Origin of the sequence: Methylobacterium sp. P1-11, assembly GCF_008329595.1 — a bacterium.
Lineage (GTDB): Bacteria > Pseudomonadota > Alphaproteobacteria > Rhizobiales > Beijerinckiaceae > Methylobacterium.
Genome location: NZ_NPKS01000009.1, coordinates 1 through 53,115, shown reverse-complemented (window position 1 = coordinate 53,115; position 53,115 = coordinate 1). Strand labels below are relative to the sequence as shown.

The following is a 53,115-nucleotide window of genomic DNA, read 5'->3' as shown; positions in this document are numbered from 1 at the left end:
ACCACCCGCACACGCACGTTCGGGGCGATCTCGACTTCGATCTCGGGCTGGTCGTCCGACGCCTTGGTCACGCGCCCGATGAGGCCACCATTGGTGACGACCGTGTCGTCCCGGCGCACGGACTTGAGCAGGGTCTGGTGATCCTTGACCCGCTTCTGCTGCGGCCGCAGGATCAGGAAGTACATGATCACGAAGATGAGGACGAACGGGATCACCTGAAAGGCGATCTCCGCTCCGCCAGCGGCCGTACCGGCCCCTTGCGCGAAGGCGGGGGTGATCAACGAGCGTCTCCTGCAAATGGCGATCGGGCCTGCCGCCGGTTTTCGGCGTGGGCAGACCTGTCGAAAAGCGCGCGGACTATAGCCAGGGCCTTCCCGAAAGCAACGTCGAAGCGACGGGCATCGGCGGCGGCGTCACAGCAGGGCGCGCACCGCCGCCGCGAAGGCGTCAGGTGCCTCCTGGGGAAAGTTGTGCCCCACCCCCGCGACGATCTCACGCCGGTACGGGCCGGTGAAGTGCCTGGCCTCCGTGTCGGCCGCAGACGGCGGCGCGACGCCGTCGTCGGCGCCGAGCAGCACGATCGACGGCACGGCAATCGTCGGCTGTGCCGCCAGCCGCGCCTCGATCTCCACCAGCGCCGGATCGCCCGGCACGAGCCCGAAGCGGTGGCGGTAGGAATGCACCACCACGTCGACGAAGTCGGGATTGTCGAAGGCGCGGGCGGTCCGCGCGAAGGTCTCCGCGTCGAACGCCCAGGTTGGCGACCAGAGCTGCCAGAGCAGGCGGCAGAAGGCGTCCCGGTTCTCGGCGAGGCCAGCGCGGCCGCGCGCACCGTGGAGGTAGTACTGGTACCAGAGACGGTGCTCGTTCTCCGGCGCGGCGGGCCGTCCCGCGGCCGGAATGTTCTGGATGTTGTAGCCGACGCCGCAGCTCACGAGCCCGCGGGCTCGTTCCGGCCAGAGCGCCGACGCCACGCAGGCGGCCCGGCCACCCCAATCGAAGCCGGCGAGCACGGCCCGCTCGACGCCAAGGGCATCAAGGAAGGCAAGAAGGTCGGCGCCGAGCGCCGCCTGCTCTCCGGAGCGCGGCGTGGCGGGGTCCAAGAATCGCGTTGTGCCGTAGCCACGCAGGGACGGTACGAGGCAGCGGACCCCGTCGGCGGCGAGCTGCGCGGCCGCGTTTCCGCAGGCGTGGACATCGTAGGGGAAGCCGTGGAGCAGCACCGCGGGCGGCCCGTCGGGCGGCCCGATCTCCAGATAGGCGACCTCCAGGACGCCGGCCCGCACGCGCTTCATGAATGGCTCTCGGATTCGTGACGCTGCGAGCTTACCGGGTTTGCCGCGCAAATGCCGCATGCGCTTGCCGCCGCGGGTCCGCGCCCGACTTCATCGTGCGACGAAGAGGCGCGACGGTGGAGAAACATGGGTCTGCTCGACGGTGCGAAGAACCTGATCGGTGATGTGGTCGCGGCGGCCGATCGGGTCCTCGAAGAAACCGGCAGCGGCAAGCTCGCCCTATCCATGGCGAAGTTTCATCCCGGCGGCCTTGCTGCCTTTCTCGACAGCCTGCGCCAGGCCGGCCATGGCGCCGCGGTGGAGTCCTGGCTCTCGGGTGGCGAGCGGCAGGCGGTGCCGGCCTCCGCGCTCGCCGCCTGCCTGCCGGAAGGCGTGGCCGAGCGCCTCGCCTACGATCTGAGCGTTCCGGAGGGTCGGGTTCCCACGGTGCTCGCGGAATTTCTGCCGGCCGCGATCGCGGGCCAGAGCGAGAACGGGCGCCTGATGCCGCAGCCGAATTTCAGCACGCAGGTCCGCTGATCGGCCGAGCCTGACGGGACGACGCGTCACATCAGGGGTGGTACTGTTGCGCAGCTTAGGCAGCAGACCCGCTTCGTAGAGCGGCATCAGGCGGGTTGACCGTTTTTGGGGCAAACACCCCTACAATGCCGGCACGGACCGCAGAGCGGCCGCAGGAACACGGCGGGCGCGAGGGGGCGCTCCGGCGAATGCGCCGTCCTGAAAGCCGGCAACGCCAGGGCCGCGCCGGCCGTGATCACGTGCACGAATGACTGCGCCAGGGACCTCACGACCGCCGGCCTTCGACCGATGTCCGGTGTCGCTTAGCGCGCCAGAGGTCGCGGCTGTCGACCGAATTGCGGCTCACACCGTCGCGCAGCAGACCGCCGGCCCTCCTCCTTCCCGGACATCGCCCTAGAATCCCACCGGTCGACGATCCGACGGGGGATTCCATGAGCCTGCTCAACTCTCTCGGCGGCTCGCTGGGGCAGATCGCTCTCAAGGCGCTGCCGGGCGTGATCCAGCAGGTCCTGCCCGGCGGGCTCAACGCGCTGCTCGATCAGCTCCGGCGATCGGGCTACGAGAGCCAGGTCAATTCCTGGCTCGGTCGCGGGCCGAACGAGCCGATCACCGCCGAGGACCTGCGCAAGGTCCTCGACAACGAGCAGGTGCGCCAGATGGCGCAGAAGCTCGGCATCCCGGTGGACCAGCTGTTCCCGACCCTGGCGCAGGCGCTGCCCGAGACCGTGGACCATCACAGCCCGGACGGGACGCTCCAGGAGCCGAAGGCCTAGGCGGCGACGTTGCGGCACTCGTGGTCTCGGACGCGGCGCGATCGGCAGGCTCCGACTTGCGGTCGGAACGCGAAAACGGCGGCCCCATCCGGGACCGCCGCTCGCATCAGACCGGAAGTGCCGCTCAGTTGCTGGCGAGCTGCGACATCGGATCGACAGGCGAGCCGCCCTTGCGGATCTCGAAGTGCAGCTGCGGCGAGGTCACGTTGCCGGAGGCTCCAGATTTCGCGATCGTCTGGCCGCGCTTGACCTTGTCGCCGGGCTTCACGTCGATCTCGCCGTTATGGGCATAGGCCGAGACGTAGCCATTGGCGTGCCGCACTAGGACAAGCTTGCCGTAACCCTTCACGTCGGAGCCGGCATAAGCGACCGTGCCCTCCTCGGCCGCCTTGACGGGCGTGCCTTCCGGCACAGCGATGTTGATGCCCTCGTTGCCGGAACTGCCGTAACCGGAGATCACCCGGCCCTTGGCGGGCCAGCGGAAGCTCTCCGAAGCCTCGGCGACCGAGCCGGTCGCGGCAGGCTCGGATTTGGCCGGAGTGGCGGCCGCGACAGAAGCCGGCTTCGGTGTCTCCTTGGCGGCAACCTTCTCCACCTTCTCGGCAGCGGCGGCTTTCTGCGCGGCCTCCTTGGAGGCCTCCTTCGCGGCCTTCGCCTCGGCGAGCTTCTGGGCAGCCTCCGCCTTCGCGGCGGCCTTCGACTCAGCCCTGGCGTCCTGAGCCTTCGCTTCGGCCTTCGCTTTCGCCTCAGCCTTCGGATCCGCCTTCTTGTCGTCCGCCTTGGCAACCTGCCCGGGGCGCACGTGCTTCGGCTTCTCACCCTCCTTCAGGGCGGCCTCCTTGCGGGTCTTGGTGTCGGCGACCTTGCGGGCGGCGGCGTCGCGGGCGAGGGCCTCCTTGCGCTCGGCCTCCTTCTCGGCAGCGGCGGCCTTCTGCGCAGATTCCTTGGCGGCCTTCGCCTCGGCGAGCTTCTGGGCGACCTCCTTGGCCTCCTCGCGCTTCGTCGCGATCTTGCTCTCGACCTGCTTGGCGTCCTCACGCTTCTCCTCGGCGGCCCGGGCGGGCCGGGCTGACATCGGGGCCGCAGCGGGATTCAGGCCGGAGGCGTTGTAGACCGGGATCACGATCTGACGGCCTGGCGTGATCTGGTTCGCGCTGGACAGGCCGTTGGCAGCCAGGATCGCCGAGGCGGGCACGCCGAAGCGGGTCGACATCTGGTTCAGGCTGTCATTGCGCGACACGGTGATCTGTGTCCCACCCTCGGCGCTCCAGCCGACCTTGCCGGTCGAGGCGACGCGGGTCGCGGGAGCGGCGGCGTTGGTCTGAACCGGCGTCGCGGCCGCGGCCGGGCGTGCGGCGCCGGGCGCGCCCAGCGCCTCCGACTGGATGCGGCCCGTCCGGACCGGCGGCACGGATTTCAGGCTTCCGTCCGGCAGGCTGCCGGTGGCGGAGGGCTCCGAATCGAACGGGTTCGAGAACGGGTTGGTCAGACGCGATGCGTCCGACGAACAGGCGGCGGCCGCCCCGCCGATGATGCCGATGAGCGCGACGCGCGACAGCGTCCGCAACATCTGACCCGTACCGCGCACCCGCATCGACGCACCCGTTTGCCTGACGCAACCTGATGCGCCAATGAAGACGGATTCAGGTTAAGCAACCGTTCCCGTTCAGCATGTCTGCGACCGTGAGGCGAAGGTATGCCGGCGGTTTTCGCGCCGCGTCGGGGATGAATCTCGCGGGCGGGTTCGTCCCTTTTCGTAATCGGCCGGCACACCACATCGAAGGCATGTTTACCATCCGCGGCGCGCGCGACACCCTTGCCGATCTTCCCCGGATCGAGACCGCGCGTCTCGCAATTGCCCCCCTCCAGGTCGCGGATGCACCGGCCCTGCGCCAACTCACCGACGATCCGGCGATCACCGCGGCGGTGGATTTCCTGCCGACGCCGTTCACGCTGCAGGATGCAGAAGACCTGATTCGCAGTTGTGCGCGAGGCCGGGATTGCTTCCTCGGCGCATGGACCCGCGACGGTGTCCCCGATGGGGCCTCGCACGCGCTCGCCGGGGTCGTCGGCACGCATCTGCGCGGCGCCGGGACGATCGAGATCGGATATTGGGTCGGCGGTGCCGCCCGCGGGCGTGGCTTCGCCTATGAGGCTGTTTCGGCGATCCTTGATCTTCTCGGCGAACGCTTCCCGGCGCGGCTTATCGTGGCGGAGTGTCGCCCCACCAACGTGGCGTCCTGGGGCTTGCTGGAGAAGCTAGGCTTTCGCGAAACGGGCGAGGAGGGTCATCGGCCGGGCCGCCGCCTGCTCAGACGCGACTGAGTCTCGATGGGACGCCGGACTCTGCGCTGCCTTCCTCATGCCCCGTAGCGGCGCGCCTTCGTGCGTCGTGAGCCGAATGCGAAGGACGTCTCGTCGTCGGGTAAGCGCTCCGCCAGCGCGAAACTGTGCAGCTCGTCGAGGCCGCCGCCGTCTCGGGGCTGCGCCGCGATCAGGGCGTAGAAGGCTGCCCGCACCACGTCCTTCCTGGACGCGTCGGGATGCTTCTCCCTAAGGGCGGCACGCAACGCCTTCGGCGTCATTCCAGGCGCGGCGAGACTTCTCAGCGTCGCCGACAGCGCCTCGATCAAAGCCATCCGAAAGATCCCCCTCGACGGGCAAGCCCGGCGTCGCTTTATACGGCCCGAATCCCCGGAGGCGCAAGCCTTTGACATGAAGATCCGAAGACTACCGAAGCCACCTCAAGCCATTATTCACTATAAATCGCATGTTTCTTGCCCTCAATACGCTAGATATCAATCAGAAACGACTCGAAAAGCCATAATTTTCCGATCGAACAATAAAAAACCCCCGGACCTGAGGCCGGGGGCTTGCGGAAGTCCGGTTCTTCGAACCGGACTGGTCGGTCTGATCAGAAGGTGATGCCGGTCTCGACCATGTAGCGGTCCTGCGAGGTGCGGTTGCCGGTACGGCCGAAGCCGGTGCCAAGCGTGCCCTCCGCGAGATTGCCGCGGGTGATGCCGCCGAGTTCGACATGGGCGTATTCCACCCGGAAGAAGTAGCGGTCGAAGGTGAAGGTCGGCGTCACGGTGACCGAGAAGGCGTTGCTGCCCGCGCCGAAGCCCAGCAGGTTGGTTCCGCCCGAACCGCGGACGCCGGTCTGCTCGGTGTACTCGACGCGGCCGGCCAGGGAGAAATTGTCGGTGAACGAGTAGGCCGCCAGCAGCGCACCGCCATAGGTCGAGGCCGAATTGGCGATGCCGACGCGCAGGTCACGCTCAACGTTGGTGAACTGGAAGTACGGCGAGATGATCCAGGGGCCGTTCGCGTAGGTGTAGTTGATATTGAAGATGCCGCTGTTCTGCTGGAGGTTCGGCGTCGCGAACTGGTAGCGCGGGCTGCGGTCGAGGGCGTTCGTCCGGCCAACGTTCAGGCCGCCGTTGACGCCGATCGTGTTGAAGTCGTCGAGCTTGTAGGCGACGTTGCCGGTAAACCACGTGATCTCGTTGGAGAAGAAGCCGTCTGTGCCGGCGAGCGACACCGAGAGCGGGCCGCTGCTGTAATTGACCTGCACGCCCTGGTTGATGAAGTTCTCCTGCACGAACAGGAGGCCGCGGTTGATGTTCAGGTTCTGGTACGTGAACAGCAGCTCGGTGCCGATCAGGGTGAACATCCGGCCGCCCTGGACCGACCATTCATCGTTGATCTGGATCTTGCCGAAGGCGACCGGGACCGGGCCGAACAGGAGATCGGTCTGGGTAAAGGTGCCGAGGGTGGGGAAGCCGAGCTGCGGGATCGAGTAGCCGCCGGCCTGGATGTAGAACTGGAACGCGCCCTCGGGCTTCTGGATAATGCCCTGTACGTTCGAGAAGTCGAACCGAGCCGAGCGGTCGCGATCGTTGGGCGCCGCCGGAGTCGAGAACGACGCGAACGGGTTGGACTGCGTGTAGCCATAGCCCGTGATGGCGCCGCCGACGTAGAGGTCGCCCAGCGGCCCCGCGGAGAAACAGCTCGGGTTCGGGTTGGCCTTGATCACGCCGCTGTAGGCCGGGCCGAGCAGCGTGGCCTTGCAGGGCTCGGCCGGGGGCGCGACCGGAACCGGCGCCGGGGCCGACAGATCGGCCGCGAGGATGCTGGTCGAGGACAGCAGCACGGTGGCCAGGCCGGCCAGGGTGGATCGCTTCAGCATGGTGTCGCAGCTCGTTCGGGTTCGGTCATGGTGAAGCTGACATCGCGACGCGATTGATACAAAATCAAACATAGAGCAATTGCATAATTTTTGAGCAGTTCGGTATCGCCGAACACGTTCGATGCGGAAATGTGACTTTGCCGCCACATTCTTCGTGGCGGGCCGGCCTTTTCCTTGAACCGGAGCCTGAACAGCTTACCGGGTACGGACCAATTCTGTCGTGTCAGGCAGTCGGACCGATCGGATCGCAGCGAAACCCTCCGAACTCCTTCCGGGCCAAGCGTTCGGCGAGGGCCGGCAGGAACAGCGTCGCCTCCTCCGCAAGGCGCCAGGGCGGGTTGACCACGATCAGGCCGCTCCCGGTCAGCCGCGTCGGGTCGTCCGGCCGGTCGATCAGCAGGTCGAGTCGCAGGGCCGGGCGGGGCAGGGCGGCGTCGAGGGCGCGGACCATCCGGTCGAGCGCCGCGGCGTCCTTGATCGGGTACCATGCCAGGAACAGGCCCGTCGGCCATTTCACCACCGCCCGGGCGAGATGGGTGCCGAGGCGCTCGATCTCGCCGGGTACCTCGTAGGGCGGGTCGATCAGCACGAGGCCGCGCCGCTCCGGCGGCGGGATCTGCGCGTTGATCGCGGTCCAGCCGTCGAGGTTCATCACCTTGGTGCGGGAATCGCGGGCGTACCGGCCCTGCAGCGTCGCGGCGTCCGCCGGGTGCAGCTCGACGAACACGCCCTTGTCGCCGGGGCGCAGCGCCTCGCGAATCACGGCCGGCGAGCCCGGATAGGCGGCGGCGCCGTAGCGCGCCCGCACCCCTGCCACCGCGGCCCGGTAGGGCGCCAGCAGCGCCTCCACCTCCGACGCGAAGGGCGCCTCCATCCGGCCCCAGCCGTCCCGCCACTCGCCGGTACGGGCCGCCTCGTCGGCCTCGAGATCGTAGACGCCGAGCCCCGCGAAGGCGTCCAGCGCCCGGAACGGCTTGTCCTTGAGGCGCAGGTGGTCGAGCACCCGCGCCAGAACGAGGTGCTTGAGGACGTCGGCGTGGTTGCCGGCGTGGAAGGCGTGCCGATAGTTCATGGCAGCGCGCTCAAGCCGATCCCGCGCTCCGGGTCCAGCACCTGACGCGGAAAAGACCGAAAAAACTCAGCGAGCGGCGCCGAGACTCACCTCGGGTGCCCGGCAATTGCCGCGGGCGACTTCGGGGCAGGGGGTGAAGCCGCGCAGGTCCTTGCCGAAGCAGATCCGGACCTCCTGCAGCTGCCCGCGGGTGCAGGTCACAGCCATCATGTCGGGGCGCAGGCCGCGGTTGGCCGCAACAAACTGCCGCGCGATCTCGATCGGCGCCTGGTTCTGCGGCGGCGAGTCGCCCCTGAGCCCGTCGGGGATCGTCACCGCGAGCCGCGCCGCGCGGGCGGCCGCGAAGTAAGCGGCGGGATCGAGGCCCGAGCAGGTGCCGTGCTTGCGCCACTCGTAGCGGGCGAGCCCCTCGCTCGGATAGACCTGGCCGGCGACCTCCATGGCCTGCCGCGTCGGCGCGCGGTTCACCGCCGAGCAGTTCTGCGGGTAGCCGCTCGCATATTGCGGCCACAGGCCGTGGACGACGAAGCCGAGGCCGCGACCGGGAGCGCACTGGACGTCGTCTCGGCGGGCGCCAGACCCCGCGCAGTAGGTCGGCGACCACGACAGGGCGAGGACGTAGAAGTCGAAGTCGCCGGGTGTGCCGAGGCGGGCGAAGCCGCCGTAATCCTGGGCGGTGACCGGGGCGGCGGCCAACCCGGCGAAGAGGAGGCCCGCGAGGCCGGCGGCGCACCCGCGCATGGTCAGGGACGCGCCATCCGGCAGGCGGTGGCGTATGCGTAGGCGAGGTCCCGGTCGAGCCCGTGGACACAGAACTCGACACCCCAGGTTGCCCCGATGATTCCAAGGCTCTCACGCACCGAGTAATCGACCTTGCGGCGGACCCCGTCGGACGTGGTCACGGTCGCGGAGCAGAACCGGCGCGGATAGGTGTCGAGGCCCCAGGGCCGCCAGGCGGTGCGCTCGATTCTGTCGAAGGACAGGATCGTCATCGACGAGTTCCAGAACTTCGCCTCCTTCTCGGCGAAGTTGGTCGAGACCCGCTCCAGCACCGACGGGTCCTGACAGCCGGGGATCTGCGCGTCGAACGGGAAGATCCGCTCCTCGGCGGGCTCGATGTCTTCCCGGGCCGAGCGGGCGAGCGCCGGCTGGGCCAGGGCGAGAAGGGCCAGCCCGAGGGCGAGGCCGTGAAAGAGCGGGCGCATGGCGCGTGCCTCGACGGATGTGCGATCCTGCATCCGCGAACGATGGCCTCGCCGCGCCGCCAGTCAAGCTCCGGGAGCCCAGCCCCGGCGCTTTGGCGGCCTGTGCGGCGCGCCCGCTACAGTTGCTTCTCGAGGCGAGACGCTGGATCGGTGTTCAGCAGGGTTTCGTTCGTCCTTCCGGGGCGCCGGAGGCGAACCCGGAATCCAGCACCTCCGACGGAGCCATGCCGAGCACGCGGCGCGGTCCTGGTGCCCGGGCCCTGCTCCGCAGTCCCGGATTGACGGAACTGTCGGACCGGCGCCCGGTGCGATGCCGGCGAGGCGCGGACGCCGCTCAGTAGATCGGCCCGTCGCCCGGCGGCGCGCCGAGCTGCAGCGGCTCATCGTAGTCTTGCGCGGGCTCCTCGGGGGCGGCGGCGACCCGCGGCGCCGGCCGCACCGGCGGCGCGGCGGTGTAGGCCGAGGCTGCGGCCGGGCGGTCGGGTGTGCGGGAAGGCGCCCGGGCGACGCGCGTCGCGCTGCCGGCCTTCGACATCGGCGACACACCGTAGGGATCGTCCTCCTCCACATCCACCGGCGCCTGCGGGGCGGCGGGCTGGCGCGGCGGCGGGACCGGACGGCTCAGCGGCCGCTCGACGCCGGTGCCGAGCTGCGGCGTGAACTTGATCATCGGCTGGCAGATCCGCCGCAGACCGCGCGGGTCGTGCCGGGCGAGATCGACGTGGATGTGGTCGTAGTGGAACACGTTCGAGCCCGGCGCCAGCACCGTCGTGAAGCGCTGGCAGGCACCGAGGAAGATCTCGCGCAGGAAACCCTGTTCGGCCTCGGTGCCGCGCCAGCCGCCCTTGACGGTGATCACGTGGCCATCAGCGAGCTTGATCGACATCACATCGATCGCGTTGCCGAAACCGTGCTCGGAGAGCTTGGCACCGGGCTGGTTGTTACGGCCGCGGCAGGAATAGGAGCCGGCGTTGATCTCGGCCACCGGCACGCCGAAATAGAGGTTCGCGGCTGGCTGGATCGTATCGGCCAGCCACGCCTCGGCCTCGGCGAGCGCCGGGCAGCCCAGCGTCATCCGCTGCTTCAGAACGACCGAGCCGCCGCCAAGCCGCGTCACCCGGAAGGGCTGCTGCATGCCGCAGGGTCCCGGACCATCCATCGCCGCGATGGGCGTGATGTATTCCGAGGGCTCGACGAGCTTCTTGGCCAGGCAGACCTGCTCCGCCTGATCGCGCCACGGTTCGCGTCGCTCGAAATGGTTGATCGAGCACGCGGTGAGGCCGGCACCGAACAGCGCCAGGGCCGAGAACAGGGATACGCCACGCCACATGACCCGGACGATGCGCACGATCGCGTAAAGCGTTCGTCAACGGCGTTTCTGGAATGCCGCGGGCTGTTGCGTCTCGGTTGACAGCGCCGCCGTGCGCGGACTGAATGCATTATGCTTTCGCTCCTCGACCTCCGCGCCCGCATCTCCGCCGGCACCCTGACGCCCGCGGGCGCGATCGATCTGTGCCGCGCCGCGATCGCCGCGCGGGAGCCGGACCTGCACGCGCTGGTCACGCTCGATGCGGCGCCGGTGATCCCGGAGACGGGGCCGCTCGCCGGCATCGCGGTGGGCGTGAAGGACATCATCGACAGCGCCGGCCTGCCGAGCCAGATGGGTTCGTCGATCTATGCGGGCTGGACGCCCCGGGGCGATGCCGCCGTGGTGAGCCGGCTGAAGCAGCTCGGCGCCGTCGCCCTCGCCAAGACCACGACCACGGCCTTCGCGAGCAGCGATCCGACCGAGACGGTCAACCCGCACGATCCCGGTCACACGCCGGGAGGCTCCTCGGCGGGCTCGGCCGCCGCCGTCGGCGCCGGGATGCTGCCGCTGGCGCTCGGCACGCAGACGGCGGGGTCGGTGATCCGGCCGGCGAGCTATTGCGGCTGCGCGGCGGTGAAGCCGTCGTTCCGGCTGATCCCCACGGTCGGCGTGAAGACCTATTCCTGGGCCCTCGATACGGTCGGGCTGTTCGCCGCCGGGGTGGCGGATGTCGCCCATGCCCTCGCGCTCGTCACAGGGCGTCCGGAGATCGAGACGGCAGCGGTGGGCTCGGCGCCGCGCATCGCATTGGTGCGGCAGGACTTCGCCGAGGCGCCCGAGCCGGAGGCCGAGGCGGCGCTGGCACAAGCCCGGCAGGCCGCCGAGCGGGCCGGCGCGCGCGTGAGCGACCTCGCCCTGCCGCCGGAGCTGGCGCAGGCCTGGGAGCGGCAGCGCGTCATCCAGAATTACGAGGGGCGGTTGGCGCTCGCCTGGGAATACGACACGCAAGCCGACGCGCTCCCGCCCCGCGTCCGGGAGCATCTCGAGGCCGGCGCGGCAATCAGCCCGGCCCAGTACGACGACGCCCGCCGCCACGGCCACCACGCCCGGCGAGTGCTGAAGGGCCTCTTCGCCGATTACGACGCGATCCTGACCTTCTCGGCGCCGGGTCCGGCGCCCGCGACCCTGGCCTCCACCGGGGATCCACGCTTCAACCAGCTCTGGACGCTGATGGGCGTGCCCTGCGTGAACGTGCCGGTGCCCGGACACCGCCTGCCGGTTGGCGTCCAGGTGATCGGCCGCTTCGGCGACGACGGCCGGGCCCTGGCGGTGGCCCGGATGATCGAGGCCGCCCTGGGCGGCTGACCGGCCGACCGCGCCGTCCCTTCGGGGCCGCGGCGCGGCGCCCGGACGGACGGCGCGGGAGCCCGGGACTCTCAGTTGCTCGGCTGCTCGTGGAGCGTATCCTCCACGTAGAGCTGCTCCAACAGGACCTTGATCACCGCCATCAGCGGCAGGGCGAGGGCGATGCCCCACAGCCCGAAGATCACGCCGAGGATCAACTGGCCGGCGAAAATCGTCGCCGGCGGGATGTCCAGCGCCCGCTTCTGGATGAACGGCGTCAGGCCGTAGCTCTCCAGGCACTGCACGGCGAGATACACGCCGATCGCGCCGATCACCGCCTTCGTGCCCGAGGCCAGGGCGGCCAGGATGATCACGAGGCCCGCCACCAGCGGCCCGACCGTGGGCACGAAGGCGAGGAGGCCCGCCTGAAGTCCCAGGATCAGCGCGCCGCCGATCCCCAGGAAGGCGAGGCCCGCCCAGGTGCACAGGAAGATCACCGCCATGATGATCAGCTGTCCGAACAGCCAGTGCCGCAGGGTCTCGCCGGCCCCGTCAAGGACCTGGGTCGCGCGCCAGCGCTTCGCCGGCGGCACGAAGCGGACTGCCCCGTCCCGGTAGGCCTTCGGGTCGGCCGCGAAGGCGAGGCCCAGAAAGGCGATGACCAGGACGTTGCCGAGGGCGTCGAACAGACCCAGGATCACGGCGGCGGCGGGCCCGAGGACGCTGCCGGCATCCGAGACGATCGAGCCGCTGCCCTTCAGCAGGCCGTTGGCGAGGCCGCCAAGGCCGCCCTCTCTCTGGCCCGCATCCGTGGAGCCGTCCTTGCCGCCGCCCTGTGGGGCGAGGCTAGGGACATCAATGCCCCGCTCGGAGAGCCAACCCGAGACCGTGCCGGCCTGGTCCTTGATCGTCGTGCCAAGGTCGCGGCCCTGCTGCACGATGGTGGCGCCGCCGTAGCTGCCGAAGCCGATAACCGCGACCGCGACCGCAAGGCTGGCGATGGACAGCCGCAGCCCCCGCGGCAGGGGGAGGATGCGGCCGAGCCCGCGGGTCAGGCCGTCGAGGAAGACGCCGAGGAGCACCCCGGCGAAGATCAGCAGGAGCGTACCGGCCGACATCCAGGCCAGCGCCAGCGCCGCCACGAAGCACACCACGGCGATCCCGGAGGCCGCGAGCGGCGCCGACTGGCGCCAGGACGCGGCCGGGCCCTCCAATTCCTGAAACCTGCTGTCTGACATCATCGCTCCTGCACCGCAGGCTCACGAACGCCGCGGGCCCTCACGGGTCAAGTCCGCCAGCGCCGCTTCGGTGCGCGACCCTGGGGACCGGACCGTCGTCCGCGTGTTGTCCGCTCACGGCGCAGATGCGAGCGCCGCCCGATCTAGAAGGCCCCATGAGCAGCTACGATGACAGGAAGGTTCGGTCCCCTGGCCCGGGCCGAACGGTCGACACGGGGGATCAGCTCAGCAGCGCGGTCCTGCTCGGGATCTCGATCGTGGGAGCTGCCGCCGCGGTGCTGCTCAACGCGCTGAACGTGTAGCGCGCCGATCAGAGGCTCAGCTCCAGCGCCCGGCCGCGGCATCGTCCTGGGCCGTCGCCGCGACCCAGCCGCCGGTCGTGCCATCGGCGAGGTGCTCGCGTTTCCAGAACGGGGCGCGGGTCTTGAGATAATCCATCAGGAAGTTCGCGGCCTCGAAGGCGGCGACCCGGTGGCTCGCGGCAGTGACCACGAGCACGATACCGTCGCCCGGCCGCACCAGACCGTGCCGGTGGATCACCCGCAGGGCCTGGAGCGGCCAGCGAGCGATCGCCTCTTCGGCGACCCTCTCGATCTCGGCCTCGGCCATGCCGGGATAATGCTCCAGCTCCAGGGCCGCCAGCCGCTCGCCGTCGTCGCGACAGAGGCCGGTGAAGGTGACGACGGCGCCCGCCCGGCCGCCCAGCTTGGCACTCAGGTCGGCGATCTCGGTCGCGGTGTCGAAGGGCTCGGCCTGGATGCCGATGCTCGGAACGGGGGCGCTCATGGTCCGATCCATAGGAGTCCGCGGCTTTGCCGGCCAGTCCCGTCCCTGTCACACCCGGCCCCGCCTCTATATGAGACGGTCCGTCGCGCCCTGCCGGCCCGGCGCGCGGCCCGCGATCATCCGGATCACCCCGCGTGCTCCGGACGGCGCTGGAGAAGGATATCCGCGTGACCCCCGACCTGATCCTGCCCTACGACGGCGTGCAGCCGGATTTCGCGAGTCGCCCCGTCTGGTGCGGGCGCGGCAGCACGGTGATCGGCGCAGCCCGGATCGGCGCGCAGGCCTGGATCGGCGACGAGGCTGTGATTCGCGCCGACGGCCAGACGGTGACCCTCGGCGACCGCTTCTGGCTCGGCCACCGCTCGACGGTGCATATCGCCACTCGGACGCACGGCACCCGGGTCGGCGACCGCGTCACGGTCGGGCGCAACAGCGTCGTGCATGCCTGCACGCTCGGCTCCGACGTAGTCGTCGAAGACGATGTCGTGATCCTTGATGGGGCAGAGGTCGGCGACGGCGCGGTGATCGAGGCAGGCTCGACGGTCTTCCCCCGGGCGAATCTCCCCGGCGGCTATGCCTATGCCGGTAGCCCGGCCCGTCCGAGTCGTGCCATCGGATCCGACGAGATCGCCGAGCGCGCCGAGCGGGTGCGCGAGCGCATGGGCGACGGGCCCACCTTCCCGCCGGGAGAGGTGCCGGAGGTCGAGGCCAGCGTCTTTGTGGCGCGCACGGCCCGCCTGCGCGGACGGGTGAGCCTCGGTGCGGGCGCCAGCGTGCTGTTCTGCTGCGACCTCAACGCCGAGGTCGGCCCGATCGTGATCGGGGCCGATACCAATATTCAGGACAACACAATCATCCGCACTCGGGCGGACGGCGTGGTGATCGGGCGGGATACCACCGTCGCCCACAACGTCCGGATCGCCGATTGCCGGATCGGGGCGCGGGCCCTGATCGGCATCGGCGCCAGCATCGCGTCCGGAACCCTGATCGCCGACGACGTCATGCTGGCGGCGGGCGCGACCACCGATCCTGGTCAGATCCTGGAGGCCGGCTATCTCTGGGGCGGTCGCCCGGCCCGGATCCTGGCCCCCCTCGATGCGGAGAAGCGCGCCATGATGATCCGCATCGTCGAGGGCTATTGCCAGCACGGCCGGGAATACCGGGCCGCGCAGGAGGCGCTGGCTTAACGGCCCGCGGTCAGTGCTGGAGGATCTTCGACAGGAAGGTCTGCGCCCGCTCGGAGCGGGGACTGCCGAAGAACTCCTCCTTGTTGGCGTCCTCGACGATCTCGCCGCGATCCATGAAGATCACCCGGTCGGCGACCTTGCGGGCGAAGCCCATCTCGTGGGTCACGACCATCATGGTCATGCCCTCCTTGGCAAGCTCCACCATCACGTCGAGCACCTCGCCGACCATCTCGGGGTCGAGGGCCGAGGTCGGCTCGTCGAACAGCATCACCACCGGATTCATGGCGAGCGCCCGGGCGATCGCCACACGCTGCTGCTGACCGCCGGAGAGCTGGCCCGGAAACTTGTTCGCATGGGCGCTGAGGCCGACGCGGGCGAGCAGGTCGAGACCGCGCTTCTTCGCGTCCTCGCCGCTGCGGCCCAGCACCTTGCGCTGGGCGATGGTGAGGTTCTCGGTGATCGACAGATGTGGGAACAGCTCGAAATGCTGGAACACCATGCCGACCCGCGAGCGGAGCTTGGGCAGGTTGGTCGCCTTGTCGGCCACCTTGGTGCCGGCCACGGTGATCTGGCCCTTCTGGAAGGGCTCCAGGGCGTTGACGCATTTGATCAGAGTCGACTTGCCGGAGCCCGAAGGACCGCAGACGACCACGACCTCGCCCTTGGCGACGTTCGTGGTGCAATTCGTCAGCACTTGGAAATCGCCATACCATTTGCTGATGTTGTCGATGGCGATCATCGTCTCGCCGGGTGCCACGACGGGCGCGCCGGAGATCAGGCTGCCGGGCTGCAGGCCGGCATCCTTCGGCGCGTGGCTGGCATCGACGACGGGTTCGGCGGCGGTCGGGGCCGGCATCGGGGACGAGGTCATGACACAGTCTCCAGTGTCGGTCAGCGAATGATGGCCACGCGGCGCTGCAGACGGCGCACCAGGTACGAGGCCGAGAAGCAGATCGCGAAATAGACCACGGCTGCGAAGATATACATCTCGACGAGGCGGCCGTCGCGCTGGGCGACCTTCGAGGCGGCGCCCATGAAGTCTGTCAGCGACAGCACGTAGACGAGGGACGTATCCTGGAACAGGATGATCGTCTGGGTCAGCAGCAGCGGCAGCATGTTGCGGAAGGCCTGGGGCAGGATCACGTTGCCCATGGTCTGCCAGTAATTCATCCCGAGCGCCTGGGCGGCGGCCGTCTGTCCCTTCGGGATCGACTGGATCCCGGCCCGCATGATCTCCGAGAAGTAGGCCGCCTCGAAGGCCATGAAGGTGATCAGGGCCGACGGGAAGGCGCCGACCTGGATCGGCGTCGAGGCTCCGGTCAGATAGGCGCCGATATACGGCACCAGGAAATAGAACCAGAAGATCACCAGGACCAGCGGCAGCGAGCGGCACAGCTCGACATAGCCCTTGGCGAGGTGCCACAGGCCGGGGATGCCCGACAGGCGCGCCATCGCCAGCAGCGTGCCGATAATCACGCCGCCCACGGCCGCCATGGTGGTGAGCGTCACGGTGAAGACCATGCCCTGCCCGAACAGGTAGGGCAGGGACGAGACGATGACGGAGAAGTCGAAATTCGAGAGCATCGGGGCCTGTTCGCGGTGGCCGTCGGACGGCGGAGGATCGGGGGCGGGCTGTCCTCAGCGCTGGCCGGGGATGGCGACCGCCTTCTCCAGGAAGGTCGCCGCCGTGACGACCACGAGGTTGATGATCACGTAGAGGATCGTCGCAGCCGTGAACGCCTCGAATACCTGGAACGAGAATTCCTGCATCGAGCGGGCTCGCGCGGTCAGCTCCAGCAGGCCGATGGTCAGCGCCACCGACGTGTTCTTCAGGTTGTTGAGGAATTCCGAGGTCATCGGCGGCAGGATGATCCGGTAGGCGTTGGGCAGCAGCACGTAACGGTAGGTCTGGTAGGTCGTGAAGCCCATGGCGGTGCCGGCCATGCGCTGGCCCCGCGGCAGCGACTGGATGCCGGCACGGACCTGCTCGGCGACGCGCGAAGCGGTGAAGAAGCCGAGGCAAACCACCGCCGTGTAGAACGGCGCATCGGGTAGTTGCTTGATCGCGTCACCGATCCGGGTCGGGACCACTTCGGGCAGCACGAAGTACCAGAGGAACATCTGCACCAGCAGCGGCACGTTGCGGAACAGCTCCACATAGGCCGTGCCGATCGCGTTCGCGGGCTTCGACGGCAGGGTGCGCAGCACGCCGACCAGCGAGCCCAGGAAGAAGGCGATCATCCAGGAGCAGAGCGCGGTCGTGATCGTCCACATGAGCCCCGAGAGCAGCATGTCGAGATACGTGCCGTTGCCCTCCGGCGAGGCGTCGAAGAAGATCCGCCAGTTCCAGTTGTAGTTCATCGCGCCGCTTCTGAAATAAAACGTGTGAGTCCGGTGTTTCCCAATCTCACCCTCATCCTGAGGTGCTGCGCAGCAGCCTCGAAGGAGGGCTCCGGATGCCGCCGCGCTTCCTGGAGACCTCCTTCGAGGCCTCCGCTGCGCTTCGGCACCTCAGGCTGAGGCTGAGGATGGGAGAGCCGTCGGCCTCGGACCTTCCGTGACGCACCGCGGGCTCTTGCCCGCGATGCGCCTCATCGTGTCGGCCAGATCTCAGTAGGCCGCCGGATCGGGGCTCGAGATCGGGGTCGTGAACTGCTTCTTCATCTCCGCGCTCATCGGCAGGTTGAGATTGATGTTGCGCGGCGGGATCGGCTTGGTAAACCACTTGTCGTAGAGCGCCTTGCCCTCGGGACTCGTGTAGAGCTTTGCGGTGGCGTCGTCCGCGACCTTCTTGAACTCCGTGTCGTCCTTGCGGAGCATGATGCCGTAGGGCTCGGGCTTCGACAGGGCTTCGGTGGAGATTTCGTAGGCGGACGGATCCTTCGAGGAGGCGGCGAGCGAGGCGAGCAGCACGTCATCCATCACGAAGGCGGCGGCGCGGCCGGTCTCGACCATCAGGAACGCCTCGGCGTGGTCCTTGGCCGGCAGGATCGTCAGGCCGAGCTTACGCTCCGTGTTGGCCTCGTTGATCTGCTTGATGTTCGTGGTGCCCGAGGTCGACACGACGGTCTTGCCCTTCAGGTCCTCGATCGTATGCAGGTTGGCCGACTTCTTCGAGACGTAGCGGGTCGCGGTCAGGAAGTGCGAGTTCGTAAACCACACCTGCTTCTCACGCTCGGCGTTGTTGGTCGTCGAGCCGCATTCGAGGTCGATCGTGCCGTTCGCCATCAGCGGGATGCGGGTGGCGGAGGTGACCGGGTTGAGCTTCACCTCGAGGTTCGGGAGGTTGAGCTTGGCCTTCACGGCGTCGGCGATCTTGTAGCAGATGTCCATCGCGTAGCCGACCGGCTTCTGATCGCCGCCAAGATACGAGAACGGCACGGAGGCGTCGCGGTAGCCGATGACGATGGCGTTGGCGTCCTTCACCTTCTTGAGGGTGCCGGTCAGCTCCTGCGCCCGCAGGCTCATCGGAGCGAGGGCGAGAGACAGGCCCAGCGCCGCGGCTAGGCCGCGGCGAGCGAAATCAGACTGCATCGGTACGGAACTCCTGGATCGGGCCGAACGGTGTCGGCTGGCGGCGGGGTACGCGGGCCCGCCCGCTCGGGCGACGCCTGTGCAATGATGGTGCCGGGAGACGGGTCGAAGGGCCGCGCGAGCCTGCGGCTGAGTACGGACAAGTTGCAGCCAAGCTCCTGCGCACGTCCGCAGACGCGGTCCCTGCCGTCCTCATGGCCTCCTCCCAAGCGCTGAGCCGGCCTCGCGCTCGCGCCGGCGGCATCATGCACACTTCTTAGGCGTACGCACGCGGTGTGGAGGACGGATCCGCCAGGAAGGCTGACGAATCCACGGTATAGAAAACGACGACGCCGCCCCCACGGTATCGGGAGGCGGCGTCGGACTGAAAACCCGGTCTGTGGCGGCGGCTTACTTCGTCAGCTCATTGCCGCTGTAGTCGATCTTGCCGTCGGCGCCCTTCTTCCACTCGTACATGACGTAGTCGGGCCGGGTGATGTCGCCCTTCTTGTCGTAGGCGATGGGTCCGACCACCGTGTCCACCGGCTTGCCCTGGTGCAGCCAGTCGGCCAGCTTCTTGCCATCGCTGGAGCCGGTCTCGGCCATCGCCTTCGCCAGGACCTGAACGGCGGCGTAGGAGTAGAGCGTGTAGCCTTCCGGATCGATGTTCTTGGCCTTGAAGGCGGCCAGCGCCGCCTTGGCGTTCGGGTTCTTGCGGGCATCCGGCGGGAAGGTGGTCAGCGTGCCCTCGGCCGCGGGACCGGCGATCGCCACGAGTTCGCGGTCGACCATGCCGTCGCCGCCCATCATCGGCGCCTTCAGGCCCTGGTCGCGCATCTGGCGCAGGATGAGGCCGGCCTCGGTATAGTAGCCGCCGAAATAGACGACATCGACATTGGCGGACTTGAGCTTGGAGACGAGCGCCGAGTAGTCCTTCTCGCCCGGGTTGATGCCCTCGTACATCGCCTCCTTGCCACCCTTGGCCTTCAGCGCCTTCAGGGTCTCGTCGGCCAGTCCCTTGCCGTAGGGCGTCTTGTCGTGGACGAAAGCGATCTTCTTGCCCTTGAAATGCTCGGCCAGGTAGGTGCCGGCCACCGCGCCCTGCTGGTCGTCGCGGCCGCAGGTACGGAACGTGTTCCACATCCCGCGCTCGGTGAACTTCACGTTCGTGGAGGCGGGGGTGACCTGGATGATGCCGGCGTCGAGATAGACGTCGGAGGCCGGGATCGAGACGCCGGAATTGTAGTCGCCGACGACCATCTTCACGCCGTCGCTGGCGAACTTGTTGGCCACCGAGACGCCCTGCTTGGGGTCGGAGGCGTCGTCGCCGACCGTGACGGTCAGCGTCGTGCCCTTCAGCGTGCCGGCCTTGTTGAGGTCCTCGACCGCCTGGCTCGCGCCGTTCTTGAGCTGCGCGCCGATGGCGGCGCTGTTGCCGGTGATCGGCGCGGCGACGCCGAGCTTGACCTCGGCGGCCTGCGCGGCCGCCGCCATCGCGCCGAGGGCGAGCCCGGCCAACAGAATCGATCTCATCGCGTACTTCCCCTAGATGTCAGGACCGCACGTGCGGATCCGGCCGCACTCATCGGACCTCACTCGCTGCGGGCGCCCGCTCGCGCCATGTCAACGGTGAGGTCTTCTCGTAGAGCCAGCGGTACTGGCTCGTCATCTGGCGCGTCCGCGTGTAGCGGAATCCCGCCGCGCCGATGATCATGACGACGACCGCGTCGACCGCATAGTAGTGCAGCGACAGCAGCGTGCCCGAAAACAGGGCGTAGTGGATGAAGCGCACGGCAGCGGCCACCAGAAGCAGCGCCAGGGCGCAGTGCCAGAAGGGTCGCCACCCCCGCGCGATGCCGCGGGCTGCCATCCAGCCGGCCCAGCCGCCCATCACCACAGTGACGAGCAGGAACAGCCAGGCCGACGGCTCCTCGTACAGGATCCCCTGCAGCACGCTCATGCCCCGACCGGGCCGGCATGGCCCCCTTCCAGATAAGCGGCCTTGACGTTCGGATCGTCGAGCAGCGCTCGCCCGGTGCCGCTCATGGTCACCCGGCCGTTGACCAGCACGTAGCCGCGATGGGCGAGCTTCAGGGCGTGGTAGGCGTTCTGTTCCACCAGGAAGATCGTCATGCCGTCGGTCCGGTTCAGCTCGCGGATCGCGTCGAAGATGCCCTTCACCACCAGCGGCGCGAGGCCGAGCGAGGGCTCGTCGAGGAGCAGCAGGCGCGGGCGGCTCATCAGCGCCCGGGCGATGGCCAGCATCTGCTGCTCACCGCCCGACATGGTGCCGGCGCGCTGGTTCAGGCGCTCCTTCACCCGCGGGAACAGGGCGCAGACCTTCTCCAGATCCTCGGCGAAGAAGCGCCCGTCGTGGAGCGCGGCGCCCATCTGAAGATTCTCGTAAACGGTCATGCGCGGGAAGACCCGGCGGCCTTCCGGCGACTGGGCGATGCCGAGCCGGGCGATGGCGTGGGTCGGCAGCCGGGTGATGTCGCGCCCGTCATAGGTGATCGTTCCCGAGCGCGCCTGGGGGCTGCCAAAGATCGTCATCATCAGGGTCGACTTGCCGGCGCCGTTGGCGCCGATCAGCGTGACGATCTCGCCCTCGGCCACGTCGAGGTCGACCCCGCGCAGGGCGGCGACGCTGCCGTAATAGGTCGAGACGTCGCGCACTGCGAGGAGCGGGGGCTTGGCACCCGCCTGGATCGCCCGCGTCTCCTCGACCAGGACGTTGATGCCGGCGACGCTCATGCCCGCACTCCGGTTGGCGCGCCGTCGGCGTGGGGCACGGTGATCCCGACCTCCGCCTCCACAGCCTCGACCTCCTCGTCCTCGACGCCGAGATAGGCGGCGATCACCTTCGGGTCGGCCCGCACCTCGGCGGGGGATCCGTCGGCGATCTTCACGCCGTAATCGAGCACAACGACGTGGTCGGAAATCTCCATCACCACCGACATGTCGTGCTCGATCAGCAGCACCGAGGTGTCGTGCGCGTCGCGAATGTGGCGCAGGAGCCCGTTGAGCTCCGCCGATTCCCGCGGATTGAGACCGGCCGCCGGCTCGTCGAGGCAGAGCAGCACAGGGTCGGTGCACATCGCCCGGGCGATCTCCAGGCGCCGCTGAGCGCCGTAGGGCAGCGCGCCCGCCGGGTCATCTGCGCGCGCCGTGAGGTCGATGCGCTCGAGCCAGGCCTTGGCCCGCTCGATTGCCGCACCCTGCGCGTCCCGGTAGGTCTTGAGACCGAGCAACCCGAGGATCGTGTAGCCCGAGGCCCGCATCAGCGGCGCGTGCTGGGCGACAAGCAGGTTCTCCAGCACGGTCATGCCCTGGAAGAGGCGGATGTTCTGGAAGGTGCGGGCAACCCGCGCGGTGCGGTTAACTTTGTGGTTGGGAAGCCGCTCCAGCAGATGCGATGTGCCGTCGGCGTGCGCCAGCGTCAGCATCCCCTCGGTCGGCTTGTAGAAGCCGGTGATGCAGTTGAACACCGTGGTCTTGCCGGCCCCGTTCGGGCCGATCAGCGCGGTGATGTCGCCGCGGCGCGCCTCGAAGGACAGGTCGGAGACGGCGGTGAGGCCGCCGAACCGCATGGTCAGGTGCTCGACCGTGAGCACCGGCGGGGGGAGGGGTGACGTCGCCATCAGCCGTGCCCCTCGCTGACGTGGGCGCCCGAGACCGCGCGCCGCTGGCCCAGCGACACCGACGGCATGCGCTCCGAGATCAGGCCGCGCGGGCGCCAGACCATCATGGCGACCATAGCCAGCCCGAACAGGAGGAGGCGGTACTCGCTGGGATCGAAGCCCTCGCCGAACACGGCTTTCAGGAACCCGAGGTTGCGCAGCATCTCCGGCCCGCCGACCATCGCCACCGCGGCGATCGCGACGCCGACCTGGCTGCCCATGCCGCCCAGCACCACGATCGCCAGGATGATGGCGCTCTCCAAGAAGTTGAAGCTCTCGGGGCTGATGAAGCCCTGGCGCACGGCGAAGAAAGAGCCTGCGACGCCACCGAAGGCCGCGCCCAGGGCAAAGGCCGTCAGCTTCGTGGCCGTCGTGTCGATGCCGAGCGACCGGCAGGCGATCTCGTCCTCGCGCAGGGCCTCCCAGGCCCGCCCGATCGGCAGACGGCGCAGGCGCAGGGTGACGAAGTTGGTGATCAGGGCGAGGCCCAGGATCAGGTAATACAGGAAGACGAGCCGGTGCATCGAGTCGAAGGGGATGCCGAAGGTCGCCGCAAACCCGTCATCGCCGGCCGTGAACGGGATCCCGAAGAAGGTCGCCCGCGGGATCGACGAGATGCCGGCGCCCCCGCCGGTGACGTCGGTCCAGTTGATCAGGACGAGGCGGATGATCTCGCCGAAGGCAAGAGTGACAATGGCGAGGTAGTCGCCGCGCAGGCGCAGGACCGGGAAGCCGAGGATTATCCCCCACAGGCCGGCGAACAGGCCCGCCAGCGGCAGGCAGACCCAGAACGACAGGCCGAAGGTGGTCGAGAGCAGCGCGTAGGAATAGGCTCCGACCGCGTAGAAGGCGACGTAGCCGAGGTCGAGCAGGCCGGCGAGGCCGACCACGATGTTCAGCCCCCAGCCGAGCATCACGTAGGTGAGGATCAGGATGCCCAAGTCGATCCAGTAGCGGGCCGAGGACAGGCCGCCGGTGGCCAGGGCGGAGATCATCGGCAGGGTCAGCGCGACGAAGATGAACAGCCAGAGACCGACCTTCGAGGTTTTCTGGCCCGCGTCGGGCTCGCCGTGGACGGCCTCGGTCGCCTGCGCCGGGGAGGGGGTCAGCGCCCGCCGCGCGTCGCGGCGCAGCAGCACGAGGCGCTGGACGAGGCGCACCACGAAGATCGCCGCGCAGAGTGCCGCCACCAGCCCCCAGCGCGGCACGAGCACCAGCTCGGTTCCGGGTCCCGGATCCGTGCGGTAGGCGATGATCGGGACGCAGAGGCCGAAGGTGACGAGGGCGTAGAGGGCAGCGTCGCGCAGGATGCCGGCCATCGCGGAGCCCGGGAGAGCAGTCTGCGAGCCGGCCATCAGACTTTCTCGACCTCGGGCCGGCCCAGGATGCCCGACGGCATGAAGATCAGCACGATCGCCAGGATCGAGAAGGCGGCGACGTCCTTGTACTCGATGGAGAAGTAGGCGGACCAGAAGGTCTCGATCAGCCCGATGATCAGGCCGCCGAGCACCGCCCCGGGCAGGGAGCCGATGCCCCCGAGCACCGCCGCCGTGAACGCCTTCACGCCGGGCACGAACCCGTCCGAGAAGGACACGACGCCGTAATACATGAGGTAGAGGACGCCCGCGACGGCCGCCAGCGCGGCGCCGAGCACGAAGGTCAGGGAGATCGTGCGGTCGACGTCGATCCCGAGGAGCGCCGCCATCTTGCGGTCCTGCTCGCAGGCGCGCTGCGCCCGGCCGAAGGGCGTGCGCTGCACGAGGTACCAGAAGCCGGTGAGCAGCACGGCGGTGACCACCATGATCAGCACCTGCTTCCAGGCCAGGAACACCGCGTAGCCGTCGCGCTCGAACAGGGTGATGCCGCCCGACAGCATCGGCGGGGTCGGCTTGTTGCGCGCGCCCTGCACGACCTGCACGAAGTTCGACAGGAAGATCGAGACGCCGATCGCCGAGATCAGCGGAGCGAGGCGGAACGAGCCGCGCAGCGGCCGGTAGGCCACCCTCTCGATCGCCCAGCCCCACAGGGCGGTCAGCGCCATGGCGACCACCAGCACCACCAGGAAGGCCAGCGCGATGGAGCTGACCCCGAGCCAGACCGTCAGCAGCAGGAAGGTGATCAGGGCGATGAAGCAGGAGACCATGAAGACGTCGCCGTGGGCGAAGTTCACCATGCCGATGATGCCGAACACCATCGTGTAGCCGATCGCGATCAGGCCATAGATCGAGCCGAGCGTCAGCCCGTTGATCAACTGCTGTACGAAGACGTCCATGAACTCTCGCGCGCGCAGGTTTCTCGTGCCGCCTCCGGGAACCGCAGGCAGCTTGGCGGGGCAAGTCTCGTACCGCAGCCGCAGCATGCCGGCCACAGGTTTCATCGCTGCCCGAGCGTCGCGCGAAAACAGTCGACCACGCCAGTAACAAGCCCTGGTCGGGCTTGCGCGTGGCGCAGTTCGTGCGACACGTTAACGAATTGCAATGCTCGATCATCCCGGGCCCAGGCGAGGAGCAGTACCAATGGCAGGGTCGCGACTCACGACGATGATCTTCGTCGGCATGCTCCTCGGAATCGCTGTCGGCTACGCCTGCAGCATCACCTGGCCTGATCCGCAGACCGCCAAGGAGATCGCCGGCTACATCGCGCTGGTCTCCGACGTGTTCCTGCGGCTGATCAAGATGATCATCGCGCCGCTGGTCTTCTCCACCCTGGTGGTCGGCATCGCGCATCTCGGGGACACGGCCTCGGTCGGCAGGGTCGGCGGCAAGGCGCTGCTCTGGTTCGTGGGCGCCTCGTTCTGCTCGCTGATGCTCGGCCTCATCATGGTCAACCTGATGCAGCCCGGCCAGAACCTGAACCTGCCGCTGCCCGATGCCGGCGCCGGGACCGGGCTCAAGGCGGCCTCGCTCTCGCTGAAGGAATTCGTGACGCACCTCGTGCCGAAGAGCGCCGTCGAGGCGATGGCCAACAACGAGATCCTGCAGATCGTGGTCTTCTCGATCTTCTTCGGCGTCGGCTTGGCCGCCCTCGGTGAGAAGGGCCGCCTCCTCGCCAAGGGCATCGAGGGCGTGGCCGACGTGATGCTCAAGGTCACGGGCTACGTGATGATGTTCGCCCCCGTGGCGGTGTTCGCCGCCATCGCGGCGACGATCACCACGCAGGGCATCGGCGTGCTCGTGACTTACGGCAAGTTCCTCGTCGAGTTCTACATCGGGCTCGGCGTGCTCTGGACGCTCCTGATGGGCGTCGGCTTCCTGATGCTCGGGGGGGGCGGCATCATGCGGCTGTTCAACCTGATCAAGGAGCCCTTCGTGCTCGCCTTCTCGACGGCGTCGAGCGAGGCCGCCTACCCGAAGATGCTGACGAACCTGGAAACCTTCGGGGTGCCGAACCGCATCACGTCGTTCGTGCTGCCGATGGGCTACTCGTTCAACCTCGACGGCTCGATGATGTACTGCACCTTCGCGGTGATGTTCATCGCGCAGGCCTACAACATCCCGCTGACCTGGGGTCAGCAGCTCACGATGCTGCTCCTGCTTATGGTGACGTCGAAGGGCATGGCGGGCGTGCCGCGCGCCTCGCTGGTGGTGATCTCGGCGACGCTGTCGCACTTCAACATCCCGGAGGCGGGGCTTTTGCTGATCATCGGCATCGACCAGTTCCTCGACATGGGGCGCTCGGCCACCAACGTGCTCGGCAACAGCGTCGCCACCGTGGCGGTCGCCAAGTGGGAGGGCCAGCTCACCACCACCGACCAGCGCCTCGACCATGTCGGCACCGTGGCCTCGCCGGCGGAGTAGCGGCCGGGCTTGCGGGATCTGCGCCCGACCGGATGTCGGGCGCGGGACGGCTGTCCAACGCGCCCCCTCATCCTGAGGTGACCGCGTCAGCGGGCCTCGAAGGCGGGCGTCAGGGATCGCGCGGCTGGATGGAGGGCTCCTTTGGGGCCTCCGCGGCGCTCCGGCAGCTCGTGATGAGGGCAATGGACGGGAGCGGCCGGGCGCCGGGCGCTCCTGAGTGCGGTGTGGCTTGTGCGGTGCGCCTGGGAGGCTGGGTGATGACGATGCGGTCCGTCATGGTTCTGGCGCTGGCGCTGGCGGGCGCGTCGCCGGCCTCCGCCGTCGAGGTTCTCACCGGGACGCTCAGGAGCGTGGCCGAGCGCGGCGAGATCGTGCTCGGCTACCGGGAGAGCTCGGTGCCGTTCTCCTTCGTGGAGGGCAAGCAGCCGGACGGGAGCCCGCGTCCGATCGGCTACGCCATCGACCTCTGCGGCGAGATCGCCGACGACGTGCAGACGGCGATCGGCCGACCGGTGAGGATCCGCTACGCGCCGGTCACCGCCGAGACGCGCATCGAGTCGGTGACCTCCGGCAAGATCGACCTCGAGTGCGGCTCGACCACCGCCAATGCCGAGCGCCGCAAGCAGGTTGCCTTCTCGCCGGTGGACTACATCAGCGCGACGCAGCTGCTGGTGAAGCGCGGAGCCGGCATTGCCTCCTACCGGGATCTCGGCGGCAAGACCGTTGTAGTCACCACGGGCACCACCAACGAGAAGGCCGTGCGCGACCAGCTCGCCCGGCTGAAGATCGACGCGCAGGTAGTGACGGCGCCCGACCACGCCGCCTCCTACGCGATGGTGAAGGCCGGCAAGGCCGACGCCTTCGCCACCGATGACGTGCTGCTCTACGGGCTGATCGCCACTGACGCGAAGGACGGGGCGAACTACACGGTGCTGCCCGACAAGCTCTCCTACGAGCCCTACGGCATCATGTTCCGCAAGGACGACCCGGAACTCGCCGGCATCGTGCAGCAGACCTTCACGCGGCTCGCCGAGTCGCGGGCGCTGCGCTGGACCTACGAGCGCTGGTTCCTCAAGCGCCTGCCTAACGGCGAGCGCCTCGACATCCCGATGTCGAACGACCTTCGGGTGAGCTTCCAGCTGCTGGGGCTCGACGGGGGCGAGTGAGCGGCGCGCGCAGAGCCCGGCAGGCGCCTCGCTTTCGCCCAACCGGCACGCGAGGAAGACCCGGCCTGACCGCTTCCCTCCCGCCGCGAGCGTGCCTCCGTCCATGCAGATCGCCGCGCCCTGCCCGAATCCGCTCGCCCTGCTGCTGGCCGCCGCCCTCGGCTGCGCCGCCACGGCGGCCTCCGCCCACCCCCACGTCTGGGTGACCGCCAAGGCCCAGCTCGTCTACGCGGACGGCAAGCTCGTCGGCGTCCGCGACACGTGGAGCTTCGACCCCGAATACACGGCCTTCGTCACCCAGGGCCTCGACACCAACAAGGACGGCACGCTCAGCCCGGAGGAACTCGCCGGGCTCGCCACCGAGAACACCGCCAACCTCGCCGAGTTCGGCTATTTCACGAAGCTGAAGGTCGGCGGCAAGGAGCAGGCCTTCAGCGACCCGAAGGAGCCGGCGGCCCATATGGAGGACAAGGCGCTGGTCATGACCTTCCTGCTGCCCCTGAAGACTCCGGTCCAGCAGGGGCGGGGGGTCGCCGCGCTGGAGGTCTACGACCCGACCTACTTCGTCGCCTTCTCGTTCGCCGAGGGCGCCGACGCTGCGACCCTCGCGGGGGCGCCCCAGGGCTGCGCCGCCACGGTCACCCGGCCGAAGACCGAGCAGCCGAAGACGGCCGATGCCGGAACGCCGGGCATGACCGAGGCCTTCTTCGAAGCGCTCACCGCCGCCTCGACCTACGGCGTGCAGTTCGCCAGCCGGGTCCTCGTGGCATGTCCGTAGGCGTCGGGATCGTCGCCCCCGCCGGGGCGGGGCGGCTGGGCCTGCGGCTCGGCCTCATGGCCCTGGCCGTCGGGCTGGCCGCGCTGCTGGCCGCCGCGATCGCGTGGCTCGTCGCGCCCGGCCTCGCCGCGCCGCCGCCGCGCTCGCCCTTCGGCATCGGCTTCCGGGAGGCCGCCCCGGCTGCCACGGGACTCGGCGGCATCATCCTGGCGCTGCAGGCGAGCTTCTCCCGCAGCCTGAACGCCGCGGTGAGCGCGCTTCGGGGCGGCGGCAGCTGGACCCCGCTGATCGGCCTCGCCTTCGCGTACGGCGTGTTCCACGCCGCCGGCCCGGGCCACGGCAAGGCGGTGATCGCCGGCTACATCCTGGCGGGGGAGCGGGCACTCCGGCGCGGCGCCGCGCTGAGCGCCTGCGCCGCGCTGCTCCAGGCCTGCGTGGCCGGGGCGATCGTCGGCCTCGGCACGCTGGTCCTCAACGCCACGGCGGCGAGCATCACCCGGGCCGGCACCCTGATCGAGACCGTGAGCTTCGCCCTCGTCGCCCTGATCGGGCTGATCCTGACGTGGCGCAAGGCCGGACGCCTCGCCAATCTCGGCGCGGGCTGCGGCCCGGGATGCAGCCACCTGCCGGGACCGCAGGCCCTCGATACCCTCGGCACGTGGCGCGAGCGGGCCGGCGTGGTGCTGGCTGCGGGCACGCGCCCCTGCGCGGGCGCGGTGCTGGTCCTGGTCTTCGCGGTGTCGCAGGGCGTGCCCGGTGCGGGCGTGCTGGCGGTCCTGGCGATGGCCCTCGGCACCGCGGTGACCACGACCGCGCTGGCCTGCCTCGCGGTCTTCGCCAAGCGGATGGCGCTGCGCCTCGCGGGCGGACGGGGGCAGGTCGGCCTCCTGGCGCTCGGCGGCCTCGAACTCGTCGCCGCCGCCTTCGTGCTGGTTCTGGGCACCGCGATGCTCTCCGGCGTCGCGCCGGGCCTCGGCGGCTGAAGGGCCTCGCCTTCCGGGGCGCGGCGTGCCACGCTGCGCGACCGAGACGGAGAGCGCGCCGATGCATCCCGACTTCGCGACGATCCTGAACTGGCGTCTGCTCGCCGGGTCGCATCCCTTTCCCGGCCCCGACGGTGGGACCTGCATCAACGAGGCGGCGATCGTGGCCGCGGGGCTGCCCTACCGGGCGATCCGCTCCAGCGCCGACTGCCCGCCCTGCTTCTCGCGGCCGGTCGCCGCCTACGCCCTCGGGCTCAATGACGCCATGCCGGACGAGGCAAGGCCCCAGCTGATGGCCTTCGTCCTGCGCCTGTCGGGCAGCGCCGACACCCCGGAGATCGAGGCCGCCCGCACCCGGCAGCTGGCGCTGGAGAGCGTCCGCCGTATCCTGGCGCCGCTCTGCGCCGTCGCTGGCCTGACGGCGGACGCGCAAGCCTGCGCGGGGGCGCTGGACTGGCCTGCCGCCCTCGCGGCGGCGAACGCGGCCGCGTGGCGGGGCGGTGCCCGCGCGCAGGCCGCGGCCCAGGCGCGGCGCTGGCGCGAGGGCGCCCTCACCGCCGCGGTGTCCCGCACCGCGACGGCGGCGCAACGGGCGGGCGAGGATGCGCGCTGCGCCGCGGAGGTGGCCGAGGGCGCGGCGCCCTTCGTAGCCGGGACCTGGAGCGAGGCCTGCGCAATCCTCGCGGAAGTCCTCGCCATCGGCCGGCAGGCGCCGGAAATCGCCCTGATTGGCGCCCGTCAGCGCATGGACGCGGCGCGCGCCCGAGTGCCGGCCTGATCAGGCCTCCGCGGGCGCGGCGTCGAGGTCCAGCTCGACGGAGCCGCAATTCTCCAGGAACGTGCCGGTGAGGTGGTAGAAGAACGTGCCGTGCCCGACCACCGCGATGGTGGTCTCGGGCCGGGCTCGCAGCCAGTCCCGGAACGCCGCGACCCGGGCGTCGAACAGGGGCCGCGGCTCCACCGGGTAGCCGCCGACCTCGCAGCCCGGCTCCGCGTGCCACCAGACCTCGGGCAGGTGCCCGACATCGAGGTGCGGGAACTCCGCGGCGATCTCCGAGGTCGCTCGACCGACGTCGCAGCTGCTCTCCTGGCACTCGCGGTGCAGTACCTCGACGAGCACCCGCGGTCGGCTCGGATGCTCGCCGAACAGGATTGCGGCGGTCTCGATGGCGCGGGTCAGGGGCGAGACCACCACGAGGTCGAAGGGGACCGCTCGGAGCCGCTCCCGCGCGACCCGGGCCTGGGCGTGGCCCAGCTCGGTCAGGCGCGCGTCGGGCAGGCCGGGATCGCCGCGCCCGAGCTTGTGCGCGGCGTTGAAGGTCGACTGCCCGTGGCGGATGCAGACGATGCGGGTCTTGTCCGGCATGGATCTCGGAGGCGTTTCAGAGAGGGGATGGCGCGCCGGAACAGTCACGCGAAGCGGCCGCCGCGCTCGATGACCTCGATCTTGTAGCCGTCCGGGTCGGTGGCGAAGAAGAACCGCGCCAGCACATCGTCCCCATGCTTGAGCGTCTTGATATCGGTGGCCGTGAAGCCCTCCCGCCGGTGCCGGGTGTGCTCGGCCTCGACGTCGTCGACCACGAAGGCGATGTGCCCGTAGCCGTCGCCGAGATCGTAGGGCTTGTCGCGACCCTTGTTCACCGTGAGCTCCAGCTCGAACGGCGAGGCCGGGTCCCGCATGTAGATCAGGGTGAAATCCGGGAAGTCGTATCGGCCGGAGACTTCAAGGCCGAAGGCCCGGACGTAGTAGTCGCGCGCGCGCTCCTCCTCGAGGACGCGGATCATGGCGTGGACGGGCTTGGACATGCGCTCGCGATTCCGTGGGCACGCGGCCAGCGTGCAGGGCCCTCTATGTGGCGCCGCGCGCGGCCGTGGAAAGGTCGCCGGGCGCGGCTGCAGAGGCTCCAGTCTCGCCTGCTGCACCTGCGGCGGAACGACCCAGGGAATACATTCGGAGAAATCCGTTCATGAAAATTCGATTTTCGAGACTTGATTTCAGCCTTTTAAGAGTTCCAGTCAGTATATTCAGTTCGTTTCTATTTTATTTGAATTGATATTACGGGTTTTATATAAGTAGTATTGATATACCTACGAGAAGTATCAAATCAACGCTTGACACAACGATTTCTTTAATATCTTTTTTACACACCGGATCGAGATTGGCACTTACATAAACCGAATTGCCAGTCGTCGATTTCTGTCAAGGGGCCTGATAACCGTGTTACGTCTGTCGAACGTCAATATATTACCGAAGCTGGCGGCCGTCATTGCCATGATCAGCATGATCGTCGGTGGATGCATCTGGTATGCGCAGTCGCGAATGACGACGATCGACGACGGCTACAGCCAGTTCATCGTCAACGAGGCGGCGGCCGTCGCCGAGGCTCGTCGGCTCAATCGCCTGATGATCGAGCTGAACTACTGGGTTTACCGCATCATCGCGGAGACCGAGCAGAGCCAGATGCAGGACGCCAACAAGGGCTTCGAGGCCGTTCTACCCAAGGTGCGGGAGCTGCTCCCGGTCTTCCGTTCACACGCACTGACCTTCGCTGCACGCATCGATGAGCAGGCGGCGCGTATCGAGCGCTATCTGCGGGACGTGAACGAGGTCCGCCGGCTCGGGACAGCCAACCAGAACGATCAAGCCATCGCGTTGGTCCATTCGGCGATCGATCCGACGTTTTCCAGCATGCTCGCCGAAGGCAACACGATCGCCGAGGACATCAATGCATACATGCAGAAAGGTTCGGAGGACCTGACGGACCAGACCAATGCAACCCGCCGGACCTTGATGACCGTGAGCGCCCTCGGGATGCTGGCGGGCCTGCTGGCGGCGGTGTTCATCGCCACGGTCGGGATCACGCGTCCGCTGGACCGGCTTGTCACGGTCCTGGAGCGCATGGCGCAGGGCGAGATCGACGCCGACATCGAGGAGGCGGCGCGCCGGGACGAGATCGGCGCGGTCGGTCGCGCGGTGGAGGGCATCAAGACCATGGTCGCCCGCAACGCCGCCGAAGAAGCCGAGGTGAAGCGCCGCGCCGACGAGGCCACGGCCGCAGAGCGCCGACGCACCATGATCGAACTCGCCGACGGGTTCGAGCGCGCGGTCGGCGGCATCGTCGGGATGGTGTCGTCCTCGGCGACCGAGCTGCAGGCCACTGCCCAGACCATGACGTCGAGCGCCACCGAGACGGCGAGCCAGTCCAGCACCGTGGCGGCGGCCGCCGAGGAGGCCTCCGCCAATGTGCAGACCGTAGCGGCGGCCGCCGAGGAGCTGGGCACATCCGTGCAGGAGATCGGCCGGCAGGTCCTCGGCTCGGCCAGCCTCGCCCAGACGGCCGTCGGCGAGGCGGACGAGACCCAGCACCTCGTCCAGGCCTTGAGCCAGGCGGCGACCCGCATCGGCGACATGGTTGGGCTGATCTCGAACATCGCTGGACAGACCAACCTGCTGGCCTTGAACGCCACGATCGAAGCGGCGCGCGCCGGCGAGGCCGGTCGTGGCTTCGCCGTCGTCGCGGCCGAGGTGAAAGACCTCGCGGCGCAGACGGCCCGGGCCACCGAGGAGATCAGCCAGCAGATCGGTCAGATCCAGGGCGTGACCGGTCAGGCGGTCTCGGCCATCGACACGATCGCCGCGCGCATCCGCGAGATCGACGCGGTTGCCACGACCATCGCGGCAGCGGTGGAGCAGCAGGGCGCCGCCACGCAGGAGATCGTCCGCAACGTCTCCCAGGCGGCGGCCGGCACCGATGAGGTCACCAGCAACATCACGGGGGTGGCCAAGGCTTCCGAGGAGACCGGCGCGGCGGCAGCCCAGGTGCTGGGAGCGGCCGGCGAGCTGTCGCGCCAATCCGAGTATCTCGGCACCGAAGTCTCGCGCTTCCTCGGGACAATCCGAGCCGCCTGAAGTCAGGCCCCGATCCGCAGCACCTCGGTCCGAGCACCGGCCTGTGCGAAGGCGTCCGGGTCGGCGCCGGTCATCCAGACCTGACCCGGGAGCGCCGCCAGGGCCTCGAACAGGCCGGCCCGGCGGCGGGGGTCCAGATGGGCCGCCACCTCGTCGAGGAGGATCAGCGGCGCGATGCCGCTCATGGCGCGCACCAGCCGCGCATGGGCGAGGACGAGCCCGATCAGCAGCGCCTTCTGCTCCCCCGTGGATGCCGTCCCCGCCGGCACGTCCTTGGGGCCGTGGCGGACAACGAGGTCGCTGCTCTGCGGCCCGATCAAGGTGCGACCGGCGGCCCGGTCCCGTTGGCGGCCGTTGCGCAGAGCCAAGCGGTAGCGGTCCTCCGCCTCGATCGCCGGCCAAACCGCCACGAGATCGTCCAGGTCGCCTTCGAGGCGGATTGAGGCCCAGGGGAAGGGCTGCGCGTCGTCCCGGGTCTCGGCGATCAGCCTGTCGAGGCGCTCGGCGGTCTCGCGCCGGGCGAGCGCCACGGCGACGCCCAGCTCGGCGACCTCCCGCTCCACCGCGTCGAGCCAGCGGTTATCGTCGGGCCGCTCCTCCAGCAGGCGGTTGCGCGAGCGCAGGGCCCGCTCCATCGCGGAGACTCGGGCGCCATGCGCGGCATCGACCGCCAGCACGAGACGGTCTAGGAACCGCCGCCGGTCCCCTGCCGCGCCGCGGAACAGCCCGTCGAGGTCGGGGGTCAGCCAGACCACCCGCAGGAACTCGCTGAACGCCACCGGTGAGGCGGCGGTGGCGCCGTCGATCCGGCAGAGCCGGCTCGTCCGCCCGTCGGGGCCCGGCGGCTCCAGCCCCGTGCCGAGCCGATGCTCTGCGCCCTCGCGATCGAGGGTGAGCGAGACCGCGAAGCCCCCCGGGCCGCCTGCGCGCGCCATGGCGGCGAACTCCGCCCTGCGCAGGCCCCGGCCCGGCACGAACAGCGACAGCGCCTCAAGCAGGTTGGTCTTGCCGGCGCCGTTCTCCCCGACCAGCGCCACGAACCGGGCCTCGGGCGTCAACTCGAGGTCCGCGTGGTTGCGGAAATCGCGGGCGATCAGGCGGGTGACGCGCAGATCCGACCCGTTAGGCTCGATCCGCGGATCGAGGATGTCGCTCATCGGTGAACCGAGGGGCCGAGACGCGCCGCGCTCAACCGTCCCTTGTTGTCTGACATCCCATCCCATCACCTCATCCTGAGGTGCCCGCATCACCGGGCCTCGAAGGAGGGCTCCAGAAACCACATCGCCATGTGGAGCCCTCCTTCGAGGCCTCCGCTACCCTCCGGCACCTCAGGATGAAGGCGGGACCGGGATTTGCGTGGCAGCCTTACACCCGCATCGGCATCAGGACATACAGTGCCGGGGCGCCCTCGCGATCCTGGATCAGGGTCGGCGAGCCCGGGTCGGCGAGCTTGAACAGGGCGGTGTCGCCTTCCAGCTGCGCGGTAATGTCCAGCAGGTAGCGGGCGTTGAAGCCGATATCGAGGTTGGCCGCCTCGTAGTCGACGTCGAGCTCTTCGGTGGCACTGCCCGAATCCGGGTTGTTCACCGACAGCGCGAGGCGCCCCTCGGCGAGCCCAAGCTTCACCGCGCGCCCGCGCTCCGACGAGATCGTCGAGACCCGGTCCACCGCCTTCGCGAACGCGTCGCGCTCGACCGTCAGGCGCTTGTCGTTGTTGGCCGGGATCACCCGCTGGTAATCCGGAAAGGTGCCGTCGATCAGCTTGGAGATCAGCGTCAGGCCACCGGCGAAGCGCAGGCGGATCTTGGCGGGCGACAGGTCGACCGCGACGCTCTCGCCGCCATCGTCGAGGAGCTTCTGGATCTCGGCGACGGCCTTTCGGGGCACGATCACGCCCGGCATGCCGACGCTGCCCTGCGGGGCCGGGATCTCGACGCGGGCGAGCCGGTGCCCATCGGTGGCCACCGCCCGCATCACCGGGCCGCCCTCGGTCTCCAGCGTGTGCAGGTAGATGCCGTTGAGGTAGTACCGGGTCTCCTCGGTGGAGATCGCGAACTGGGTCTTCTCGATCAGCCGCTTCAGGTCGGCGGCGGCGATCTCGAAGCCGTGCGGCATCTCGCCGGCGGCAAGGTCCGGAAAGTCGCCCTCGGGAAGGGCGCCCAGGGCGAAGCGCGAGCGGCCGGACCGGATCGTCATCTGGCCGGATTCGCCCCCGGTCTCCAGCGAGACCTGCGCGCCGTCGGGGAGCTTGCGCACGATGTCGTAGATCACGTGCGCCGGGACCGTGGTGGCGCCCGGATCCGGCACATCGGCCGGCACGCTCTCGGTCACCTCGATGTCGAGATCCGTCGCCCGCAGCTGGAGCCCCGACCCTTCCGCGCGCAGGAGCACATTCGACAGGATCGGAATCGTGTTGCGGCGCTCGACGACCCGGTGCACGTGGCCGAGCGACCTGAGCAGGGCCGCGCGCTCGACAGTGACTCTCATCGCAATACTCAAGTGGTGGGGACGGCGCCGCGGCCGGCATCCGTCGCGGAATATGGCCGTTCAGCTTGGCGAAGGGGGCCCGGGAACGCAAGGCCGCCGCGGGTGCACCGCACAGCGACCTCCGCGCCCAGGTCGGATGCCCATGCCGAAACCGGGGTATCGGCATGGGCCGGCCCGTGCGAAAGCGCCGCAACAAGCCCGATCCCTGCTCCCCCGACCGATCATGTTGCAGACCATCGACACCGCTGGCCCGTCCCAGACCGCCGCGAGCGTCACGCCGAGCGCAGGCCGGATCCTCGCCGCGAGCTTCGTCGGGACGGCGATCGAGTTCTTCGACTTCTACATCTACGCCACCGCCACCGCCCTGGTGATCGGCCCGGTCTTCTTCCCCGCCGGCGCGCCCGGTGTACAGCAGCTCAGCGCCTTCGCGACCTTCGCCATCGCGTTCATCGCGCGGCCCGTCGGCGCGGCCCTGTTCGGGCATTTCGGCGACCGGGTCGGCCGCAAGGCGACGCTGGTGGCGTCCCTGCTGATCATGGGTCTCTCCACCGTCCTGATCGGCTGCCTGCCGACCTACGCGTCGGTCGGCTGGTGGGCGCCGGCGGCGCTCTGCATCCTGCGCTGCGGGCAGGGGATCGGGTTCGGCGGGGAGTGGGGCGGCGCGGCCCTGCTGGCGGTGGAGAACGCACCGCCGGGCCGGCGTGCGTGGTACGGTATCTTTCCGCAGCTCGGCGCGCCGGTCGGCTTCATCCTGGCCAATCTCGGCTTCCTTGCCCTGAGCTTCGGCCTGTCGCCCGAGAGCTTCCAGGCCTGGGGCTGGCGCCTGCCGTTCCTGGCCTCGGCGGCGCTCGTCGGCGTCGGGCTCTACGTGCGCCTCAAGCTCACCGAGACACCGGCCTTCAGGGCCGCGCTCACCGAGGCGCGGCCTGAGCGGGTGCCCTTCGCCACCATGCTCACCCAACACGGACGTGCGGTCCTGGTCGGCACCTTCGCGATGGTGGCGGTCTATGCGGTGTTCTATCTCTCCACCGTCTTCGCCCTGGGATACGGCACCGCCACCCTCGGCTACAGCCGGCCGACCTTTCTGATGTTCGAGTGCATCGCGGTCTGCTTCATGGCGCTGGGCACCGTCGTGTCGGGTGCCGCAGCCGACCGCTTCGGCCGTCGGCCGGTGCTGCTTTCCGGCATGGCCGTGACGTTCCTGCTGGGCTTCCTCATGGGGCCGATGCTGGGGCACGCCGCCGGTACCGGCACCTGGCCCCCGGTCCTGGGTTTCCTGTGCGTCAGCCTCCTGACCATGGGCTGGGTGTTCGGCCCGATGGGCGCCGTCCTGCCCGAGCTGTTCCCGACACGGGTGCGCTACACGGGCGCATCGGTCACCTACAATCTGGCCGGCATCCTGGGTGCCTCGGGCGCGCCCTACATCGCGCAGGAACTGGCGGCCTATGGCGGGATCGGCTTCGTCGGGTTCTATCTGGCGGGAGCCGCGATCCTCAGCTTCCTCGCCGTGCTGGCCATGCCGGAAACGGGCAACCGCTGACGGGACGCGCAGTCGGCGTGAGAGCACACGCTAGCGGAGCGAGGCGGGCGCTACGCAGGAACGACGGCTCCGGCCTCAGCGCGCCGGGGGCTCCTGAATCGCCGGTACGATCGGCTCGAAACGGCCGAGGAACCGGGTCCGCTCCCAAAGCTCGATCGCGTCGCGCTCGACCATCGCACGGGCACGACGGCGCGCCTGCGTATCGTCCTCGGCCGACAGGATCTCGGCCGAGCAGACGCGGCCGGCCCGGTCGAGCCTGAATGTCCTGTAAGCGCGGCTCCGGTGAGCCGATCCAGCATCCAGCGCGAGCATTGCGAAATCCTCCGAGACAAAGCGTCCCGGAAGAGGGTTAACCAATAGTAAATTGCAGCCTTGGGTGCCTTCCGGAGCCGGCCGGCCTCCCTTTTGGCAGCTCTGTGCCCCGAAGCCGATCGACACTGCGCTGATCTGGAGGCGCCGCTTGGCGGCCTACCTGAACGGAGCCTTCAGCTCCGCTTGTCGAGGGGGCGACCCAGCAGGCGGGCGAACTCGGCCTCGATCTCTTCCACAGAGAATGGATTGCCAGAGGTCTTCGCCTCCGGCCGCTGGACGGGTGGCGCGGCAGGGGGGGGCGGGGGCACAGGCGGAAGGGGGTCGGTCTTCGGAGGTGCCGGCGGCACGGGCTTGGGCGGGATCGGCTCCGGTGGCGGAGGAGCCTCCGGCGCAGCCGCGGGCGGAGGCACCGGATTGACCGGGGCACTGGCCATCGCAGCCGCGAGCGGATCGACGCCCTCGGGCGCGGCCGGAGTCGGCGCGGGCGGCGGCGTCACGGCCGAGGACGAGCGCGACAGGGCGGCCTGGAGCTGCCGGGCCATGTCGGACAGCACCACCGGATCGACGGACTTGCGCTCGGACGGAACTGCGAGGCTCGGCGCCGGACGCACCGGCTCCGGCTCGGCCAGTGCAGCTTCGGGCTTGCGCTCGGAAGCGGGATTGGGCCGGGGCTCGATCAGCGGCGGCGTGGTCCGGCTCAGGATCCGCCGCGGCGTGATCGGCTCCCGAGCCGGTGGCGCGGGCGGTTCCGCCGCCGGTGCTGGTACCGACGGGCCGGGCGAGGGAAGCGGGGGCGGAACGGGGGTCAGGGGCGCCGAGATGTCCTGGCCGGGCTCGTCGCCGCCGAACAACGCGGCGTCGAGGGGCAGCGTGACGGGCGGGGCCGATGCGGAGCGCGGGACCGGCGGCGGCACGACGACGGGCATCTCGAAGCCCGGGTCGAACAGTGGCTCCGCGCGTCGCCCGCCGGATTCGGGCAGGCCCCGAGGGGGCTCGGGCAGCCGGCCGCCCTGGACGAGGGGATCGGGGAGCGGCTCGTCCAGAGGCTCCGGCGTGAGGTCCGGCCGAATGGCCGCCTCCGGCAAAGGCCGCTGGCCGCGCTGGATGTTGCGCTCGACCACGACATCGTTGGGACCGCCCACGAGCAGCAGGTGCTCGACATTGTCCCGGCGCAGCAGGATCAGCTGCCGGGCGCGGTCGAGCTCGTACACGTCGACGATCCCGAGCCGCGGCTGGCGGCCGCGGCTCCCGGACCGCCCCGGCAGGGCGAGGCTCCGGCCGGTCAGCCGGCGCACCGTGAACACGATCGCCGCGAGCGCCGTGAAGATGACGGCGAAGATGACGATATACTGGACGATGGGGGAGCCGTCAGAGCCGAACACGGATTGCAGCCATCGCAAGATTACGCACTCGCACGTTCCGACCGCCGCGGGTGCGCGTCGGCACGGGCTTGTCCATACCATGCGTGGGGGGCGGCAAGGCAAACGACGTTAAGAGTTCGTTAACAGACCTTTTAATTGAGCGCGAACAAGACAATAGGTCGGGACTGCGCCGCCGGCCCGGCTGAACCGACATTCGGCGGCCCTTCGGCAGCCGCGATGGCCGCGCGATGGGAAGCCCGCGGGCGCCCGGGGCCGGCGTCCGGCCGGCGGAGATAGAGCGGATAGATCGGGCGCCCAGAAGCCGCCGGTTCGACCCGCGCCCACGGGTTGCCGCCGGCTCCGGCGATGACGCGCCCCCCACGCTCTCCACTCTCGTCCTCCCGGCCGCCGGCGTCCCGGCCGCAGCGGCACCGCAGCCACCGACCTGGAGCCCCTAGTGGAGCGCCGGGCCGGATGGGGCGCCGTCGCGCTGCCTGCAGCACCGCCGCGGGACCGAGCGCGCTGGGAACGCGCGCTGGTCGGTGTTCCAGGTGTTCAACGATCACGGCCGCCCCGTCCGGGCGGTGTGCGACATCGCCTACACCCCGCTCTGCGAATACGGCCAGGATGTCGCGATCGCGGCGCATCTGGATGCGCCGGCCGAGCCACACGGCGAGTCACCGCCCTTCGGGCACGCCGCGTCGCCGGCCGACGGTGGCATGCGGGGCTGCTTCTTCGCCGGCTGCACGGAGGAGCCCCAACCCGTGGTCGCATCCGGCGCCAGAACCGGCCATCCCTGCGACCGGGCTTAACGCGCTGTTAACCATGCAGGCGGCAGATTTTGCCGAGCCCGCTCGTCCCGGCGCGGCCACGCCATCCCGGAGGCGACCATGGCCCTCGCCGATCTGCCTGTGCTGAGCATGCTGCGCACACGGATGCAATGGGCGCAGGCGCGCCAGGGCGTGATCGCCGAGAACGTCGCCAATGCCGACATGCCGGGGTTCAAGCCCCGCGACCTCGTGGAGCCGCGCTTCGACCGGGCGACCGGTGCCCTCGCCACCACCGCCTCCAGCCTGACGCTCACGAGCGCCGGCCACATGGCTCCGCGCGGCCAGACGGTCGGCGCCGATTCCAAGCGCGCCAAGGGCTTCGAGATCCGCCCGAGCGGCAACGGCGTCAACCTTGAGGACGAGATGATGAAGGCCGGCGAGAACCAGTCGGACTACCAGCTCGCCGCCTCGCTGTATCAGCACAGCCTGACTACCCTGAAGATTGCGATCGGCAAGAGCTGATGCGCGACCGCCGACGGTGGAGCGCTGACGGCCGCAGGGTCGCGGCAGCAGGAGGGTCCTGAGCCATGGAATTCACGAAGTCACTGACGGTGGCGGCAGCGGGCCTCAAGGCCCAGTCGGGCCGGATGCGCATCATCGCCGAGAACATCGCCAACGCCGATTCCGCACCGGCCTCCGCCGGCGCTCAGCCCTACCGCCGCAAGATCCCGACCTTTACCAGTCACCTCGACGACGAGACCGGCGCCAAGCTCGTCGAGGCCGGTCGTGTCCGGCGGGATCCGTCGGCCTTCCGGACCAAGTACGAGCCGGGCAACCCCGCGGCCGATGCCCAGGGCGTGGTGCAGATGCCCAACGTCAACGCGCTGATCGAGAACATGGATCTGCGCGAGGCTCAGCGCTCCTACGAGGCGAACCTCAACATGATCAGCGCCACCCGCAAGATGCTGGCGCAGACCCTCGGCATCCTGAAGTGAGCCCCGGGGCCCGCGGCAGGACCGCATAGCAAGGACGCATGGCGATGGCTTCGAGCAACTTCGCGGCGGGTGCCTACGCGGCCGTCCAGGGCCTCGCCGGCGGCCGGCCCGCACCCCGGGTGCAGCCGACGACCGGCACCGGCACCGACTTCATGCAGATGCTCGGGCAGACCCTGGACAGCGTCGGCGATGCCGGCCGTCGGGCCGACACACAGGCCGTCTCGGCCGCCGCCGGCAAGGCCAACGTCGTGGACGTGGTCACCGCGGTGGCCGAGAGCGAGACCGCCCTCCAGACCATGGTGGCGGTGCGCGACCGCATGATCTCCGCCTACGAGGAGATCATGCGCATGCAGATCTGACCGGCCAACCGTTTCCCCGCCCATTCCGCCCGCACAGATCGCATTCCCATGACCGGCCTCGCCATCCTCGATGTCGCCCGCGACGGCATCTTCGTGTTCCTCAAATGCGCCGGGCCGCTGATGCTGGTCGCCCTCGCGGTCGGGCTCGCGGTCTCCCTGGTCCAGGCCCTGACCCAGGTCCAGGAGCAGACGCTGATCTACGTGCCCAAGATCGTGGCAGTCTTCGCCGTGCTCCTGCTGATGCTGCCCTTCATCGGCGATGCCATGGCCGGCTACATGACCCGCATCGCCGCCCACATCGCGGCCGGCGGCTGATGCGCGCGCCGGCCGGGACAGGCGCGGTCCACGCGTGCCATAGGGGCCGCGATGAACCTGCTCCTGCCCGGCATCGCCTCGGCCTACCTGATCACCTTCGCGCGCATCGGCACGCTGATCATGCTGATGCCGGGGATCGGCGAGCAGACGGTGTCGCCGCGGCTGCGCCTCGCCTTCGCGCTGCTCACCAGCCTGGTGCTGTTCCCGACCGTTCGCCCGCTGCTCGGCGGGACGGAGGGCGTGGCCGGCCCGCGGCTGATCAGCCTCCTGTTCGGCGAGACGATCATCGGGCTGGTGCTCGGCCTGACGGTGCGGATGATCCTCGCCGCTCTCCAGACCGCCGGCGTGATCATCGCGGCGCAGCTCGGCCTGTCCTACGCCATGACGGTCGATCCGAGCCAGGGCGGTCAGCAGGTGGCGATCGGCAACTTCCTGTCGCTGCTCGGGATCACGCTGATCTTCGCGGCGGACCTGCACCATCTCGCCATCGAGGGTGTGGCCCGCAGCTACGTGGTGCTGCCGCCCGACGGCGTGCCGTCCTTCTCGGACGCGCTGATGCTGGCCACCAAGGCGCTCGCCCGGGGCTTCACCCTGGCGGTGCAGATCTCCGGTCCGTTCATCGCCTTCGGGATCCTGTTCAACCTGGGGCTCGGCGTGCTCTCTCGGCTGATGCCGCAATTGCAAGTGTTCTTCCTGGCGGTCCCGGCCTCGATGCTGATCGGCATGCTGCTGCTGATGGGCTGCCTCGGCGTCATGATGGGCGTCTTCCTGGACGATCTGGGCCGGTATCTCGGGGATTACGTCGGCCGCTGAGTGGCCGACTCGCCCGTGTCCCGACGATGTTCCCGCTCTGAGCGCGACGCGAGATGGCCGACGATACCGACGACGAGGACAAGACCGAGGAGCCGTCCCAACGACGGCTCGATCAGGCGATCGAGCGCGGCGACGTCGCGACCAGCACCGAGATCAACACCTTCGCGATGCTGGGTGCGTTCACCCTGACCCTGCTGGTCGCGGCCCCGAGCATCGCCACGAACCTGCTGCACGGCCTCAAGGCCTATCTCGCCAACGCCCATACCCTGCCGGACGACGCCACGGCGATGAAGGAGGCCATGACGCGGGGCCTGTGGCTGTGGCTCCAGGCGGTCGCCGTGCCGGTGGGCCTCGCGGTCGTGGCCGGGCTGGCCGCAGGGCTCCTGCAGCACCCGCTGGTCTTCTCCGCCGAGACACTGATGCCGAAGTTCTCGCGCCTCTCACCGATGGCAGGCGTGAAGCGGCTCCTCGGCATCGAGGCCCTGTTCCAGTTCGGCAAGGGGCTGGCCAAGATCGGCGCCGTAGGCGTCGTCGGCGCGGTGATGCTGTGGAACGACCGCGACCGGCTGGAGGTGTTCGCCCGCTTGGACCCGGCCACCGCCATGCCGGCGATCTTGTCCCTCAGTCTGAAGCTCCTCGCCGGCATGCTGTGCATGCACCTCGCGATCACCCTGGGTGACGCCCTCTACGCGCGGTTCCGCTGGCGCAAGCGCCACCGGATGTCGAAGGAGGAACTCAAGCAGGAGATGAAGGAGTCCGAGGGCAACCCGGAGGTGAAGGGTCGCCTCAGGCAATTGCGGATGGCCCGGGTGAAGAAGCGCATGATGGCGGCGGTCCCCACCGCCACCGTGGTGGTCACGAACCCGACCCACTACGCGGTGGCGCTGCGCTACGAGGCCGGCATGGCCGCGCCGATCTGCGTCGCCAAGGGCGTCGACGCCCTGGCCCTGCGCATCCGCGCGGTGGCGGCCGAGCACGGCGTCGCGGTCATCGAGAACCCGCCGCTCGCCCGCGCGCTCCATGCCACCGTGGAGATCGACCGGGAGATCCCGGCCGAGCATTACCGCGCGGTGGCGGAGGTCATCGGGTTCGTGCTGCGGCTGCGGAGACGGGCAGCCTAGGAACCGCGTCACGCCGCGGCGCCGCAGCCGACCGAAAGCCACGCTTCCTCCACCTTTTTTCGCGAGGCTGTATCAAGGCTTGGCGCGACGAGAGTGGTGCCGCGCTCCGCATGTCCTGATATGGCCGGCTGACCAACCGGGTGACTGTTCTGGAATGAAGCCGATGGCCGACGTCACTGGACCTCCGGCGCCTGCCGCGGGCCCGCAGAATTCGGGGCCTCCGGTCTCACAGGCGTCCGCCCTGCTGGGGACGGGCTCGATCGACCGGTCGGAGCAGCCGGGCCGGGTCGGCCTGCTCCTCGTGCTGGCCGGGCTTCTGGTCGGCGCCGCCATCGGCCTGTCCTTCGTGGCCAACGAGCAGGCCCAGTCGCTGATCGTCTGGCTGCTGGCCCTTCTGGCCATGGCGGGCGTGTTCTTCCTGTTCGCCCTCGCCATCGGGGCGCTCCAGCTCAGCGGCAGTGCCGCCCGGGACGACATCACCAAGGGGATCGTCGATGCCTCGCCGGACGGCAAGCTGGTTGTCGAGGACGGGGGCCGTCTGATCTACGCCAACGAGGCCTATCTGCGGATCGCCAGTGGCGACACCTTCTCGAATCTTGTGCCGGTTGAGCGCATCCTGGTTGGCTCTCCGGAGGTCTCCGAGGCGGTCTACCGGCTGTCGCAGGCCTCGCGCGATGCCAGGGCCCATACCGAGGAGGTCCGCATGTCGCCGCCGCTGGGCCCTACGGCCGGCGAGCGCAGCTTCGGATGGTACCGGGTCTCGGTGCGGCCGCTCGCGCGCCCGCGCCGGGCGGCCTCCCTCTGGACGGTCGCCGACATCACTGCCGAGCGCGAGCGGCAGGAGAACGTCTTCCAGGAACTTCAGCACGCCATCGACTATCTCGACCACGCCCCGGCGGGCTTCCTGTCGATCGATCCGGCCGGCGCCATCGTCTACATGAACGCGACGCTCGCCGCCTGGCTGGGCTACGATCTCGCCAGCGTCGGCCCCGGCGGGCCGCATCTCACCGAGATCGCCCCGGAGGCGGACGTCCTCGTGCGCACCGCCGGCCTGCCGGGCGAGGTCCGCACCGACCGGTTCGACCTCGACCTGCGCCGCCGCAACGGCCACACCCTGCCGGTGCGGCTCTACCACCGGGTCGCCTTCGGCAAGGACGGCAAGCCCGGCTCCTCGCGGACCTTCGTGATCAACCGCTCCGCCGGGGCCGAGACCGACGAGCCGCAGCGCGCCGCCGAGGTGCGGCTCGCCCGCTTCCTCAACAACTCGCCGATCGCCATCGCCACCCTCGACAGTACCGGCCGGATCGCCCGGGCCAACGCCTCCTTCACCCGGCTGTTCGGCACGGTGCCGCGCCAGGCGGAGGACGGCGCCCTCGACGGGGACGGCGGGTCCCGGAGCGAGCCCAACGTCGCCGATTCGGTGGCCGACCGGACCGCGCTGGAAGCCGGGCTCGCCCGCGCGGCCAGCGGCCGGACCGATCCGGAGCCGATCGAGGTCCAGCTGAATGGGCCCGGCGGTCGCTCTGCCCGGGTCTGGCTCAGCCCGGCCGATGGCGGCGATCCCGGCCAGCAGACCGACGAGGCCGAGCGGGTGATCCTGTACGCCCTCGACACGACGGCGCAGCGTCAGCTGGAGCAGCAGGTCGCCCAGGCCCAGAAGATGAACGCGGTGGGTCAGCTTGCCGGCGGCATCGCGCACGACTTCAACAACGTGCTGCAGGCGATCATCGGTTACTCCGACCTGCTGCTCGCGAGCCACCGGCCGACCGACCCGGCTTTCCAAGACATCATGCAGATCAAGCAGAACGCCAATCGGGCAGCGGGCCTCGTCCGCCAGCTCCTGGCGTTCTCCCGCAGGCAGACTCTGCGTCCGGAGGTGATGAATGTCGGGGAGGCTCTCTCCGAATTGACGCTCCTGCTCAAGCGGCTCCTCGGCGAGCGCGTCGCCCTGGAGCTGAAGCACGGCCGCGAGGTCTGGCCGGTGAAGGCCGACGTCAACCAGTTCGAGCAGGTGATCGTCAATCTGGCAGTGAACGCCCGCGATGCCATGCCGGAGGGCGGCAAGCTGATGATCCGCACCGAGAACGTCACCGATCCGGGGACGGCCGTCGACGCGGAGGGACGTGGCGGGGCGCCGGCGGGCGACCATGTGCTGATCGAGGTCCGCGACACCGGCCAGGGCATTCCGCCCGAACTGATGGAGAAGATCTTCGAGCCGTTCTTCACCACCAAGGAGATCGGCAAGGGCACGGGCCTCGGCCTCTCGACGGTGTTCGGCATCGTCAAGCAGTCCGGCGGCACGATCGACGTGCAGTCGAAGATCGGAGAGGGGACCGCCTTCCGCATCTACCTGCCGCGGCACGTGCCCGTCGCCGAGCCGGAGGAGATCCCGGCCCCGACCGCGGATCCGTCCCTCCCGCGGGCGGAGCCGCTCGCGGCGATCGCCGCCTCACCGAAGCCGGATGCCAAGCCCGGCGAGGGCGGCGACACCCTGGCGCCGCAAGGTGGGCCGGTCTCGGCCAAGGCCGACAAGCCGGCGCCGCGCAAGCCCGCCGCGGACCATACGGGGCAGGGGACAATCCTGCTCGTCGAGGACGAGGATCCAGTGCGGGCAGTCAATAGCCGGGCGCTCTCGGCCCGCGGCTACACGGTCCTGGAGGCGGCCTCGGGTCTCGAGGCGCTGGCGATCGTCCGCGAGGGTGCCCAGACGATCGACCTCGTGGTCTCCGATGTGGTCATGCCCGAGATGGACGGCCCGACCCTCTTGCGGGAGGTGCGCAAGCACCAGCCCGACCTGAAGGTGATCTTCGTCTCCGGCTACGCCGAGGACGCGTTCCGCAAGAACCTGCCGGAAGGGGAGACCTTCAACTTCCTGCCGAAACCCTTCAGCCTGAAGCAGCTCGTCGAGACCGTGAAGAAGACGATGGCGGATTGAGGCACGGCCGCGCCTCCGCATCAAGCGGGAGATCCATCGCCTTCCGTGCAGGCGCGGAATCTCCAGCCAAGACAGGCGGCCGCACGGTCGTTCTGGGCTCCGCTGCGCGGCGCCGGGATGACGATGCCGCGGTGGCTCGGAAGGATCTCGGCCCGTCTCCGGACCCGATCCCTCCGCTCACGGCGAAGATGCAGTCGCCGGCTCATCAACCCTGGATCGATCACAGCCGAAAAGCACCACCCGCTCTTGCCGGATGAGAACAAAACAGGTACATGGGGGCGGTGGTGACGCGCGTTGTGAACTGCGTCCAACCCCTTCATAAGGAGCCCGCCAGATGGCCCAGCCCGCATTGAAAGTGGTCGATATGCCCCCGGTGGACAAGGACAAGTCCAAGGCCATTGATGCCGCCCTGGCTCAGATCGAGCGTGCCTTCGGCAAGGGCTCGATCATGCGGCTCGGCAAGAACGACAAGGTTCAGGAGGTCGAGACGGTCTCGACCGGATCGCTGGGCCTCGACATCGCCCTCGGCGTCGGTGGCCTGCCCCGCGGCCGGGTGATCGAGATCTACGGCCCCGAATCCTCCGGCAAGACGACGCTGGCGCTCCACACCATCGCGGAGGCCCAGAAGAAGGGCGGCGTCTGCGCCTTCGTGGATGCCGAGCACGCCCTCGACCCGGTCTACGCCCGCAAGCTCGGCGTGAACCTCGACGACCTGCTGATCTCGCAACCCGATACGGGCGAGCAGGCCCTGGAGATCACCGACACGCTGGTGCGCTCGGGCGCCATCGACGTGCTGGTGGTCGATTCGGTCGCCGCGCTGACCCCGCGGGCTGAGATCGAGGGCGAGATGGGCGAGAGCCAGCCCGGCCTTCAGGCCCGCCTGATGAGCCAGGCCCTGCGCAAGCTGACCGGCTCGATCTCGCGCTCGAACTGCATGGTCATCTTCATCAATCAGATCCGGATGAAGATCGGCGTCATGTACGGCAGCCCGGAGACGACCACGGGCGGCAACGCCCTGAAGTTCTACGCCTCGGTGCGCCTCGACATCCGCCGCATCTCGACCCTGAAGGATCGCGACGAGGCGATCGGCAACCAGGTCCGCGTCAAGGTGGTGAAGAACAAGGTCGCGCCGCCGTTCAAGCAGGTCGAGTTCGACATCATGTTCGGCGAGGGCGTGTCGAAGGTCGGCGAGTTGATCGACCTCGGCGTGAAGGCCGGGATCGTCGAGAAGTCCGGGGCCTGGTTCTCGTATAACAGCCAGCGCCTCGGCCAGGGTCGCGAGAACTCGAAGGGCTTCCTGCGCGACAACCCGAAGATCGCTGCCGAGATCGAGGGTTCGATCCGGCAGAATTCCGGTCTCGTCGCCGAGAAGATCCTGGAGAATGCAACGCCGAGCGCCGACGATCTCGACGAGGGCGAGGCGTAAGCACTGCGCCTCAGCCCGAGACGGCGCACAGCGGGTTCATCGACGCGACATACTTGGCGGCCCCGGGGTTTCCCCGGGGCCGCTTGCCGTTCGGGAGCACCACGGCACCATGGCGGACCTGCGCGACGAGCCCATCGAAGCCTGATCTCGTCAGGCAGGCCGACGCCGGAATCGGATGACGCTCACGAAGGTTTGGCCGGCCCATACCGAGGTTCGCCCAGCCTTCACCCAATCCAAGAGCGCGCGTCACCGGGCCTCGAAGGAGGACGGCAAAGGCCGCTGCGATGACGGAAGCCATCTATCGAGGCCCCGGCTACGGCTGGGAATCTAAGGATGAGCCCACCTGCCGACACCTGCCTGTACCGCGGCCCTCGAACCCAGGGCAACTTGGCGAGAGCGGCGCCGATAGCCGAGCTGCGAAAACGCGAAAGCCCCGCGTTGCCGCGAGGCTCCCACCGACCGATCACCATGATTGTGGCCGGGCCGTCGCGCGCCGAGGCTCGCAGCCTCGACGACGAGACCGGTGGATCAAGCGGCTTCGCCGGCCTCGGTCTGGGCGGCCTCGCCCTCGACCAGCTTCCAGGTCTTGGTCTTCGAGAACGGACGGCACTCTTCGATGAACACCGTCTGCCCGACCTTGGCAACATTCGCCTCGTCGTGCGCGTGATAGTTCTTCGAGCGACGCACGGTCTTCTTCATCACCGGATGGGTGAAGCGGCGCTCCACCTTCACCACGATGGTCTTCTCACCCTTGTCGCTGACGACGGTGCCCTGCAGGATGCGCTTCGGCATGGTTGTCTCCTAAAACCCGCCTCAGCCCTTGGCCTGCTGCAGCGTCTTGGAACGCTGCAGAGTCCGGACACGGGCGATGTCGCGGCGGACCTCACGGACGCGGGCGACGTTCTCGAGCTGGCCGGTGGCCCCCTGGAAGCGCAGGTTGAACTGCTCCTTCTTGAGGTTGATCAACTCGTCATTCAGCTGATCCGGCGACAGGGCCTTGAGATCAGACACTCGTTGGGTCGACTTCACGATATCCTCCGTTCAGTCGGCGATGCGCTGGACGACCCGCGTGCGGATCGGGAGCTTCGCGGCGCCGAGGCGGAGCGCCTCCTTGGCGATGTTCTCGGCAACGCCGTCGACCTCGAACATGATCCGTCCGGGATGCACGCGGGCCGCCCAATAATCCGGGGCGCCCTTACCGGAGCCCATGCGGACCTCGGTCGGCTTCGAGGAAACCGGCACGTCCGGGAAGACCCGGATCCAGACGCGGCCCTGACGCTTCATCTCGCGGGTGATCGCGCGGCGGGCAGCTTCGATCTGCCGGGCGGTGACGCGCTCGGGCTCCACCGCCTTCAGGCCGAACTGGCCGAAGTTCAGCTCGAAGCCGCCCTTGGCCGCACCGTGGATGCGGCCCTTGAACTGCTTGCGGAAGCGGGTCTTTTTCGGTTGCAGCATGGCTTCCTACCTTACGCGTGCTCGCGGTCGCGGCGTCCGCGCTCGCGGCCGCCCTCGCCATCGCGCTCACGGCGCCCGCCGGAGCGGCCGCCCTCTTCCTGGGCCTTCTTGTCCTGAGCCATCGGGTCGTGCTCAAGGATCTCGCCCTTGAACACCCACACCTTGATACCGCAGGTGCCGTAGGTCGTGAACGCCGTGGCCGTGCCGTAATCGACATCCGCACGCAGCGTGTGCAGCGGGACGCGGCCCTCGCGGTACCATTCCTGGCGGGCGATCTCGGCGCCGCCGAGACGACCGGAGCAGTTGATCCGGATGCCCTCGGCGCCCAGACGCATGGCCGACTGAACGGCCCGCTTCATGGCGCGACGGAAGGCGACGCGGCGCTCGAGCTGCTGCGCGATCGAGTCGGCCACCAGCGTGGCGTCGATCTCGGGCTTGCGCACCTCGACGATGTTGATGGTCACGTCGGCCTTGGTCATCGTGCCGACGAGCTTTCGCAGCTTCTCGATGTCGGCGCCCTTCTTGCCGATCACCACACCCGGACGACCCGAGTGGATGGTGACCCGGCACTTCCGGTGCGGGCGCTCGATGACGATCTTGGAGACCGCCGCCTGCTTGAGCTGCTTCATGAGGGCGGCGCGGATCGCGACGTCCTCGTGCATGAGCTTCGCGTAGTCGCCCTTGTTGGCGAACCAGCGGGAGTCCCAGGTCCGGTTGATGCCGAGCCGGAGACCGATCGGATTGACTTTCTGGCCCATCAGATCCTCCTCAGGCCGCTTCGGCCTGGCGGACTTCGCGAACCACGATGGTGAGGTTCGAGAAGGGCTTCAGGATACGCGCGCCGCGGCCGCGGGCGCGGGCGTGAAAGCGCTTGAGAACCAGCGCCTTGCCCACGAAGGCCTGGGAGACGACGAGGTCGTCCACGTCCAGGTCGTGGTTGTTCTCGGCGTTGGCGATGGCGCTCTCGAGGCACTTCTTGACCTCGGTCGAGATCCGCTTGCGCGAGAACTGCAACTCGGCGAGCGCCGTGTCGACCTTCTTGCCGCGGATCATCTGCGCCACGAGGTTGAGCTTCTGCGGGCTGACGCGCAGCATGCGCGCGACGGCCTTCGCCTCGTTCTCGGGGAGCGCGCGGGGGGTGGCTTGCTTGCCCATCTCAGCGCCTCTTCGCCTTCTTGTCGGCCGCGTGGCCCGGGAAGGTGCGGGTCGGCGAGAACTCGCCGAACTTATGCCCGACCATCTCCTCGGTGACGTAGACCGGGATGTGCTTCTGCCCGTTGTGCACACCGAAGGTGAGCCCGACGAACTGCGGGAGGATCGTGGAGCGGCGGCTCCAGATCTTGATGACCTCGGAGCGCGAGGAGCCCCGCGCCGCCTCGGCCTTCTTGAAGAGGTAGCCGTCGACGAACGGCCCCTTCCAGAGAGAGCGTGCCATAGCGATTACTTCTTGCGGTTGTGGCGGCTGGACAGGATGAACACGTCGGTCCGCTTGTTGGACCGGGTCTTCTTCCCCTTGGTGGGCACGCCCCAGGGCGTGACCGGGTTGCGGCCGCCCGAGGTGCGACCCTCGCCGCCGCCGTGCGGATGGTCGACCGGGTTCATCGCCACGCCGCGGTTGTGCGGGCGCTTGCCGAGCCAACGGTTGCGCCCGGCCTTGCCGAGCGAGATGTTCATGTGGTCCGGGTTCGAGACCGCGCCGACGCTGGCGAAGCACTGGCCGTGGACCAGGCGCTGCTCGCCGGAGTTCAGGCGGAGCGTCACGTAGCCCTGGTCGCGGCCCACGATCTGCGCGTAGTTGCCGGCCGAGCGGGCGATCGCGCCGCCCTTGCCGATCTTCAGCTCGACATTGTGGATGATCGTGCCCACCGGCATCGAGCCGACCGGACCGGCATTGCCGGGCTTGATGTCGACGTTCTCACCGGCCACCACCTTGTCGCCCGGCTGCAGGCGCTGCGGGGCCAGGATGTAGCTCTGCTTCCCGTCGGGGAAGTTGATCAGCGCGATGAACGCCGTCCGGTTCGGATCGTACTCGATCCGCTCCACGGTGGCGGCGACGCCGAGCTGTTCGCGACGCTTGAAGTCGACGTTGCGCAGCACGCGCTTGTGGCCGCCGCCGCGGAAGCGGACGGTGATGCGACCGAGATTGTTGCGGCCGCCGGAGGACGACTTGCCCTCCGTCAACGCCTTCACCGGCTTGCCCTTGTAGAGCTCACGGCGGTCGACGAGCACGAGCTGGCGCAGGCTCGGCGTGACCGGTTTGAATGTCTTCAAGGCCATCGGCTTGGATCCCTAAAACCCGTCCTCAGAGCCCGGTCGTGACGTCGATCGAGTGGCCCTCGGCAAGGGTCACGATCGCCTTCTTCACGTCGGAGCGCTGTCCGCGGAGGCCGCGGAAAATCTTCTTCTTTCCCTTGGTGACAAGGGTGTTCACGGCCGTGACCTTCACGTCGAACAGTTTCTCCACCGCCTCCTTGATCTGAGGCTTCGTCGCTTTGGGGGCGACGCGGAAGACGACCTTGTTCTGCTCGGTCAGGTTCGTCGCCTTCTCGGTGATGACCGGGGAGACGACGATGTCGTAGTGGCGCGGATCGGCACTCATTTGAAACGCTCCTCCAGCGCGTCGACGGCAGCCTTCGTCAGGACGAGCGTGTCGCGGCGCAGAATGTCGTAGACGTTGATGCCCTGCACGGGCAGCACGTCGATCTGCGGGATGGCGCGGGCGGCCCGGCCGAAATTCACGTCGACCTCGGCACCGCCGATGATCAGCGCGTTCGAGAGGCCCATCTTGCCGAAGCGCTCGACGAGACCCTTGGTCTTGTGATCCTCGATCTTGATGTCGTCGACGACGATCAGGGTCGAGGCCTTGGCCTTGGCCGATAGGGCATGGCGCAGCGCCAGGGCCCGGACCTTCTTGGGCAGATCGTGGCTGTGGTCGCGCACGACCGGACCGAAGGCCCGTCCACCGCCGCGGAACTGCGGCGCCGAGGCCGCACCGTGACGGGCATTACCGGTGCCCTTCTGCTTGTACAGCTTCTTGCGGGTCCGGTTCACGTCCGAGCGGTTCTGCACGGCGTGGGTTCCGGCACGGCGCTTGGCGAGCTGCCAGCGAACCATGCGCTGCAGCAGGTCGGCGCGGGGCTCGAGGCCGAAGATCGCCTCGTTCAGCTCGACCGAGCCAGCACCGGCGCCGTCGAGAGTGGTGATATCGAGCTTCATCACGCGGTCTCCTCAGCCGCAGCGGCCTCGGGAGCCGGGGTGGATGCGCCGTTCTCACGGAACTTGCCCGGCAGCGGAACATCGGCGGGGAGCTTGCGCTTCACCGCGTCGCGGATCTGGATCCAGCCGCCGGCGACGCCCGGAACCGCGCCCTCGACGAGGATCAGGCCGCGCTCGGGATCGGTGCGCACGACGCGCAGGTTCTGGGTGGTGACCCGCTCGACGCCGAGGTGACCCGGCATCTTCTTGTTCTTGAAGGTCTTGCCCGGGTCCTGACGGCCGCCGGTTGAACCGATCGAACGGTGCGAGATCGACACGCCGTGGGTGGCGCGGAGACCGCCGAAGTTCCAGCGCTTGATACCGCCCGCGAAACCCTTACCGGTGGTGGTGCCGGTGACATCCACGAACTGGCCGGGGATGAAGTGGTCCGCGGTGATCTCGGCGCCGACCGGGATCAGCGCGTCCTCGGACACGCGGAACTCGGCGAGCTTCTTCTTCGGCTCAACCTTGGCGACCGCGAAGCGGCCCCGCTCGGCGGCCGAGACGTTCTTGACCTTGGCCTTGCCGACGCCGACCTGCAGCGCAACGTAGCCGTTCTTCTCGACGGTGCGGTGGGCAACCACCTGGCACTGGTCGATCTTGAGCACCGTGACGGGGACATGCTCCCCCGCGTCCGTAAAGACGCGGGTCATGCCGACCTTCTGTGCGATGACGCCTGAGCGCATAGGTTCTCTCCCTCGCGCGATGAAACGGTAAGCTCTAAGTCCTCAGCGGACTCAGAGCTTGATCTCCACGTCCACGCCGGCGGCGAGGTCGAGCTTCATCAGCGCGTCCACGGTCTGCGGCGTCGGATCGACGATATCGAGCACCCGCTTGTGGGTGCGCATCTCGAACTGCTCGCGCGACTTCTTGTCGATGTGCGGCGAGCGGTTCACGGTGAACTTCTCGATATGCGTCGGGAGCGGGATCGGACCCCGGATGGTCGCGCCGGTGCGCCGGGCCGTGGAGACGATCTCCTTGGTCGACGCATCGAGGATGCGGTGATCGAACGCCTTCAGGCGAATACGGATGTTCTGACCGTTCATGATCCTGGAACCTTGAGAGGGACGGCGGGGTGTGCGGAGCTGGACCCCGCCGCGCCCTGCTAAGGATGCTTGCTTGAGCTCAGTCGTTGATGGCGGCGACGACGCCGGCGCCGACGGTGCGGCCGCCCTCGCGGATGGCGAAGCGCAGCTTCTCTTCCATGGCCACCGGCACGATCAG

At 69.0% G+C, this 53,115-nt stretch carries 61 protein-coding genes and 1 pseudogene (1 of these 62 only partly in view); 22 read left to right on the top strand and 40 right to left on the bottom strand.

Translation table 11 applies throughout. From position 1 onward, the window contains the following. Both yajC and CIW48_RS11305 read right to left on the bottom strand, forming a co-directional pair. Positions 1 to 281 carry the 5' portion of a preprotein translocase subunit YajC gene (gene yajC / locus CIW48_RS11310; protein WP_149310867.1) on the bottom strand. 52 nt of this gene lie to the left of the window's left edge, so the window shows 281 of its 333 coding nt (coding positions 1-281); it begins with the start codon at positions 279 to 281; its stop codon lies off the left edge, out of view. Positions 282 to 413: 132 nt separating this feature from the next. Beyond that, positions 414 to 1,295: an alpha/beta hydrolase gene (locus CIW48_RS11305; RefSeq protein ID WP_149310866.1), complete on the bottom strand. Its 882-nt coding sequence runs from the start codon at positions 1,293 to 1,295 to the stop codon at positions 414 to 416. A 126-nt stretch (positions 1,296 to 1,421) separates the two neighbouring features. On the opposite strand from CIW48_RS11305, the gene CIW48_RS11300 reads away from it, so the two are divergent. After that, complete coding sequence (locus tag CIW48_RS11300) at positions 1,422 to 1,814, top strand: YidB family protein (protein WP_149310865.1); 393 nt, start codon at positions 1,422 to 1,424, stop codon at positions 1,812 to 1,814. 431 nt (positions 1,815 to 2,245) lie between these two features. Next, positions 2,246 to 2,587: a YidB family protein gene (locus tag CIW48_RS11295; protein ID WP_149310864.1), complete on the top strand. Its 342-nt coding sequence runs from the start codon at positions 2,246 to 2,248 to the stop codon at positions 2,585 to 2,587. 124 nt (positions 2,588 to 2,711) lie between these two features. Here the strand turns inward: CIW48_RS11295 and CIW48_RS11290 are convergent, their stop codons facing one another. Continuing rightward, entirely contained in the window at positions 2,712 to 4,181 is a 1,470-nt protein-coding gene (locus CIW48_RS11290; protein WP_149310863.1) for a peptidoglycan DD-metalloendopeptidase family protein, read from the bottom strand. Positions 4,182 to 4,372: 191 nt separating this feature from the next. On the opposite strand from CIW48_RS11290, the gene CIW48_RS11285 reads away from it, so the two are divergent. Next, on the top strand, positions 4,373 to 4,912 hold the full coding sequence (locus CIW48_RS11285; protein WP_149310970.1) for a GNAT family N-acetyltransferase: 540 nt from the start codon (positions 4,373 to 4,375) through the stop codon (positions 4,910 to 4,912). Between the two features lie 35 nt (positions 4,913 to 4,947). Here CIW48_RS11285 and CIW48_RS11280 read toward each other — a convergent pair whose 3' ends face one another. From CIW48_RS11280 to CIW48_RS11255, 6 genes are all read right to left on the bottom strand, one after another. Then, positions 4,948 to 5,226: a hypothetical protein gene (locus tag CIW48_RS11280; protein WP_197739349.1), complete on the bottom strand. Its 279-nt coding sequence runs from the start codon at positions 5,224 to 5,226 to the stop codon at positions 4,948 to 4,950. Positions 5,227 to 5,501: 275 nt separating this feature from the next. Next, positions 5,502 to 6,779 (bottom strand): porin, encoded by a 1,278-nt coding sequence (locus CIW48_RS11275; RefSeq protein WP_091783832.1) that lies wholly within the window; start codon positions 6,777 to 6,779, stop codon positions 5,502 to 5,504. Positions 6,780 to 7,002: 223 nt separating this feature from the next. Beyond that, positions 7,003 to 7,851, bottom strand: a complete 849-nt coding sequence (gene rlmJ / locus CIW48_RS11270) for a 23S rRNA (adenine(2030)-N(6))-methyltransferase RlmJ (protein WP_149310862.1) — start codon at positions 7,849 to 7,851, stop codon at positions 7,003 to 7,005. A gap of 66 nt (positions 7,852 to 7,917) precedes the next feature. Continuing rightward, positions 7,918 to 8,592, bottom strand: a complete 675-nt coding sequence (locus CIW48_RS11265) for a ribonuclease T (protein ID WP_149310861.1) — start codon at positions 8,590 to 8,592, stop codon at positions 7,918 to 7,920. 2 nt (positions 8,593 to 8,594) lie between these two features. Next, positions 8,595 to 9,056 (bottom strand): hypothetical protein, encoded by a 462-nt coding sequence (locus tag CIW48_RS11260; protein WP_149310860.1) that lies wholly within the window; start codon positions 9,054 to 9,056, stop codon positions 8,595 to 8,597. 334 nt (positions 9,057 to 9,390) lie between these two features. Beyond that, positions 9,391 to 10,386, bottom strand: coding sequence for an extensin family protein (locus CIW48_RS11255; protein WP_149310969.1), 996 nt, complete (start codon positions 10,384 to 10,386; stop codon positions 9,391 to 9,393). A gap of 111 nt (positions 10,387 to 10,497) precedes the next feature. Between CIW48_RS11255 and CIW48_RS11250 the strand changes: the two genes are divergently transcribed. Continuing rightward, the gene (locus tag CIW48_RS11250) at positions 10,498 to 11,730 is read left to right on the top strand and encodes an amidase (RefSeq protein WP_149310859.1); all 1,233 of its coding nucleotides are present in this window, start codon (positions 10,498 to 10,500) and stop codon (positions 11,728 to 11,730) included. Positions 11,731 to 11,801: 71 nt separating this feature from the next. On the opposite strand, the gene CIW48_RS11245 is transcribed toward CIW48_RS11250, so the two are convergent. After that, positions 11,802 to 12,947: an AI-2E family transporter gene (locus CIW48_RS11245; protein ID WP_173009244.1), complete on the bottom strand. Its 1,146-nt coding sequence runs from the start codon at positions 12,945 to 12,947 to the stop codon at positions 11,802 to 11,804. Between the two features lie 155 nt (positions 12,948 to 13,102). On the opposite strand from CIW48_RS11245, the gene CIW48_RS33210 reads away from it, so the two are divergent. Further along, a complete protein-coding gene (locus tag CIW48_RS33210) occupies positions 13,103 to 13,249 on the top strand; it encodes a hypothetical protein (RefSeq protein ID WP_173009243.1) in 147 nt (48 codons plus the stop codon). A 16-nt stretch (positions 13,250 to 13,265) separates the two neighbouring features. Here the strand turns inward: CIW48_RS33210 and CIW48_RS11240 are convergent, their stop codons facing one another. After that, entirely contained in the window at positions 13,266 to 13,733 is a 468-nt protein-coding gene (locus CIW48_RS11240; protein ID WP_149310858.1) for a molybdenum cofactor biosynthesis protein MoaE, read from the bottom strand. Between the two features lie 167 nt (positions 13,734 to 13,900). Between CIW48_RS11240 and CIW48_RS11235 the strand changes: the two genes are divergently transcribed. Next, positions 13,901 to 14,920 carry a gamma carbonic anhydrase family protein gene (locus CIW48_RS11235; RefSeq protein ID WP_091784130.1) on the top strand — a complete coding sequence of 340 codons (1,020 nt, stop codon included), beginning with the start codon at positions 13,901 to 13,903 and terminating at the stop codon, positions 14,918 to 14,920. A 10-nt stretch (positions 14,921 to 14,930) separates the two neighbouring features. On the opposite strand, the gene CIW48_RS11230 is transcribed toward CIW48_RS11235, so the two are convergent. The 10 genes from CIW48_RS11230 to CIW48_RS11185 all read right to left on the bottom strand — a co-directional run bounded on the left by CIW48_RS11230 (position 14,931) and on the right by CIW48_RS11185 (position 24,385). Next, a complete protein-coding gene (locus CIW48_RS11230) occupies positions 14,931 to 15,659 on the bottom strand; it encodes an amino acid ABC transporter ATP-binding protein (RefSeq protein ID WP_149310967.1) in 729 nt (242 codons plus the stop codon). Positions 15,660 to 15,811: 152 nt separating this feature from the next. Next, positions 15,812 to 16,504, bottom strand: coding sequence for an ABC transporter permease subunit (locus CIW48_RS11225; RefSeq protein ID WP_149310857.1), 693 nt, complete (start codon positions 16,502 to 16,504; stop codon positions 15,812 to 15,814). Positions 16,505 to 16,558: 54 nt separating this feature from the next. After that, positions 16,559 to 17,281 carry an amino acid ABC transporter permease gene (locus CIW48_RS11220; RefSeq protein WP_149310856.1) on the bottom strand — a complete coding sequence of 241 codons (723 nt, stop codon included), beginning with the start codon at positions 17,279 to 17,281 and terminating at the stop codon, positions 16,559 to 16,561. Between the two features lie 249 nt (positions 17,282 to 17,530). Then, positions 17,531 to 18,454 (bottom strand): amino acid ABC transporter substrate-binding protein, encoded by a 924-nt coding sequence (locus CIW48_RS11215; RefSeq protein WP_091783805.1) that lies wholly within the window; start codon positions 18,452 to 18,454, stop codon positions 17,531 to 17,533. Positions 18,455 to 18,844: 390 nt separating this feature from the next. Beyond that, the gene (locus CIW48_RS11210; RefSeq protein WP_149310855.1) at positions 18,845 to 19,966 is read right to left on the bottom strand and encodes a branched-chain amino acid ABC transporter substrate-binding protein; all 1,122 of its coding nucleotides are present in this window, start codon (positions 19,964 to 19,966) and stop codon (positions 18,845 to 18,847) included. A gap of 49 nt (positions 19,967 to 20,015) precedes the next feature. Continuing rightward, positions 20,016 to 20,384, bottom strand: coding sequence for a DUF6867 family protein (locus CIW48_RS11205; RefSeq protein WP_149310966.1), 369 nt, complete (start codon positions 20,382 to 20,384; stop codon positions 20,016 to 20,018). A gap of 5 nt (positions 20,385 to 20,389) precedes the next feature. Next, positions 20,390 to 21,187, bottom strand: a complete 798-nt coding sequence (locus CIW48_RS11200; RefSeq protein WP_149310854.1) for an ABC transporter ATP-binding protein — start codon at positions 21,185 to 21,187, stop codon at positions 20,390 to 20,392. Then, complete coding sequence (locus CIW48_RS11195) at positions 21,184 to 22,074, bottom strand: ABC transporter ATP-binding protein (protein WP_149310853.1); 891 nt, start codon at positions 22,072 to 22,074, stop codon at positions 21,184 to 21,186. Before CIW48_RS11195 ends, CIW48_RS11200 begins: the two co-directional genes overlap by 4 nt. Then, positions 22,074 to 23,468, bottom strand: coding sequence for a high-affinity branched-chain amino acid ABC transporter permease LivM (gene livM, locus CIW48_RS11190; RefSeq protein WP_149310852.1), 1,395 nt, complete (start codon positions 23,466 to 23,468; stop codon positions 22,074 to 22,076). The genes CIW48_RS11195 and livM overlap by 1 nt, the downstream gene beginning before the upstream one ends. Continuing rightward, positions 23,468 to 24,385 (bottom strand): branched-chain amino acid ABC transporter permease LivH, encoded by a 918-nt coding sequence (locus CIW48_RS11185; RefSeq protein ID WP_149310851.1) that lies wholly within the window; start codon positions 24,383 to 24,385, stop codon positions 23,468 to 23,470. Before CIW48_RS11185 ends, livM begins: the two co-directional genes overlap by 1 nt. A gap of 244 nt (positions 24,386 to 24,629) precedes the next feature. Here CIW48_RS11185 and CIW48_RS11180 point away from each other — a divergent pair, with 244 nt between their 5' ends. From CIW48_RS11180 to CIW48_RS11160, 5 genes are all read left to right on the top strand, one after another. Further along, entirely contained in the window at positions 24,630 to 25,910 is a 1,281-nt protein-coding gene (locus CIW48_RS11180) for a dicarboxylate/amino acid:cation symporter (RefSeq protein WP_149310850.1), read from the top strand. Positions 25,911 to 26,167: 257 nt separating this feature from the next. After that, positions 26,168 to 27,076: an amino acid ABC transporter substrate-binding protein gene (locus tag CIW48_RS11175; RefSeq protein ID WP_149310849.1), complete on the top strand. Its 909-nt coding sequence runs from the start codon at positions 26,168 to 26,170 to the stop codon at positions 27,074 to 27,076. 103 nt (positions 27,077 to 27,179) lie between these two features. After that, complete coding sequence (locus CIW48_RS11170) at positions 27,180 to 27,854, top strand: DUF1007 family protein (RefSeq protein WP_149310848.1); 675 nt, start codon at positions 27,180 to 27,182, stop codon at positions 27,852 to 27,854. Next, positions 27,845 to 28,837, top strand: a complete 993-nt coding sequence (locus tag CIW48_RS11165) for a nickel transporter (protein ID WP_149310847.1) — start codon at positions 27,845 to 27,847, stop codon at positions 28,835 to 28,837. Before CIW48_RS11170 ends, CIW48_RS11165 begins: the two co-directional genes overlap by 10 nt. Positions 28,838 to 28,898: 61 nt before the next feature. Beyond that, positions 28,899 to 29,615 (top strand): hypothetical protein, encoded by a 717-nt coding sequence (locus tag CIW48_RS11160; protein WP_149310846.1) that lies wholly within the window; start codon positions 28,899 to 28,901, stop codon positions 29,613 to 29,615. On the opposite strand, the gene CIW48_RS11155 is transcribed toward CIW48_RS11160, so the two are convergent. Both CIW48_RS11155 and CIW48_RS11150 read right to left on the bottom strand, forming a co-directional pair. After that, the gene (locus CIW48_RS11155) at positions 29,616 to 30,203 is read right to left on the bottom strand and encodes a histidine phosphatase family protein (protein WP_091783769.1); all 588 of its coding nucleotides are present in this window, start codon (positions 30,201 to 30,203) and stop codon (positions 29,616 to 29,618) included. It abuts the gene before it with no gap. A gap of 44 nt (positions 30,204 to 30,247) precedes the next feature. Beyond that, the gene (locus CIW48_RS11150) at positions 30,248 to 30,643 is read right to left on the bottom strand and encodes a VOC family protein (protein WP_149310845.1); all 396 of its coding nucleotides are present in this window, start codon (positions 30,641 to 30,643) and stop codon (positions 30,248 to 30,250) included. Between the two features lie 412 nt (positions 30,644 to 31,055). On the opposite strand from CIW48_RS11150, the gene CIW48_RS11145 reads away from it, so the two are divergent. After that, complete coding sequence (locus tag CIW48_RS11145; protein WP_149310844.1) at positions 31,056 to 32,747, top strand: HAMP domain-containing methyl-accepting chemotaxis protein; 1,692 nt, start codon at positions 31,056 to 31,058, stop codon at positions 32,745 to 32,747. Positions 32,748 to 32,749: 2 nt separating this feature from the next. Here CIW48_RS11145 and recF read toward each other — a convergent pair whose 3' ends face one another. After that, on the bottom strand, positions 32,750 to 33,904 hold the full coding sequence (gene recF, locus CIW48_RS11140) for a DNA replication/repair protein RecF (RefSeq protein ID WP_091783759.1): 1,155 nt from the start codon (positions 33,902 to 33,904) through the stop codon (positions 32,750 to 32,752). A gap of 208 nt (positions 33,905 to 34,112) precedes the next feature. After that, positions 34,113 to 35,234 carry a DNA polymerase III subunit beta gene (gene dnaN, locus CIW48_RS11135; RefSeq protein WP_091783756.1) on the bottom strand — a complete coding sequence of 374 codons (1,122 nt, stop codon included), beginning with the start codon at positions 35,232 to 35,234 and terminating at the stop codon, positions 34,113 to 34,115. Between the two features lie 223 nt (positions 35,235 to 35,457). On the opposite strand from dnaN, the gene CIW48_RS11130 reads away from it, so the two are divergent. Beyond that, on the top strand, positions 35,458 to 36,774 hold the full coding sequence (locus CIW48_RS11130) for an MFS transporter (protein ID WP_149310843.1): 1,317 nt from the start codon (positions 35,458 to 35,460) through the stop codon (positions 36,772 to 36,774). 75 nt (positions 36,775 to 36,849) lie between these two features. On the opposite strand, the gene CIW48_RS11125 is transcribed toward CIW48_RS11130, so the two are convergent. Both CIW48_RS11125 and CIW48_RS11120 read right to left on the bottom strand, forming a co-directional pair. Beyond that, complete coding sequence (locus CIW48_RS11125; protein ID WP_246695201.1) at positions 36,850 to 37,212, bottom strand: hypothetical protein; 363 nt, start codon at positions 37,210 to 37,212, stop codon at positions 36,850 to 36,852. A 47-nt stretch (positions 37,213 to 37,259) separates the two neighbouring features. After that, positions 37,260 to 38,468, bottom strand: coding sequence for a hypothetical protein (locus CIW48_RS11120; protein ID WP_246695200.1), 1,209 nt, complete (start codon positions 38,466 to 38,468; stop codon positions 37,260 to 37,262). A 530-nt stretch (positions 38,469 to 38,998) separates the two neighbouring features. Between CIW48_RS11120 and CIW48_RS11115 the strand changes: the two genes are divergently transcribed. The 9 genes from CIW48_RS11115 to recA all read left to right on the top strand — a co-directional run bounded on the left by CIW48_RS11115 (position 38,999) and on the right by recA (position 47,181). Continuing rightward, positions 38,999 to 39,259 (top strand): hypothetical protein, encoded by a 261-nt coding sequence (locus CIW48_RS11115; protein WP_149310841.1) that lies wholly within the window; start codon positions 38,999 to 39,001, stop codon positions 39,257 to 39,259. Between the two features lie 78 nt (positions 39,260 to 39,337). Beyond that, positions 39,338 to 39,739: a flagellar basal body rod protein FlgB gene (flgB, locus tag CIW48_RS11110; RefSeq protein WP_149310840.1), complete on the top strand. Its 402-nt coding sequence runs from the start codon at positions 39,338 to 39,340 to the stop codon at positions 39,737 to 39,739. Between the two features lie 65 nt (positions 39,740 to 39,804). Beyond that, positions 39,805 to 40,212: a flagellar basal body rod protein FlgC gene (gene flgC / locus CIW48_RS11105; protein WP_149310839.1), complete on the top strand. Its 408-nt coding sequence runs from the start codon at positions 39,805 to 39,807 to the stop codon at positions 40,210 to 40,212. A 44-nt stretch (positions 40,213 to 40,256) separates the two neighbouring features. Next, complete coding sequence (gene fliE / locus CIW48_RS11100; protein WP_091784121.1) at positions 40,257 to 40,571, top strand: flagellar hook-basal body complex protein FliE; 315 nt, start codon at positions 40,257 to 40,259, stop codon at positions 40,569 to 40,571. 48 nt (positions 40,572 to 40,619) lie between these two features. Further along, complete coding sequence (locus tag CIW48_RS11095; RefSeq protein WP_091783738.1) at positions 40,620 to 40,886, top strand: flagellar biosynthetic protein FliQ; 267 nt, start codon at positions 40,620 to 40,622, stop codon at positions 40,884 to 40,886. Positions 40,887 to 40,937: 51 nt separating this feature from the next. Continuing rightward, positions 40,938 to 41,699, top strand: coding sequence for a flagellar biosynthetic protein FliR (gene fliR, locus CIW48_RS11090; protein ID WP_149310838.1), 762 nt, complete (start codon positions 40,938 to 40,940; stop codon positions 41,697 to 41,699). Between the two features lie 53 nt (positions 41,700 to 41,752). Further along, the gene (flhB, locus tag CIW48_RS11085; protein ID WP_149310837.1) at positions 41,753 to 42,820 is read left to right on the top strand and encodes a flagellar biosynthesis protein FlhB; all 1,068 of its coding nucleotides are present in this window, start codon (positions 41,753 to 41,755) and stop codon (positions 42,818 to 42,820) included. Between the two features lie 163 nt (positions 42,821 to 42,983). Beyond that, positions 42,984 to 45,755 (top strand): PAS domain-containing sensor histidine kinase, encoded by a 2,772-nt coding sequence (locus tag CIW48_RS11080; RefSeq protein ID WP_149310836.1) that lies wholly within the window; start codon positions 42,984 to 42,986, stop codon positions 45,753 to 45,755. Positions 45,756 to 46,089: 334 nt separating this feature from the next. Next, positions 46,090 to 47,181, top strand: coding sequence for a recombinase RecA (recA, locus tag CIW48_RS11075; protein ID WP_149310835.1), 1,092 nt, complete (start codon positions 46,090 to 46,092; stop codon positions 47,179 to 47,181). A 10-nt stretch (positions 47,182 to 47,191) separates the two neighbouring features. On the opposite strand, the gene CIW48_RS11070 is transcribed toward recA, so the two are convergent. The 13 genes and pseudogenes from CIW48_RS11070 to CIW48_RS11010 form a co-directional block, all read right to left on the bottom strand. Beyond that, entirely contained in the window at positions 47,192 to 47,479 is a 288-nt protein-coding gene (locus CIW48_RS11070; RefSeq protein ID WP_149310834.1) for a hypothetical protein, read from the bottom strand. Between the two features lie 230 nt (positions 47,480 to 47,709). Continuing rightward, positions 47,710 to 47,973 (bottom strand): 30S ribosomal protein S17, encoded by a 264-nt coding sequence (gene rpsQ / locus CIW48_RS11065; protein WP_149310833.1) that lies wholly within the window; start codon positions 47,971 to 47,973, stop codon positions 47,710 to 47,712. A gap of 21 nt (positions 47,974 to 47,994) precedes the next feature. After that, positions 47,995 to 48,210, bottom strand: a complete 216-nt coding sequence (rpmC, locus tag CIW48_RS11060) for a 50S ribosomal protein L29 (RefSeq protein ID WP_091719333.1) — start codon at positions 48,208 to 48,210, stop codon at positions 47,995 to 47,997. 12 nt (positions 48,211 to 48,222) lie between these two features. Continuing rightward, complete coding sequence (rplP, locus tag CIW48_RS11055; protein WP_012319193.1) at positions 48,223 to 48,636, bottom strand: 50S ribosomal protein L16; 414 nt, start codon at positions 48,634 to 48,636, stop codon at positions 48,223 to 48,225. A gap of 11 nt (positions 48,637 to 48,647) precedes the next feature. Then, positions 48,648 to 49,394: a 30S ribosomal protein S3 gene (gene rpsC, locus CIW48_RS11050; protein ID WP_091783719.1), complete on the bottom strand. Its 747-nt coding sequence runs from the start codon at positions 49,392 to 49,394 to the stop codon at positions 48,648 to 48,650. A 10-nt stretch (positions 49,395 to 49,404) separates the two neighbouring features. Then, positions 49,405 to 49,791: a 50S ribosomal protein L22 gene (gene rplV, locus CIW48_RS11045; protein ID WP_012319191.1), complete on the bottom strand. Its 387-nt coding sequence runs from the start codon at positions 49,789 to 49,791 to the stop codon at positions 49,405 to 49,407. 1 nt (position 49,792) lies between these two features. Beyond that, positions 49,793 to 50,071: a 30S ribosomal protein S19 gene (gene rpsS, locus CIW48_RS11040; RefSeq protein WP_012319190.1), complete on the bottom strand. Its 279-nt coding sequence runs from the start codon at positions 50,069 to 50,071 to the stop codon at positions 49,793 to 49,795. Positions 50,072 to 50,076: 5 nt separating this feature from the next. Next, positions 50,077 to 50,913, bottom strand: coding sequence for a 50S ribosomal protein L2 (gene rplB / locus CIW48_RS11035; protein WP_149310832.1), 837 nt, complete (start codon positions 50,911 to 50,913; stop codon positions 50,077 to 50,079). 25 nt (positions 50,914 to 50,938) lie between these two features. Next, positions 50,939 to 51,235, bottom strand: a complete 297-nt coding sequence (locus tag CIW48_RS11030; protein ID WP_020094257.1) for a 50S ribosomal protein L23 — start codon at positions 51,233 to 51,235, stop codon at positions 50,939 to 50,941. After that, positions 51,232 to 51,852, bottom strand: a complete 621-nt coding sequence (gene rplD, locus CIW48_RS11025) for a 50S ribosomal protein L4 (RefSeq protein WP_091783715.1) — start codon at positions 51,850 to 51,852, stop codon at positions 51,232 to 51,234. The genes CIW48_RS11030 and rplD overlap by 4 nt, the downstream gene beginning before the upstream one ends. Beyond that, positions 51,852 to 52,577 carry a 50S ribosomal protein L3 gene (gene rplC, locus CIW48_RS11020; protein ID WP_149310831.1) on the bottom strand — a complete coding sequence of 242 codons (726 nt, stop codon included), beginning with the start codon at positions 52,575 to 52,577 and terminating at the stop codon, positions 51,852 to 51,854. The genes rplD and rplC overlap by 1 nt, the downstream gene beginning before the upstream one ends. Before the next feature lie 51 nt (positions 52,578 to 52,628). Beyond that, positions 52,629 to 52,937, bottom strand: a complete 309-nt coding sequence (gene rpsJ, locus CIW48_RS11015) for a 30S ribosomal protein S10 (protein ID WP_043351245.1) — start codon at positions 52,935 to 52,937, stop codon at positions 52,629 to 52,631. 79 nt (positions 52,938 to 53,016) lie between these two features. Then, positions 53,017 to 53,115: pseudogene (locus CIW48_RS11010) on the bottom strand (elongation factor Tu); the annotation flags it as partial.

What these genes read in the sequence shown, in the direction of transcription:
- CIW48_RS11280 (WP_197739349.1), bottom strand. Translation starts at nt 5,226, where the DNA reads ATGGCTTTGATCGAGGCGCTGTCGGCGACGCTGAGAAGTCTCGCCGCG.
- CIW48_RS11070 (WP_149310834.1), bottom strand. Translation starts at nt 47,479, where the DNA reads ATGGCTTCCGTCATCGCAGCGGCCTTTGCCGTCCTCCTTCGAGGCCCG.
- CIW48_RS11210 (WP_149310855.1), bottom strand. Translation starts at nt 19,966, where the DNA reads ATGAGATCGATTCTGTTGGCCGGGCTCGCCCTCGGCGCGATGGCGGCG.
- CIW48_RS11155 (WP_091783769.1), bottom strand. Translation starts at nt 30,203, where the DNA reads ATGCCGGACAAGACCCGCATCGTCTGCATCCGCCACGGGCAGTCGACC.
- CIW48_RS11170 (WP_149310848.1), top strand. Translation starts at nt 27,180, where the DNA reads ATGCAGATCGCCGCGCCCTGCCCGAATCCGCTCGCCCTGCTGCTGGCC.
- CIW48_RS11230 (WP_149310967.1), bottom strand. Translation starts at nt 15,659, where the DNA reads ATGATCGCCATCGACAACATCAGCAAATGGTATGGCGATTTCCAAGTG.
- rpsC (WP_091783719.1), bottom strand. Translation starts at nt 49,394, where the DNA reads ATGGGCCAGAAAGTCAATCCGATCGGTCTCCGGCTCGGCATCAACCGG.
- recA (WP_149310835.1), top strand. Translation starts at nt 46,090, where the DNA reads ATGGCCCAGCCCGCATTGAAAGTGGTCGATATGCCCCCGGTGGACAAG.
- CIW48_RS11165 (WP_149310847.1), top strand. Translation starts at nt 27,845, where the DNA reads ATGTCCGTAGGCGTCGGGATCGTCGCCCCCGCCGGGGCGGGGCGGCTG.
- rplP (WP_012319193.1), bottom strand. Translation starts at nt 48,636, where the DNA reads ATGCTGCAACCGAAAAAGACCCGCTTCCGCAAGCAGTTCAAGGGCCGC.
- rplD (WP_091783715.1), bottom strand. Translation starts at nt 51,852, where the DNA reads ATGAAGCTCGATATCACCACTCTCGACGGCGCCGGTGCTGGCTCGGTC.
- CIW48_RS11220 (WP_149310856.1), bottom strand. Translation starts at nt 17,281, where the DNA reads ATGAACTACAACTGGAACTGGCGGATCTTCTTCGACGCCTCGCCGGAG.
- rplV (WP_012319191.1), bottom strand. Translation starts at nt 49,791, where the DNA reads ATGGGCAAGCAAGCCACCCCCCGCGCGCTCCCCGAGAACGAGGCGAAG.
- CIW48_RS11150 (WP_149310845.1), bottom strand. Translation starts at nt 30,643, where the DNA reads ATGTCCAAGCCCGTCCACGCCATGATCCGCGTCCTCGAGGAGGAGCGC.
- CIW48_RS11160 (WP_149310846.1), top strand. Translation starts at nt 28,899, where the DNA reads ATGCATCCCGACTTCGCGACGATCCTGAACTGGCGTCTGCTCGCCGGG.
- CIW48_RS11245 (WP_173009244.1), bottom strand. Translation starts at nt 12,947, where the DNA reads ATGTCAGACAGCAGGTTTCAGGAATTGGAGGGCCCGGCCGCGTCCTGG.
- CIW48_RS11215 (WP_091783805.1), bottom strand. Translation starts at nt 18,454, where the DNA reads ATGCAGTCTGATTTCGCTCGCCGCGGCCTAGCCGCGGCGCTGGGCCTG.
- CIW48_RS11285 (WP_149310970.1), top strand. Translation starts at nt 4,373, where the DNA reads ATGTTTACCATCCGCGGCGCGCGCGACACCCTTGCCGATCTTCCCCGG.
- CIW48_RS11080 (WP_149310836.1), top strand. Translation starts at nt 42,984, where the DNA reads ATGGCCGACGTCACTGGACCTCCGGCGCCTGCCGCGGGCCCGCAGAAT.
- CIW48_RS11275 (WP_091783832.1), bottom strand. Translation starts at nt 6,779, where the DNA reads ATGCTGAAGCGATCCACCCTGGCCGGCCTGGCCACCGTGCTGCTGTCC.
- CIW48_RS11095 (WP_091783738.1), top strand. Translation starts at nt 40,620, where the DNA reads ATGACCGGCCTCGCCATCCTCGATGTCGCCCGCGACGGCATCTTCGTG.
- CIW48_RS11130 (WP_149310843.1), top strand. Translation starts at nt 35,458, where the DNA reads ATGTTGCAGACCATCGACACCGCTGGCCCGTCCCAGACCGCCGCGAGC.
- CIW48_RS11185 (WP_149310851.1), bottom strand. Translation starts at nt 24,385, where the DNA reads ATGGACGTCTTCGTACAGCAGTTGATCAACGGGCTGACGCTCGGCTCG.
- flgB (WP_149310840.1), top strand. Translation starts at nt 39,338, where the DNA reads ATGGCCCTCGCCGATCTGCCTGTGCTGAGCATGCTGCGCACACGGATG.
- flhB (WP_149310837.1), top strand. Translation starts at nt 41,753, where the DNA reads ATGGCCGACGATACCGACGACGAGGACAAGACCGAGGAGCCGTCCCAA.
- CIW48_RS11225 (WP_149310857.1), bottom strand. Translation starts at nt 16,504, where the DNA reads ATGCTCTCGAATTTCGACTTCTCCGTCATCGTCTCGTCCCTGCCCTAC.
- CIW48_RS11195 (WP_149310853.1), bottom strand. Translation starts at nt 22,074, where the DNA reads ATGGCGACGTCACCCCTCCCCCCGCCGGTGCTCACGGTCGAGCACCTG.
- rplB (WP_149310832.1), bottom strand. Translation starts at nt 50,913, where the DNA reads ATGGCCTTGAAGACATTCAAACCGGTCACGCCGAGCCTGCGCCAGCTC.
- CIW48_RS11295 (WP_149310864.1), top strand. Translation starts at nt 2,246, where the DNA reads ATGAGCCTGCTCAACTCTCTCGGCGGCTCGCTGGGGCAGATCGCTCTC.
- fliE (WP_091784121.1), top strand. Translation starts at nt 40,257, where the DNA reads ATGGCTTCGAGCAACTTCGCGGCGGGTGCCTACGCGGCCGTCCAGGGC.
- CIW48_RS11265 (WP_149310861.1), bottom strand. Translation starts at nt 8,592, where the DNA reads ATGCGCGGGTGCGCCGCCGGCCTCGCGGGCCTCCTCTTCGCCGGGTTG.
- CIW48_RS11200 (WP_149310854.1), bottom strand. Translation starts at nt 21,187, where the DNA reads ATGAGCGTCGCCGGCATCAACGTCCTGGTCGAGGAGACGCGGGCGATC.
- livM (WP_149310852.1), bottom strand. Translation starts at nt 23,468, where the DNA reads ATGGCCGGCTCGCAGACTGCTCTCCCGGGCTCCGCGATGGCCGGCATC.
- flgC (WP_149310839.1), top strand. Translation starts at nt 39,805, where the DNA reads ATGGAATTCACGAAGTCACTGACGGTGGCGGCAGCGGGCCTCAAGGCC.
- CIW48_RS11255 (WP_149310969.1), bottom strand. Translation starts at nt 10,386, where the DNA reads ATGTGGCGTGGCGTATCCCTGTTCTCGGCCCTGGCGCTGTTCGGTGCC.
- rlmJ (WP_149310862.1), bottom strand. Translation starts at nt 7,851, where the DNA reads ATGAACTATCGGCACGCCTTCCACGCCGGCAACCACGCCGACGTCCTC.
- fliR (WP_149310838.1), top strand. Translation starts at nt 40,938, where the DNA reads ATGAACCTGCTCCTGCCCGGCATCGCCTCGGCCTACCTGATCACCTTC.
- CIW48_RS11290 (WP_149310863.1), bottom strand. Translation starts at nt 4,181, where the DNA reads ATGCGGGTGCGCGGTACGGGTCAGATGTTGCGGACGCTGTCGCGCGTC.
- CIW48_RS11305 (WP_149310866.1), bottom strand. Translation starts at nt 1,295, where the DNA reads ATGAAGCGCGTGCGGGCCGGCGTCCTGGAGGTCGCCTATCTGGAGATC.
- dnaN (WP_091783756.1), bottom strand. Translation starts at nt 35,234, where the DNA reads ATGAGAGTCACTGTCGAGCGCGCGGCCCTGCTCAGGTCGCTCGGCCAC.
- CIW48_RS11240 (WP_149310858.1), bottom strand. Translation starts at nt 13,733, where the DNA reads ATGAGCGCCCCCGTTCCGAGCATCGGCATCCAGGCCGAGCCCTTCGAC.
- CIW48_RS11300 (WP_149310865.1), top strand. Translation starts at nt 1,422, where the DNA reads ATGGGTCTGCTCGACGGTGCGAAGAACCTGATCGGTGATGTGGTCGCG.
- CIW48_RS11030 (WP_020094257.1), bottom strand. Translation starts at nt 51,235, where the DNA reads ATGAGTGCCGATCCGCGCCACTACGACATCGTCGTCTCCCCGGTCATC.
- recF (WP_091783759.1), bottom strand. Translation starts at nt 33,904, where the DNA reads ATGAGCGACATCCTCGATCCGCGGATCGAGCCTAACGGGTCGGATCTG.
- CIW48_RS11180 (WP_149310850.1), top strand. Translation starts at nt 24,630, where the DNA reads ATGGCAGGGTCGCGACTCACGACGATGATCTTCGTCGGCATGCTCCTC.
- CIW48_RS11250 (WP_149310859.1), top strand. Translation starts at nt 10,498, where the DNA reads ATGCTTTCGCTCCTCGACCTCCGCGCCCGCATCTCCGCCGGCACCCTG.
- CIW48_RS11175 (WP_149310849.1), top strand. Translation starts at nt 26,168, where the DNA reads ATGACGATGCGGTCCGTCATGGTTCTGGCGCTGGCGCTGGCGGGCGCG.
- rpsJ (WP_043351245.1), bottom strand. Translation starts at nt 52,937, where the DNA reads ATGAACGGTCAGAACATCCGTATTCGCCTGAAGGCGTTCGATCACCGC.
- rpsQ (WP_149310833.1), bottom strand. Translation starts at nt 47,973, where the DNA reads ATGCCGAAGCGCATCCTGCAGGGCACCGTCGTCAGCGACAAGGGTGAG.
- rplC (WP_149310831.1), bottom strand. Translation starts at nt 52,577, where the DNA reads ATGCGCTCAGGCGTCATCGCACAGAAGGTCGGCATGACCCGCGTCTTT.
- rpsS (WP_012319190.1), bottom strand. Translation starts at nt 50,071, where the DNA reads ATGGCACGCTCTCTCTGGAAGGGGCCGTTCGTCGACGGCTACCTCTTC.
- CIW48_RS11260 (WP_149310860.1), bottom strand. Translation starts at nt 9,056, where the DNA reads ATGCGCCCGCTCTTTCACGGCCTCGCCCTCGGGCTGGCCCTTCTCGCC.
- CIW48_RS33210 (WP_173009243.1), top strand. Translation starts at nt 13,103, where the DNA reads ATGAGCAGCTACGATGACAGGAAGGTTCGGTCCCCTGGCCCGGGCCGA.